This window comes from Candidatus Cryosericum hinesii (genome assembly GCF_003570985.1).
In the GTDB taxonomy this organism is placed as follows: Bacteria; Caldisericota; Caldisericia; order Cryosericales; family Cryosericaceae; genus Cryosericum; species Cryosericum hinesii.
Genome location: NZ_QXIW01000028.1, coordinates 1 through 57,671 on the forward strand (window position 1 = coordinate 1; position 57,671 = coordinate 57,671).

General features: G+C 56.1%; 49 protein-coding genes, 1 other RNA gene and 1 pseudogene (1 of these 51 running past the window's edge). 39 read left to right on the forward strand and 12 right to left on the reverse strand.

Annotated elements, in window-relative coordinates; all coding sequences use genetic code 11:
* From purS to SMC3_RS05845, 16 genes are all read left to right on the forward strand, one after another.
* Positions 1-255 (forward strand): phosphoribosylformylglycinamidine synthase subunit PurS (gene purS, locus SMC3_RS05770; RefSeq protein WP_207799691.1); only part of this gene is annotated, 255 nt, incomplete at its 5' end.
* Positions 252-968, forward strand: coding sequence for a phosphoribosylformylglycinamidine synthase subunit PurQ (gene purQ, locus SMC3_RS05775; protein WP_119087832.1), 717 nt, complete (start codon positions 252-254; stop codon positions 966-968). The genes purS and purQ, both read left to right, overlap by 4 nt.
* On the forward strand, positions 949-3,159 hold the full coding sequence (gene purL, locus SMC3_RS05780; protein ID WP_119087833.1) for a phosphoribosylformylglycinamidine synthase subunit PurL: 2,211 nt from the start codon (positions 949-951) through the stop codon (positions 3,157-3,159). Before purQ ends, purL begins: the two co-directional genes overlap by 20 nt.
* Positions 3,156-4,577, forward strand: a complete 1,422-nt coding sequence (gene purF, locus SMC3_RS05785; RefSeq protein WP_119087834.1) for an amidophosphoribosyltransferase — start codon at positions 3,156-3,158, stop codon at positions 4,575-4,577. The genes purL and purF overlap by 4 nt, the downstream gene beginning before the upstream one ends.
* Entirely contained in the window at positions 4,564-5,592 is a 1,029-nt protein-coding gene (gene purM / locus SMC3_RS05790; protein WP_207799692.1) for a phosphoribosylformylglycinamidine cyclo-ligase, read from the forward strand. Before purF ends, purM begins: the two co-directional genes overlap by 14 nt.
* Positions 5,589-6,218, forward strand: a complete 630-nt coding sequence (gene purN, locus SMC3_RS05795) for a phosphoribosylglycinamide formyltransferase (protein ID WP_119087836.1) — start codon at positions 5,589-5,591, stop codon at positions 6,216-6,218. The genes purM and purN overlap by 4 nt, the downstream gene beginning before the upstream one ends.
* The gene (gene purH, locus SMC3_RS05800; RefSeq protein WP_119087837.1) at positions 6,215-7,753 is read left to right on the forward strand and encodes a bifunctional phosphoribosylaminoimidazolecarboxamide formyltransferase/IMP cyclohydrolase; all 1,539 of its coding nucleotides are present in this window, start codon (positions 6,215-6,217) and stop codon (positions 7,751-7,753) included. The genes purN and purH overlap by 4 nt, the downstream gene beginning before the upstream one ends.
* Positions 7,754-7,762: 9 nt before the next feature.
* Positions 7,763-9,025, forward strand: a complete 1,263-nt coding sequence (gene purD, locus SMC3_RS05805; protein ID WP_119087838.1) for a phosphoribosylamine--glycine ligase — start codon at positions 7,763-7,765, stop codon at positions 9,023-9,025.
* A complete protein-coding gene (gene purB, locus SMC3_RS05810) occupies positions 9,022-10,338 on the forward strand; it encodes an adenylosuccinate lyase (RefSeq protein WP_119087839.1) in 1,317 nt (438 codons plus the stop codon). The genes purD and purB overlap by 4 nt, the downstream gene beginning before the upstream one ends.
* A complete protein-coding gene (locus SMC3_RS05815; protein WP_119087840.1) occupies positions 10,335-11,588 on the forward strand; it encodes an adenylosuccinate synthase in 1,254 nt (417 codons plus the stop codon). The genes purB and SMC3_RS05815 overlap by 4 nt, the downstream gene beginning before the upstream one ends.
* A gap of 69 nt (positions 11,589-11,657) precedes the next feature.
* Positions 11,658-13,919, forward strand: coding sequence for a diguanylate cyclase domain-containing protein (locus SMC3_RS05820; protein WP_165846614.1), 2,262 nt, complete (start codon positions 11,658-11,660; stop codon positions 13,917-13,919).
* 60 nt (positions 13,920-13,979) lie between these two features.
* Positions 13,980-14,334: a transfer-messenger RNA gene (gene ssrA, locus SMC3_RS05825) on the forward strand.
* Positions 14,335-14,562: 228 nt separating this feature from the next.
* Positions 14,563-15,915 (forward strand): AAA family ATPase, encoded by a 1,353-nt coding sequence (locus SMC3_RS05830; protein ID WP_119087842.1) that lies wholly within the window; start codon positions 14,563-14,565, stop codon positions 15,913-15,915.
* A 2-nt stretch (positions 15,916-15,917) separates the two neighbouring features.
* Entirely contained in the window at positions 15,918-16,526 is a 609-nt protein-coding gene (locus tag SMC3_RS09945; RefSeq protein ID WP_119087843.1) for an RloB family protein, read from the forward strand.
* Between the two features lie 129 nt (positions 16,527-16,655).
* Complete coding sequence (locus SMC3_RS05840) at positions 16,656-17,849, forward strand: hypothetical protein (protein ID WP_119089924.1); 1,194 nt, start codon at positions 16,656-16,658, stop codon at positions 17,847-17,849.
* Between the two features lie 282 nt (positions 17,850-18,131).
* On the forward strand, positions 18,132-20,003 hold the full coding sequence (locus SMC3_RS05845; RefSeq protein ID WP_119087845.1) for a hypothetical protein: 1,872 nt from the start codon (positions 18,132-18,134) through the stop codon (positions 20,001-20,003).
* A 133-nt stretch (positions 20,004-20,136) separates the two neighbouring features.
* Here SMC3_RS05845 and SMC3_RS05850 read toward each other — a convergent pair whose 3' ends face one another.
* On the reverse strand, positions 20,137-20,658 hold the full coding sequence (locus SMC3_RS05850) for a GNAT family N-acetyltransferase (protein ID WP_119087846.1): 522 nt from the start codon (positions 20,656-20,658) through the stop codon (positions 20,137-20,139).
* Positions 20,659-20,708: 50 nt separating this feature from the next.
* A complete protein-coding gene (locus tag SMC3_RS05855; RefSeq protein WP_119087847.1) occupies positions 20,709-21,278 on the reverse strand; it encodes an HDIG domain-containing metalloprotein in 570 nt (189 codons plus the stop codon).
* Positions 21,279-21,554: 276 nt separating this feature from the next.
* Between SMC3_RS05855 and SMC3_RS09735 the strand changes: the two are divergent.
* From SMC3_RS09735 to SMC3_RS05885, 6 genes and pseudogenes are all read left to right on the forward strand, one after another.
* Positions 21,555-23,037: pseudogene (locus tag SMC3_RS09735) on the forward strand (N-6 DNA methylase).
* Entirely contained in the window at positions 23,021-24,340 is a 1,320-nt protein-coding gene (locus SMC3_RS05865; RefSeq protein WP_119087849.1) for a restriction endonuclease subunit S, read from the forward strand. Before SMC3_RS09735 ends, SMC3_RS05865 begins: the two are co-directional and overlap by 17 nt.
* Positions 24,337-28,158: a hypothetical protein gene (locus tag SMC3_RS05870; protein ID WP_119087850.1), complete on the forward strand. Its 3,822-nt coding sequence runs from the start codon at positions 24,337-24,339 to the stop codon at positions 28,156-28,158. Before SMC3_RS05865 ends, SMC3_RS05870 begins: the two co-directional genes overlap by 4 nt.
* A 47-nt stretch (positions 28,159-28,205) precedes the next feature.
* On the forward strand, positions 28,206-31,292 hold the full coding sequence (locus SMC3_RS05875) for a type I restriction endonuclease subunit R (RefSeq protein ID WP_119089925.1): 3,087 nt from the start codon (positions 28,206-28,208) through the stop codon (positions 31,290-31,292).
* A 94-nt stretch (positions 31,293-31,386) separates the two neighbouring features.
* Positions 31,387-33,024: a restriction endonuclease gene (locus SMC3_RS05880; RefSeq protein WP_119087010.1), complete on the forward strand. Its 1,638-nt coding sequence runs from the start codon at positions 31,387-31,389 to the stop codon at positions 33,022-33,024.
* A gap of 186 nt (positions 33,025-33,210) precedes the next feature.
* Positions 33,211-33,534: a zinc-ribbon domain-containing protein gene (locus tag SMC3_RS05885; protein WP_119087009.1), complete on the forward strand. Its 324-nt coding sequence runs from the start codon at positions 33,211-33,213 to the stop codon at positions 33,532-33,534.
* Between the two features lie 202 nt (positions 33,535-33,736).
* Here SMC3_RS05885 and SMC3_RS05890 read toward each other — a convergent pair whose 3' ends face one another.
* Genes SMC3_RS05890 through SMC3_RS05905 form a run of 4 tightly spaced genes read right to left on the reverse strand, consistent with a single transcriptional unit; the run spans position 33,737 to position 35,745 of the window.
* Positions 33,737-34,024: a hypothetical protein gene (locus SMC3_RS05890; protein ID WP_119087008.1), complete on the reverse strand. Its 288-nt coding sequence runs from the start codon at positions 34,022-34,024 to the stop codon at positions 33,737-33,739.
* 31 nt (positions 34,025-34,055) lie between these two features.
* Positions 34,056-34,793, reverse strand: a complete 738-nt coding sequence (locus SMC3_RS05895; RefSeq protein WP_119087007.1) for an ABC transporter permease — start codon at positions 34,791-34,793, stop codon at positions 34,056-34,058.
* Positions 34,790-35,524, reverse strand: coding sequence for an ABC transporter ATP-binding protein (locus tag SMC3_RS05900; RefSeq protein ID WP_119087006.1), 735 nt, complete (start codon positions 35,522-35,524; stop codon positions 34,790-34,792). Before SMC3_RS05900 ends, SMC3_RS05895 begins: the two co-directional genes overlap by 4 nt.
* A complete protein-coding gene (locus SMC3_RS05905; RefSeq protein ID WP_119087005.1) occupies positions 35,521-35,745 on the reverse strand; it encodes an AbrB/MazE/SpoVT family DNA-binding domain-containing protein in 225 nt (74 codons plus the stop codon). The genes SMC3_RS05900 and SMC3_RS05905 overlap by 4 nt, the downstream gene beginning before the upstream one ends.
* Before the next feature lie 203 nt (positions 35,746-35,948).
* Between SMC3_RS05905 and SMC3_RS05910 the strand changes: the two genes are divergently transcribed.
* Genes SMC3_RS05910 through SMC3_RS09740 form a run of 3 tightly spaced genes read left to right on the forward strand, consistent with a single transcriptional unit; the run spans position 35,949 to position 40,090 of the window.
* Positions 35,949-36,344, forward strand: a complete 396-nt coding sequence (locus SMC3_RS05910) for a BlaI/MecI/CopY family transcriptional regulator (protein WP_119087004.1) — start codon at positions 35,949-35,951, stop codon at positions 36,342-36,344.
* A 3-nt stretch (positions 36,345-36,347) separates the two neighbouring features.
* Positions 36,348-39,833 carry a M56 family metallopeptidase gene (locus SMC3_RS05915; RefSeq protein ID WP_119087003.1) on the forward strand — a complete coding sequence of 1,162 codons (3,486 nt, stop codon included), beginning with the start codon at positions 36,348-36,350 and terminating at the stop codon, positions 39,831-39,833.
* Positions 39,830-40,090, forward strand: a complete 261-nt coding sequence (locus tag SMC3_RS09740; RefSeq protein WP_413814576.1) for a helix-turn-helix domain-containing protein — start codon at positions 39,830-39,832, stop codon at positions 40,088-40,090. The genes SMC3_RS05915 and SMC3_RS09740 overlap by 4 nt, the downstream gene beginning before the upstream one ends.
* A 95-nt stretch (positions 40,091-40,185) precedes the next feature.
* Here the strand turns inward: SMC3_RS09740 and SMC3_RS05925 are convergent, their stop codons facing one another.
* Positions 40,186-40,473, reverse strand: a complete 288-nt coding sequence (locus tag SMC3_RS05925) for a hypothetical protein (RefSeq protein WP_119087002.1) — start codon at positions 40,471-40,473, stop codon at positions 40,186-40,188.
* Between the two features lie 134 nt (positions 40,474-40,607).
* On the opposite strand from SMC3_RS05925, the gene SMC3_RS05930 reads away from it, so the two are divergent.
* The 11 genes from SMC3_RS05930 (at position 40,608) to namA (ending at position 51,395) form a co-directional block, all read left to right on the forward strand.
* Positions 40,608-41,324, forward strand: coding sequence for a hypothetical protein (locus SMC3_RS05930; RefSeq protein ID WP_119087001.1), 717 nt, complete (start codon positions 40,608-40,610; stop codon positions 41,322-41,324).
* A gap of 265 nt (positions 41,325-41,589) precedes the next feature.
* The gene (locus SMC3_RS05935) at positions 41,590-43,557 is read left to right on the forward strand and encodes a BglG family transcription antiterminator (RefSeq protein WP_119089926.1); all 1,968 of its coding nucleotides are present in this window, start codon (positions 41,590-41,592) and stop codon (positions 43,555-43,557) included.
* A gap of 322 nt (positions 43,558-43,879) precedes the next feature.
* Complete coding sequence (locus tag SMC3_RS05940; RefSeq protein ID WP_119089927.1) at positions 43,880-45,286, forward strand: PTS ascorbate transporter subunit IIC; 1,407 nt, start codon at positions 43,880-43,882, stop codon at positions 45,284-45,286.
* Positions 45,287-45,288: 2 nt separating this feature from the next.
* Complete coding sequence (locus tag SMC3_RS05945; RefSeq protein WP_119086998.1) at positions 45,289-45,576, forward strand: PTS sugar transporter subunit IIB; 288 nt, start codon at positions 45,289-45,291, stop codon at positions 45,574-45,576.
* 197 nt (positions 45,577-45,773) lie between these two features.
* Positions 45,774-46,217, forward strand: coding sequence for a PTS sugar transporter subunit IIA (locus tag SMC3_RS05950; protein WP_119086997.1), 444 nt, complete (start codon positions 45,774-45,776; stop codon positions 46,215-46,217).
* Positions 46,218-46,260: 43 nt separating this feature from the next.
* Entirely contained in the window at positions 46,261-47,067 is an 807-nt protein-coding gene (locus SMC3_RS05955) for a glucose-6-phosphate isomerase family protein (RefSeq protein ID WP_119089928.1), read from the forward strand.
* 52 nt (positions 47,068-47,119) lie between these two features.
* Positions 47,120-47,749, forward strand: coding sequence for a 3-hexulose-6-phosphate synthase (hxlA, locus tag SMC3_RS05960; protein WP_119089929.1), 630 nt, complete (start codon positions 47,120-47,122; stop codon positions 47,747-47,749).
* Between the two features lie 21 nt (positions 47,750-47,770).
* Complete coding sequence (hxlB, locus tag SMC3_RS05965; protein ID WP_119086995.1) at positions 47,771-48,331, forward strand: 6-phospho-3-hexuloisomerase; 561 nt, start codon at positions 47,771-47,773, stop codon at positions 48,329-48,331.
* A 24-nt stretch (positions 48,332-48,355) separates the two neighbouring features.
* Positions 48,356-49,027 (forward strand): ribulose-phosphate 3-epimerase, encoded by a 672-nt coding sequence (locus SMC3_RS05970; protein ID WP_119086994.1) that lies wholly within the window; start codon positions 48,356-48,358, stop codon positions 49,025-49,027.
* A gap of 16 nt (positions 49,028-49,043) precedes the next feature.
* Positions 49,044-49,721: a ribulose-phosphate 3-epimerase gene (locus SMC3_RS05975; RefSeq protein ID WP_165846617.1), complete on the forward strand. Its 678-nt coding sequence runs from the start codon at positions 49,044-49,046 to the stop codon at positions 49,719-49,721.
* 654 nt (positions 49,722-50,375) lie between these two features.
* Entirely contained in the window at positions 50,376-51,395 is a 1,020-nt protein-coding gene (gene namA, locus SMC3_RS05980; protein ID WP_119086992.1) for an NADPH dehydrogenase NamA, read from the forward strand.
* Between the two features lie 40 nt (positions 51,396-51,435).
* Here namA and SMC3_RS05985 read toward each other — a convergent pair whose 3' ends face one another.
* A complete protein-coding gene (locus tag SMC3_RS05985; RefSeq protein ID WP_207799694.1) occupies positions 51,436-52,242 on the reverse strand; it encodes a hypothetical protein in 807 nt (268 codons plus the stop codon).
* A gap of 86 nt (positions 52,243-52,328) precedes the next feature.
* On the opposite strand from SMC3_RS05985, the gene SMC3_RS05990 reads away from it, so the two are divergent.
* From SMC3_RS05990 to SMC3_RS06000, 3 genes are all read left to right on the forward strand, one after another.
* On the forward strand, positions 52,329-53,687 hold the full coding sequence (locus SMC3_RS05990; protein WP_207799695.1) for a C1 family peptidase: 1,359 nt from the start codon (positions 52,329-52,331) through the stop codon (positions 53,685-53,687).
* Between the two features lie 31 nt (positions 53,688-53,718).
* Positions 53,719-54,297: a nitroreductase family protein gene (locus SMC3_RS05995; RefSeq protein WP_165846618.1), complete on the forward strand. Its 579-nt coding sequence runs from the start codon at positions 53,719-53,721 to the stop codon at positions 54,295-54,297.
* A gap of 197 nt (positions 54,298-54,494) precedes the next feature.
* On the forward strand, positions 54,495-55,181 hold the full coding sequence (locus tag SMC3_RS06000; RefSeq protein ID WP_119086988.1) for a CDGSH iron-sulfur domain-containing protein: 687 nt from the start codon (positions 54,495-54,497) through the stop codon (positions 55,179-55,181).
* A 138-nt stretch (positions 55,182-55,319) separates the two neighbouring features.
* Here the strand turns inward: SMC3_RS06000 and SMC3_RS06005 are convergent, their stop codons facing one another.
* The 4 genes in view from SMC3_RS06005 to SMC3_RS06020 are tightly spaced (each overlapping or abutting the next) and all read right to left on the reverse strand, a layout consistent with a single transcriptional unit that may run on beyond the window.
* Positions 55,320-55,808 carry an NUDIX hydrolase gene (locus tag SMC3_RS06005; protein ID WP_119086987.1) on the reverse strand — a complete coding sequence of 163 codons (489 nt, stop codon included), beginning with the start codon at positions 55,806-55,808 and terminating at the stop codon, positions 55,320-55,322.
* Complete coding sequence (locus tag SMC3_RS06010; protein WP_119086986.1) at positions 55,805-56,965, reverse strand: MGDG synthase family glycosyltransferase; 1,161 nt, start codon at positions 56,963-56,965, stop codon at positions 55,805-55,807. Before SMC3_RS06010 ends, SMC3_RS06005 begins: the two co-directional genes overlap by 4 nt.
* Entirely contained in the window at positions 56,958-57,500 is a 543-nt protein-coding gene (locus SMC3_RS06015) for a biotin transporter BioY (protein WP_119086985.1), read from the reverse strand. The genes SMC3_RS06010 and SMC3_RS06015 overlap by 8 nt, the downstream gene beginning before the upstream one ends.
* On the reverse strand, positions 57,497-57,671 hold the 3' portion of the coding sequence (locus tag SMC3_RS06020) for a M20 metallopeptidase family protein (RefSeq protein ID WP_119086984.1). Its footprint extends 1,013 nt past the window's final position; 175 of the gene's 1,188 nt are visible here — the last part of the coding sequence; its start codon lies beyond the right edge, outside the window — the gene reads right to left on this strand; it ends in the stop codon at positions 57,497-57,499. Before SMC3_RS06020 ends, SMC3_RS06015 begins: the two co-directional genes overlap by 4 nt.

Here is a 57,671-nt window from a genome sequence, read left to right on the forward strand (position 1 = left end):
GCAATGAAGGGCCGCGTCCTGATCAGTCCCAAGAAGGGGATCGCCGACCCTCAGGGGACGGCCGTGGAACAGGCACTTCACGCGCTCGGGTTCGCCGATGTCCGGGCGGTCCGGGTGGGCAAGGTCATCGACCTGGAGCTGCCGGAGGGTGACCGCGTGGCGGCGCTCGCGGCGCTCGCACGCATGAGTGAACAGCTCCTGGCGAATACCGTTGTCGAGACATACTCGTGCTCAATTCTGGACGAGGGCGCATGAAGTTTGCGGTTGCCGTCTTCCCCGGTTCCAACTGCGACGTCGATGCGTATCGTGCACTTCACGACGTTCTTGGCAGGGATGTCGCCTATGTCTGGCACCGTGAGACGGACCTGTCCGGCTTCGACGGTGTGATCCTGCCGGGCGGTTTCTCGTACGGCGATTACCTGAGGCCGGGAGCCATCGCGCGGTTCGCGCCGCTCATGGAGGAGGTTGTCCGGTTTGCCGGCCGGGGAGGTATCGTCCTGGGAGTTTGCAACGGCTTCCAGCTGCTCACCGAAGCAGGGCTGTTGCCGGGCGCTTTGCTGCGCAACCGTGACCTGGCTTTCATCTGTGACACCGTGTCGGTGTGCGTCGAGAATGCGGACACGGCGTTCACACGCTGCTGCCGGGCCGGGCAGGTGCTCCGGCTTCCCATTGCTCATAGCGACGGCAACTATGCCGTGGACCCGGCGACGCTGGCCGCCATGGAACAGCGGGGACAGGTGATCCTTCGCTATTGCGCTCCGGACGGCACGGTGGACGAGGGGCACAATCCCAATGGCTCGGTCGCGAACATTGCGGGCATTATCAACGAACAGGGCAACGTGGCCGGCATGATGCCCCACCCCGAGCGGGCGGCGGAGGAGTTGCTGGGTGGGACCGACGGCCTGTTCATCCTGCAGTCCATGGTTCAGGAACTCGAAAGGAGGCAGCATGAAACTTGCCGGTGCTGAACGGGCTGCACGCGTCGGCCTCACAGATGCGGAGTACGCGCACATCGTCGAACTCGTTGGGCGTGAGCCCGGAGACTTGGAGCTGGACCTCTTCGGCGTCATGTGGAGCGAGCATTGCAGCTACAAGACGTCGCGCCCGCTGCTGAGCCTGTTCCCCACGACGGGAGCAGCCGTGCTGCAGGGGCCGGGCGAGAACGCCGGCATCGTCGACATCGGAGACGGATTGGCGGTCGTCATGAAGGTTGAGAGCCACAACCACCCCTCTGCGGTCGAACCATACCAGGGAGCGGCCACAGGTTCGGGTGGTATCATCCGGGACATCTTCACGATGGGAGCGCGACCCGTCGCCATGCTGGACTCGCTGCGGTTCGGTGACCTCGGGGAGGCCCGGCAGCGCTCACTGTTCAGGGGTGTTGTGAAGGGGATCGGCGACTATGACAACTGCATGGGCATCCCGACGGTGGCGGGAGAGGTCGGGTTCGACGACTCCTATGCAGGCAATTGCCTGGTGAACGCGATGTGCGTGGGAATCATCCGGCACGGAGACATCAAGCGCGGCGCAGCTACAGGGGTCGGCAACCCCGTCATCCTCGTCGGTGCTACGACAGGCCGCGATGGCATGGGCGGCGCCAGCTTCGCCTCGGTGGACCTGACAGTTGCTTCGCAGGAACGCAAATCCGCCGTTCAGGTGGGAGACCCGTTCCTCGAGAAACTATTGCTGGAGGCATGCCTGGAACTGTTCCGGACGGACGCGGTGGTCGGCATCCAGGACCTCGGCGCAGCAGGGCTGACGTCGGCAAGCTGCGAGACGGCGGCCCGGGGCGGCGTGGGGATCGATCTGGACGTTGCTCTGGTACCGCGTCGCGAGGACGGGATGGTCCCTGCCGAGGTCATGATTTCGGAGTCGCAGGAACGCATGCTGGTCATTGCGCGCCAGGGGCGCGAAGAAGAAGTACTACGCATCTTCGACAAGTGGGGCCTGAACGCCGCGGTCATCGGACGGGTCACGGACGATGGCACGTTGACCGTCCGCGACGGAGGCGCCATCGTGGGGCAGGTCCCTGCCAAGGCGCTGGCCGAACAGGCACCGCTCAGGCACCCCGAGGCGGTGCGGCCGGCATGGCAGGACGACCTGCTCGATCTGGACGTGACGAGCCTGCCGCAGCAGGACGACTGGATCGGGACGTTGACGGCGCTGCTGGGGATGCCGACGATCGCCAGCAAGGAATGGGTGTACCGCCAGTATGACAGCGTCGTGCGCACGAACACGGTCATCGGGCCCGGATCGGATGCTGCTGTCCTGCGTGTCGATGGAACAGACCGCGGCATCGCCCTGACGATCGACGGGCCGGGACGGATGTGCCTGCTGGACCCGGCGACGGGCGCAGCCATGGCAGTGGCCGAGGCGGCACGGAACCTGGTCTGCAGCGGTGCAAAGCCGTTGGCCCTCACGGACTGTCTCAACTTTGGCAATCCCGAGAAGCCGGAGGTGTTCTGGCAGTTCAGCCAGGCTGTTGCGGGCATGAGTGACGCTTGCCGGAAGCTGGAGATCCCAGTGATCGGTGGTAACGTCAGCTTCTACAACGAAACCGGCGTGTCGGCGATCATGCCCACGCCTGTCGTCGGCATGGTCGGTGTGGTCGAAGACCTTGCCCACATCTGCCGGCAGGGGTTTGGCGAACCGGGCAGCGTCGTGGTTCTGCTGGGTGCGAATACGGATGAGCTCGGCGGCAGTGAGTATGTCCGACTGGCGACGGGCAGGACGGCCGGGCGCGTTCCGGTGCTCGATCTGGAGCGTGAGAAAGAAGTTCAGGAGTTGTGTCTGACCGGGATACGCCGTGGGTTGATCCGGTCGGCGCATGACGTGAGTGACGGTGGTCTCGCAGTGACGCTTGCCGAGTCCTGCATCAGTGGGCGGACGGGAGTCGATTGCTCCCTGCCGGCTGGGCTGCGTCCCGATGCGCTCCTCTTCGGAGAGGCGCCGTCGCGGATTGTCGTCACTGTCGGTGCCGGCGACCTGCAGGCGCTTGTGGACACCGCCGGTGAGATGGATGTCCCGCTGTCTGTACTGGGGATGACAGGCGGGACATTGCTGAATATCAGCATGTCAGGGAAATCCATCGTCCGCGCGCCGGTTGTCGACCTTGCCGCCGCCTGGAGCGGCTCGCTACCGCAGGTGATGAACATATGAGAAGTACGAGCGGTCTGCACGAGGAATGTGGGGTTTTTGGCATTGTCGGCGGTCCGCAGACCCGAGCCGCCCGTGCCACCTACTATGGTCTCTATGCCTTACAGCATCGGGGCCAGGAGAGCGCGGGGATCGCCGTCAGCACAGGGAACGAGATCCTGCACCACAAGGCAATGGGGCTGGTGTCGGAGGTCTTCGACGAGAAGCGCCTTGCGACACTTCCCGGGTCGATGGCATGCGGACACGTCCGGTACTCGACCAGCGGGCGCAGCCTGGTCGTCAATGCACAGCCACTGGTCGTGCGCTACCGTGGAGGTGCGCTGGCTCTTGCCCATAACGGAAACCTGGTCAACGCCCCATCCCTGCGTGCAACACTGGAACAGGAGGGCGTCATCTTTGAGACGTCCATCGACAGCGAACTCATCGCCAACCTGGTGGCGCGGGCTGATACGGGGAACATCGTGGAGGCTGTACTCAGCGCCATGCGCGTCATACGTGGCGCCTACGCCCTCGTCATCATGACCCCTGACACGCTCATCGGCGTGCGCGATCTGGATGGTATCCGTCCTCTGAGCATCGGGCGCAGCGAAGATAGCTGGATGCTGGCCTCCGAGAGCTGTGCCTTCGACGCTGTCGGCGGGACACTCGTCCGGGACGTGGAGCCGGGCGAGGTCGTGACACTGAATCGCAGCGGAGTGATGAGTCACCCGTCGGGACTGGCGCGGCCGGAGCGGCTGTGCATTTTTGAGTTCATCTATTTCGGGCGTCCCGACAGCGTGATGGGAGCCAGTACGATGTACGTCGTGCGCAAGCGTGCGGGCGGTCTGCTCGCCCGCGAAGCGCCGGCGCGCGCCGACATTGTCGTCCCGGTGCCCGATTCAGGCACATCGGCAGCAGTCGGGTATGCCGAGACGTCAGGGATCCCCTTTGCCGAAGGGTTCGTGAAGAACAGCTACGTTGGGCGGACATTCATCCAGCCCGAACAGTCGCTTCGGGCGACGGGCGTTGACCTCAAGCTCAGTGTCCTTGTGGATGTCGTCCGTGGCAAGCGGGTCGTGCTGGTCGACGACTCCATCGTGCGAGGGACGACCATCCTGCGACTCATCCGGAAACTGCGTGCGGCGGGAGCTGTGGCAATCGACCTGCGCGTGGCGTCTCCGCCGATCGTGTGTCCTTGCCACTTCGGCATCGACACGCCGTCACGCGGCGAGCTGATCGCTACCAGTCTGGATGCCCCCGCAATCTGCCGAAGAGTGAATGCGGACTCACTTGCGTACCTGAGCATCAGAGGTCTGCGGGAAGCGGTCGGGGGGAAAGGGAGCTGCGACGCATGTTTCAGCGGCCAGTATCCCATGGACGTCCCCGACGAGGGAAACAAGTTGGGACTTGAACAAGCAGAGGTGGAGCATGCAACGAGATAGCTATCAACAGGCGGGCGTAGATATTGCTGCCGGCGACCGCGCAGTCGAGCTGATGCGAAAAGCCGTCGCTTCGACGGTAACGCCTGGTGTCCTGGGGGACATCGGTGGGTTCGGGGGCTGTTTCCAGCCCAATCTGGCAGGGGTGGCCGAACCAGTGCTCGTTGCCGGGACCGACGGCGTGGGGACCAAACTCAAGATCGCGTTCATGACCGGCCGCCACGACACGGTAGGGATCGACTGCGTCGCGATGTGTGCCAACGACGTGGCAGCTATGGGCGCCGTTCCCCTGTTCTTCCTGGACTACATCGCTCTGGGCCGCCTGGTTCCGGAGCGCGTCGCCGAGATCGTGGGGGGAGTGGCGGCAGGTTGCCGCCAGGCACACTGCGCGCTTGTGGGTGGCGAGACGGCCGAGATGCCGGGTTTCTATCCCGTTGAGGAGTATGACCTTGCCGGGTTCTGTGTGGGACTGGTCGACCGCAGTCATATCGTCGACGGACACACCGTGCATGCAGGCGACGTCCTTGTCGGTCTCCCATCGTCTGGACTGCACAGCAACGGCTTTTCGCTCGTGCGGCACATCGTGTTCGACCAGCACCATCTGGACGTCGGCACGTATGTGCCCGAGCTCGGTCGTACGGTTGGAGAGGAACTGCTCGAGCCGACGATCATCTACGTGGACGCGGCCGCGCGGGCCCGTGCAGCAGCCCCTGTCGGAGGGATGGCGCACATCACCGGGGGTGGACTGTTGGGCAACATTCCGCGCGTCGTCCCGCAAGGGCTGCGCGTGGAACTGGATATCCGTACGTGGCAGGCGCCCCCCGTGTTCGACTGGCTGACGCGGCTGGGCAAGCTCGAGGAACAGGAGTGCTACCAGACGTTCAACATGGGTCTCGGCTTCGTGTTCATCGTGCCGGAGGTTTCCGTGGACAGTGTGTGCAGGAATCTTGCCGGCGACGGAGCGCGTGCTGTCGGTCGCATCGTTCCCGGGGACCCCGGAGTGGAGCTTTGCCGATGACGCGCATCGCCATTCTGGCGTCGGGCAATGGTACTGACTGTGAGGCGGTCATGACGGCAGTGGAACAGGGAGAGATACCGGATGCCACCGTGGCCATCGTCATTGCGGACAGGCCCGCGCCTGTGCTGGAACGGGCACGCCGCCATAGTGTCGCGGCACTGCTGATCGACAGGCGAGGATGTGGACGGGCTTCGTACGACAGCGCGCTCGCAACCGCTCTGGCGGAGCACCGGGTCGATCTCCTCGTGCTCGCGGGCTATCTAAGTATGGTGGACGGTGTGACGGTGACGACGTATCGGAACCGCATCATCAACATCCATCCGTCGCTGATCCCGGCCTTCTGTGGACGTGGTTTCTATGGAGAGCACGTGCATCAGGCTGTTCTGGACGCCGGGGTGAAACTGACCGGTGTGACCGTGCACTTCGTCGACGAAGGGACCGACTCCGGGCCGATCATTCTGCAAGAGGCGGTGAACGTGCTCGATACGGACGACGCGGCGACACTGGCCGCGCGCGTGCTCGTCGTCGAGCACCGACTGCTGCCACAGGCCGTGGCACTGTACTGCAGTGGGCGACTGTCCGTTCAGGGGCGAAAGATTCATATCTTGGGAGAGGAGAGAAAATGAAACGACGCGCAATCATAAGTGTCTCGGACAAGACTGGCGTGGTTGACCTGGCCCGACGTCTCGTGAGCATGGGGTGGGAGATTGTAAGCACTGGCGGAACTGCGTCCATTCTTGCAGCCGAAGGGGTCCCGGTGACGGCGGTCAGTGACGTGACCGGTTTCCCGGAATGCCTGGACGGGCGTGTCAAGACACTACACCCGGCGGTGCATGCCGGCATCCTTGCGCGCAGGGACGTGCCCGCGCACATGGAGCAGATTGCAAAACTTGGTGTGACCCCGGTCGATCTCGTCGTGGTGAACCTGTACCCGTTCCGCCAGACCGTCACGCGCCCCGGCGTTACCTGGGACGAAGCCGTGGAACAGGTGGACATCGGAGGTCCGTCGCTCATCCGCGCAGCCGCCAAGAACCACGCGGCCGTCACGGTCGTCGTGGACCCGGCCGACTATGGCCGTGTCCTGGCCGAATTCGAACAGGATGGGGATACAAGCATGGCGACACGGCGTGAGCTGGCTGCCCGCGCGTTCCGGCATACAGCCGCATACGACGCGTTCATTGCGGGGTGGTTCGGGGGCCGGCTGGGCGTCCGCTTCCCGGAGCAGCTCACGCTCACATGGGATCGGCAGCAGCAGCTCAGGTACGGGGAGAATCCACATCAGGCCGCCGCCCTCTACGTGGACCCTGTCCCCGCTGCCGGATCAGTAACAGCGGCACAGCAGTTGAACGGCAAGGAGCTCTCCTTCAACAACATCGGCGACGCAGACGCGGCGCTCGCCTGTCTCACCGAATTTCCCAGCAGCATGCCGACTGTCGTTGCCGTGAAGCACGGCATCCCGTGCGGTGTCGGCACGGGTCCTGACCTGATGACAGCGTGGAGGAAAGCTCGCGACGGGGACCCAGTCTCCATCTTCGGAGGTGTCGTCGCCGCGAACGGGACCGTCGATGCTCCGCTGGCGGCGGAGATGGCCGAGCTCTTCCTCGAGATCATCCTTGCCCCGGGGTTCACCGGCGATGCGCTCGAGATTCTGAGGAGAAAGAAGAACCTGCGGGTTCTGCAAGTGACTGCGGTTGCGCCAGGACAAGATGAGGTTGCGCTGCGTGACGTGCGCGGTGGGCTCCTGGTACAGAACCGGGACGTGCTGCTGCTGAAGGACGAACCAAGGGTTGTTACGCTCAGTCGACCGACCACTGAGGAACAGGCAGATCTGTTGCTTGCCTGGCGAGTCGTCAAGCACGCCAAGTCCAATGCAATCGTCCTGGCCAAAGGTGGGGGGACGATCGGCGTCGGCCCTGGGCAAACGAACCGCATCTGGGCACTGCAGGACGCCATCCGGCAGGCGACGACTCCTCCTTTGGGGGCAGTGCTGGCTTCAGACGGGTTCTTTCCCTTTGCGGATTCTGTCCAGGCAGCGGCCGCTGCAGGAATTCGCGCCATTATCCAGCCGGGGGGATCCGTCAGGGATGCGGACTCGATTGATGCCGCAGACGAAGCAGGCATCGCAATGCTGTTTACCGGCATACGGCACTTCCGGCACTAGACTGCGCCCATGGATATCCTCATCGTTGGCAGTGGTGGACGGGAACATGCGCTGGCATGGAAGATCCGGCAGAGCCCCTTGGTAGAACGTGTCTGGGTGGCACCCGGCAATGCTGGTATCACCGGATGTGCGACCTGTGTCCCGATGCGTTCGGATGACACGTCTGGACTGGCTGAGTTCGCCGTGCAGCACAGGGTCGGTCTGGTCGTCGTCGGGCCGGAGGAACCACTTACGAAGGGGATCGCCGACGTTCTTCGTGCCCGAGGTCTGCTGGTCGTTGGTCCAGGAGCGGCGGGGGCACGGCTCGAGGGGAGCAAATCCTTCGCCAAAGGGTTCTGCGAACGGCACGGGATCCCGACGGCTCGTGGAATTCGTTGCGAAGATGCGGGGGCTGCGCTGGGACACGTAAGTGATCTGGGGTTTCCACTCGTTGTGAAAGCGGATGGCTTGGCCGCAGGCAAGGGAGTCGTCATCGCGACAACCCAGGGTGAGGCTGTGACGGCCATTGAGAGTCTGGCTGGCCGAGGTCCGTTGCTGCTCGAGGAGTTTCTCACGGGTCGCGAGTGTTCCCTGCTGTTCCTCTGTGATGGGAAGACTGTCCTGCCATTCGCACCTGCGCGCGACTACAAGCGTGCAGAGGACGGTGACATGGGACCGAACACAGGTGGCATGGGCAGCTTCTCTCCGGTGCCGGACGTGACGTCCGCTGTCCAGCGTGAGGCGTATGAGCATATTGCGCTGGGCGTGCTCGCAGGGCTCGCCGACGAGCAGATCGACTACCGCGGAGTGCTGTATGCGGGTTGCATAGTGGCGCAGGACGGCCTCAAGGTCCTGGAGTTCAACTGCCGGTTCGGCGACCCGGAGACCCAGGTCCTCATGCCGAGGATCCAGGGGGACCTGGTGCCGGCGCTGGTGGCGTGTGCCGAGGGGCGGTTGGCGGATGCTTGGCTGGAATGGCGGGAGGAGACGGCGGTCTGCGTCCAGATGGTCTCGAGCGGATACCCGGCGGCGCCGGTCACGGGCATGATCATCGGCGGGCTGGACAAAGTTCCACAAGACGTCATGGTATTCCACGGCGGAACACGGCAGGAAGACGATCAACTAGTGACAGCGGGGGGCCGGGTAGTGGGAGTCACGGCCGTCGGCGCGACCATGGCCGAAGCGCGTACGCGGGCATATGCCGGCGTCAACGCCATCCACTTCGAGGGTGCGCAGTGGCGCACAGATATCGCGTCCGACGTCGACGCAACAAGGAAAGGGGAGCAGACATGATCGAACGGTATGCACTTCCGCCGGTCCGGGACCTCTGGACCGAGCAGGCGCAGTATGAACGCTGGCTTGAGGTGGAATGCGCGGTCACTGCAGCGCATGAGGAACTGGGTGTGGCGCCCGCCGGAACGGCGGACGCGGTCCGCCGTACGGCAGTGGTGGACGTGGAGGACATCCATGCCATCGAGGCGACCGTCGACCACGACGTCATCGCGTTTATCAAGTCGGCCACCCGCGACATGGGGGACGACGCTCGGTTCTTTCACCTGGGGATGACGTCATCGGACGTCGTAGATACAGCGCTGGGTATTGCGCTCAAGCGTTCCGGTCGGCTTCTGCTTGACCAGCTGGCCGAGCTGAAGGGCGTCCTGGCCGACCAGGCGAAGCGCTTCCGGACGACGGTGACCGTCGGCCGTACGCACGGGGTCCATGCCGAACCCACATCGTTCGGACTCAAGTTCCTGTCCTGGCTCGCCGAGACGGAACGCAATGAGGAGCGGCTGGCAGCGGCGACGGACGGTGTTGCCTGTGGCAAGATCTCGGGAGCAGTCGGCAACTATGCCAACATCGACCCGCGCGTGGAGGAGATTGCTCTCAGGAACCTGGGGCTGCGGCGGGCGAAATGCTCTACCCAGATCGTCCCGCGCGACCAGCACGCGGCATTCATGGCCGCTCTCGCCCTGGTGGGCGCCCAGATCGAGCGTATGGCGACTGAGGTCCGGCTGTTGCAGCGCACCGAAGTGCACGAGGCGCAGGAACCGTTCAAGGTCGGCCAGCGAGGGTCGTCCGCCATGCCCCACAAGAAGAACCCCATCGTCTGTGAGCGCCTCTGTGGCATGGCGCGTCTGTTGAGGGGTTACATGACGGCGGCCTTTGAGGACGTGGCGCTCTGGCAGGAGCGTGACATCTCACATTCGTCGGTGGAGCGGGTCATCCTGCCCGACGGCGTCATGACGACCTATTACATGCTCGATCGTGTCATCTGGCTGATGCGCAGGCTCGTCGTGGATGCCGAGGCGATGCAGGCGACGTTTGCGGCGTCGCATGGTCTCGTGTATTCGCAGCGTGTCATGCTGGCCCTGGTGCGTGGCGGGATGAGTCGCGAGGATGCATACACACTCGTCCAGCGCCTTGCCCTGGCAGCATGGGAGGGTGACGCGGACTTTCACCAGCTCTGCCTGGCGGAGCCACACATCACTACGCTGATGAGCCCGGCAGAACTGGATGCTCTCTTTGACCCACAGTACTACCTGAGGAACATCGGCCCCGTCTATGCGCGGTTCGGCCTGGACAATGCAAAGGAGGAACAATCATGAAACGTGTCGCAGTGGTCGGCGCCCAGTGGGGCGACGAAGGCAAGGGCAAGGTCGTCAACTACTTCGCCAAGGACTTCGACTGGATCGTCCGCTTCGCAGGGGGCGCCAATGCAGGCCATACCATCTACGTGGGGGACAAGAAGTACGTCAATCACCTGCTGCCGTGCATCCTTCCTGATGGACCAGGCCGCGGTTTCCTGGGGGCCGGTATGGTCGTTGACCTGGAGCAGCTGGTGACAGAGGTCGAAGTGCTGGCAAAGGATTTCCCCGGCGTCGGTGCCAAGTTCGCTGTCGACCCGGAAGTCTTCCTGGTCCTGCCCTGGCACAAGCAGCAGGACCAGCTGCTGGAAGCCATGCGCGCCGAGCCCATCGGCACGACCGGCCGCGGCATCGGGCCGGCCTATACCGACAAGGCGTCCCGCGAAGGGATCAAGCTGTGTCACCTGTTTGATGAGAAGATGTTGATGGAACGGCTCGAGAACTCTTGGGTCATCAAGCAGAACTTGTATCGAGGCCAGCTTTCCATGCCACCTGCAGAGCTTGCCGGCCTCCTCATGCGACAACGGGACCGATTGCTGGAGTTGGGAGTTCAGGTTACCGGAGCGGTCGACATGGCGCACGTCTTCCGCAGCACGTCGGTGTTGTTCGAAGGAGCGCAGGGGGTGCTGCTCGACCTGGACTTTGGGACGTACCCGTTTGTCACCTCGGGGTCCTGCATGGCCCACGGTGTCTCGTCGGTCGGGTTCTCGACTTTCGAGCTGGACGACGTGGCCGGCGTCCTCAAGGCCTACACGACCCGTGTGGGAGAGGGTCCGTTCCCCAGTGAAAACGATACGGACGTGGCACAGGGCATTCGCGAGCGGGGAAAAGAGTACGGCGCTACGACCGGCCGGCCACGCCGTGTCGGGTGGCTGGATCTGCCGGCATTGCGGTATGCTGCCATCCGGTCGGGACTCACCAGTCTTGTCATCACCAAGGCGGACGTGCTCAATGGGTTGAAGACCGTCCGGGTGTGCACCGGCTACCGCATCGGCGGGGTTGTCCGTGACGTCCCGTCGACCTCGCACGACTTCTTCGTTGCCGAACCCGTCTACGAGGAGCTGCCTGGCTGGCGCACGACCGATGACGTCAACTTCCTCAAGTACATGACGTTTATCGAAGAACAGGTCAGCGTGCCCATCACGTATATCTCTTACGGCCCTCACACGGATGAGATGGAGACCAAGAGTCGGCTCATCATGAATATCTGAGGTTCCCGGTTTCCCGTTTCTGTCGGCTCCTGCGGCAGAATGGTGGAGAAAACGCGGTATACTATTGCGATGAAAACGGATGTAGGTGAGTACGTAGAATGTGACGGAAGCAGTCTGGGGGACTCTCTCCGGGACGAACTGCAGCGGCAATATGACAATGCTTTTGCATTGTCTGACAATGACGCCCGCGCGGCGAAAGTCACGGCAGACGAGATCTATGCCAAAGCCGGCGATGCGAAGAGCCCATATTGGCAGGGCCTGTCCCGGTACCTTGCGGGCTTCTGTTTCTACAACCTCAGCGAGTATGACAATGCCATGGAAGAATTCGAGCATGGCGACCAGATTGCCCAGGAGCACAATCTCCAGAACCTCGTGATCAAGTTCCGCAATGGATATGGGGCAATATTCTCGCGACTCGGACGGTACCATGATGCCATAGAGCAGTTCGCGGAGGGCCTGAAGAAGGCCAGGGAAATGGGTCTGAAGCGTGATGTCGGCAATTTCCTCGTCAACCTTGGGGAGGCTTCACTTCTGATGGGGGATGCCGCCCAGGCGCTGTCTTTCGAGTCGGAGGCCGAGGGGCTCATCCCGGAACTGGCCGGCGAAAGCAGATATGCCATCGACGTCTACTACAACCTCGCAGAAGCACAGGCCAGGAGCGGTCGAATAGAGGACGCAGAACGGTCCTATCGCCGAAGTCTCGAGACTGCCACGATGGTTGGAAAAACGGTCTCCGAGGTGGAAGCGCGCGTTCGTCTCGGGTCCATTCTTGCGGGTCGCGGTCACGAGACCGAAGCACTGCCTGTCATCGAAGAGGCTCTCCGGCTGAGCAGGAGTTGTGGTTTCCCCCTGCAGGAGGCGGGGTCACTGCTTGCCTGTGGGCGCATCGAACTGAGCCTTGGCCGTCTGGAAGAGGCAACCCATCACTTTGAGATGGCGGTCGAGGTAGCCGACAGCCACAAGATGGGAGATCTGCTGTCCCCTGCTCTCGAATCGCTCTCCACTGCCAAAGCAGCCATGAATCGCTTCGACGAGGCGTATCACGACCTTCTGAAATCGGTCGAAGCGGCACATACATGGTCGAGTTCGGAGGCAATCAGGATCCTGGCCGGGATGGCGGCAGGATATCGGCTTGAGAAAATGAAGCGCGAAGCCGAAGCCGAAAAGGTTCGACGCGAGGGGCTCGAATCCGCAAACGAGCGTCTCCGGACCGTGACTCGCATCGGGCGGAGTCTCACGCAGAGCCTCGAACCCAGGGACATCCTCACGCGGATGTGGAGTGAACTCTCAGCGTCGATCGATCTCAAGTTGCTGGGATTTGGCATCTACAGCCCCGATTCGGGGGTCATCGAGTTTCCTGGATTGATCGAGTCTGGTGTCCTGCAGAAGGCATCGTCGGTCTTCCTGAGCGACGAGTCCAGTCTCGCTGCGCTCTGCGTGCGGGAGAAGCGAGTCCTCTACTATGCAACGTCAGATGAGGCGCGGTCAGCGCTGGGCGATCATCCGATCATTTCGTTTGGGTCGACACCAGTCACGTCGGAGACAATCCTGTATCTTCCGCTGTTCAGGGAGAATGATATTGTTGGTGTGATGACGGTGCAGAGTGCCAGAGACCACGCATATTCGGACGACATCATCGAGATGCTCGAGGCTATTGCCTCGTTCACCGCGATCGCTGTCGAGAACGCACGCATCATGATCCGGTTGAACGAGATGAATCAGACCATATCGGGAGAGAAAGAGCAGGTCGAGAAGGCCGCTCTCGCATCTTCCTGGCTGGCCGAACACGACAGCCTGACAGGACTGTCCAACAGGCGCTTTCTCGAGAGGGTCCTTGACGAGAACATTCGGTTGGCGACACTCGAAGACAACAATATCGCTCTGTTCTTCGCCGACCTCGACGATTTCAAGAAGGTGAACGACGTCTACGGGCATGACGTCGGCGACCGCGTTCTTGTGGCTGCCGCGGAACGCCTGGTCTCCGTGTTTCGAGACGGGGACTACGTCGCACGCGTCGGAGGAGACGAGTTCGTCGTCGCTGCGCCCGGTGTGAAGGATGTGGTAAGCATTGCTTCGATGGCGGACAAGGTAGTCGCATCACTCAATGAACCGCTCACGATCGCTGAAGGCCCGATATCGGTCAGCATATCTGTCGGTGTCGCTCTGTTCCCGGAGCACGGGCATAGCAGTCAGGAGTTGATCAGGCGCGCTGACGAAGCGATGTACTTGATCAAGCGGACAGGAAAAGGGGCATGGCGCATGTGGTCGGCTTCTGTGCGTTCTGATGAGCCACCGAGCTCTTCGAGAATGCTTGGGCAATCTGTGGTATAATCACTGTGTAACACTTCTTACACGTGGGGGATACGCCCCTCGTATGGGAAAAAAGTACTTGGGGGTGCTGGGGTTCGACAGATACGTGAGGTGCAGGGTTGCAGGTAGAGGACGACAGTTGGCCTCTTTAAACATCTGTCACAAAAAAACAAGCCAATAACAATTACGCTCTAGCTGCCTAAGCGCGGCTAGCGTCTCTCCGGGCCGTCCATCCCTGGGTCCGTCAGGGGCGCGTCTATAGGGGTCTCGAAGGTGAGGGTCGTTCCCGTTCCTTGCCAGAGAGTACCAAACGGGAAATCGTGCAGAGCGGGGCGTCGACTCCCGGCCGAGCGCAAGGTATAACAGCCGACTAAACCTGTAGTAGCGCTGTATTTAACGTATTTGGACGCGAGTTCAACTCTCGCCACCTCCACCATAAACAGAACAACCCGCCCGCCGGCACCCCAGCCGGTGGGTTTTTTCGTTGCTGGTGATCGTGGCATCTCCGTCGTTCTGTTCCTGTCGTCCCCGCGCAGGCGGGGACCCACACACTAGGTCGTCTCACAGAAGATTAAGAGGAATTTTCGCGTAATAGTTGCATATTTCTCGGAAACCAGTAACATAGTGGAACTTGTAGGAGCTTTTTTCTCTCTAGGAGGCTACTATGTTGATCGGTCTGACCGTGGAGAACTGGAAATCATTCAGAAACCCAGTATCGTTTTCGATGATCAAGACACGTGAGCGCCAGCACAATGAGCGAGTCCCATGGGTCGACAAATATGATGTGGGGGTCCTGCCCGTGGCTGCCATCTACGGTGGAAACGCATCTGGGAAGACAAATCTCTTCTCTGCCCTGCATTTCATGAAGGAGTTTGTGACGAAGCAACGAGTGCCCAAGGAGAGAACCGGCGTCACACCATTTCTGCTGTCCGACGAAACCCGAGATGGTCTGACGAAATTCACAGCACGAATCTTGACTGTAGATGATATCATGTACGAACTGAGTTTCTCATTAGACGAGAAGCACGTTGATGAAGAGAGACTCGTCAGGTTCGACGGGAAACATAGGAGGGTGCTCTACCAGCGCAAAGCGGGCAAGAAGGGTATACAGCTGGACGATTCCCTGGATTCAGACAAGCAACGTCTTGAGTATATCTATGATGGAACGCAGAAGAATCAACTCTTCATAACAAATGCTACCTTTCAGAAGTGCGATGCGTTTCGGCAGGTCTATGATTGGTTTGCCGACAGTCTGGTGCTCATATCGCCAACAACAAAGTACGGGGCTCCACAACAGTATCTCAATGTCCCGAAGATGGCAGAGAAGCTTAGGCAGCTGGATACTGGAATCCTGAATCTCGGCAGCAAGAACATCCCTGTCGACGACGATGATAGCAGGATGCTGAAGGATTTGTTTCAAGACAAACTCGGAGACTATGAATCAATGCCGCTGAGCGTGGACTTGTCAGGCCCCCTCTTCGTTGCCGTAAGAACGAAAGGAAGAGTATCAGTCGAAGAGGTGATAACTCGTCATAAGAACACGGGCAGTGAGGCACTAATCGAGTTTCACATGTCACAGGAGTCTGACGGGACGCGGAGACTCATGGATTTGGTGCCAGCCTTTCTTCATGTATCGTCCTCGTCCTCGCGAAGCGTCTATGTCGTCGATGAACTCGATCGTAGTTTGCACACGTTGTTGACAAGGTCTCTGATTGAGTCTTACCTTGGCTGCTGTTCGGCAAACAGTCGCGCCCAGTTCATCTTCACCACGCACGATGCGTTGCTGATGGATCAGCGGCTGCTTCGGCGTGATGAGATTTGGGTTACTGAGCGCAAGAGCGACGGCTCTTCGGACCTGTTCTCGTTCAGCGACTACAAGGACGCACGAAAGGACAAGGACATCCGTAAGAGCTACCTGCAAGGGCGTCTTGGGGGAGTTCCCCGCATTTTCCTGGACGACACGTCTGACTGCCCAAGTCCTGAGAAGCTAAGTGAGGCGAAGGATGAGGAAAAGTGACGATGGCCGGGAAGAACCTATTTGTACGCCCATCGCCCGAACGATCGTATCTGAGACGGGTAGTGATTGCAGCAGAAGGAAGGGTGACCGAACCAAGATACTTCTTGATTGTTAGGAGCCTTTATCGGGACACTGCATGCTTGGTAATATCCGCCAAGACACCTAGCAGCAATTGCAGTAATCCTCATGAAGCTCTGCGCTCTCTCGAACAGTGGATATCAAAGAATGGTCCGTGGAAGAAGAACGACGAATCCTGGCTTGTGGTCGACAAGGACAACTGGAAAGATGCGCAACTCAACGAACTGAGAACTTGGACATCTCGAACCGACGGAGGACACTACAAAAGGGGCTTAGCGCTCAGTGATCCCAAGTTCGAATACTGGTTACTCCTCCATTTTGAAGATACCAGTGCTGCGAACTCAGAGGACTGTACACGGAAACTCAAGAAGCACCTGCCACGCTATAACAAGCAGATCGATGATCACGATTTCTCCCAGAAGTGCGTCCAACAGGCCATATCGAGAGCACGTCGGAGAGATGGTCGGGGGAGTGGTGCCTCTACCACAGTCTACAAGCTCGTTGAGAGTATTTTGAGCTGTTCGGAGTCTTGACCCGCGGCGAGTTCAACTCGGGGCACGTTCACCAAAGATCCAGCAGCTCACAGGTGTTGAACCCGTGAGCTGCTTTGCTGTATAATTCGGGTGCGAACTATTCATAAGCTCCGCATAGGGAGACACTGCATGAATACGGGAAAGCTGGATTTGTTCTATTTTGGTGATACTGGCAAATACGATGCATTCAATCCTTCATATGTCTGCACGCAGAAATACGCAGCAGAGATACTCTTTCTGATAGCTTCCTGTGCTCCCTATGAGCTTTCAAAAGCGGAAATCGCCCGGTTCCTGAGAGTTGAACAGGAGACCATGCGACCCATTATTGACTCTTTACTTGGAATCAAAGCTATCGAATGCAAAGATGATACATATAGGATTTGCTTTCCCGTATTCCTCCAGGGTGATGTCCAACAAATGACAGGCATATTGTCCAGTGTGGGCGATTCCATTGCAAGAACGCTTGAACGGCTGAGCAGCCAATTGGTGCCGATAGCACAGCGGTTCAGATGCCACAAGCAGTTTAGTGTTGGTCGAATTCTGTATCATGTGATTTGTGACTCTGTATTTGACGACAGAGCGTTTGCCTACTTTGAGAAGGAGAAACTGCTATGCACTTCAAAACCACAACCGGGCAATCGCGATTATCTCATGATCGGATATGAAGCGTGTGAGGAAGTCGCACAGAGTAGTAACTTACTGCTTTGCAGCAGCAACAACTATGCCTGCGACGGGGTCCGTTTCAACAGCTTCGGTGATTCATGCGGTCGCAGAAAAGATATGTATCGCTTCACGCGCATCTTTGATTCGGAGCCACATGAGCTAGCGCAGTTTCTTAATAGGTCCGAGGATATTGAAATGCTGCTGTCGTCTGATATGAAAAATATCGCTTCCAGGTGCAGCAGCATGGTGAAAAGAATAGTCTCGAATGATGTGTACTGGACCGATCTAACCGATGATGCGGAAACAGCCTTGCTGCTCTCAGAATTGGGATATATCAGCGGCAGACAGGAGAACAACCGCATATCAATGATGGTTCCTGTGTTCTATCAGAATGAGCAGCCGCTAATCATTGCAGTCAGTGACATTGTCTTGCCTCAAATAAATGATGCTGTTAGGCAAGCATTCGATTCCTTTTCAATGCGCACAGGCGATTTTACGGCAGTCAGGCATATGGTCGATATTAAAGAAATCGGGAATGAATTGTGGCATCAGATCTTCGGATTGACGAACGAGCATTTGGCTAAAGCAGGGTTTGTTGACAAGCCACAATATATTAATGGACAAGGCAGTTTTTTTAGAAGCATCAGAATGGAATCGTAGAATAGTGTGGATCATGAGTGCGATCTCCACACGTAGCTATTCTGCCAACACTAAGCAACGAGCAAAAATAGCTCGCCGACGGAGGCCACACCGTCGACTGAAGATACAGTATCGCTTGAGCAGAACAACCCGCCCGCCGGCACCCCAGCCGGTGGGTTTTTTCATTGTCCGGCGCCGCTGCTTTCTTAGAAAATGAGTCATCGCGGAAACCGTTTAGCAAAACCGGACCATCTTCGTTATAGTAATGGGAGGGCAAAGAGTAAACAGCGGAAGGGGGGACATATGTATCGAAGAACAATTCAAAGGCTTCTCTGTGCGTACCTCATCGCGCTGCTTGGCCTTGTGACAGTGGGATGTGCGCCACATTCAACAAGCTCAAACCTGTTGCCGCCGCAGGCGGACAACCCGCGTGACTACGAGGAGATCGAGGTTTTCACCGCCGCCGTGGATGACCCCGCAGATGAGCATACGCTCTACAGCCGCCCCCTCAACTGGCGCAGTACCGGCGATAAGGGGACAAAATGGTGCACGGTCGACCCGTCCATCGGCATCCTGCGGGTGGGCTGGGCTCACAATGCCGAATACCATGCAGGGTGGGCGTACTTCATGCCTGGAGTGCCCAATTCGAAAATACTATCCCCATACGTATCGGCCCCGCTGTATGCCTGCGACGCCACCGGCAACGTGGTCAAGATCATTGATCCTGCCACTCTTCCTGGCATCACGATGTACGATTTCTCCGTCTCGCCGGACGGGCGCTTTGTGATGCTGTACGACGAGGATAAGGATGGCGGCGGCATCCTTGCTCTTCACATCTGGTCCGTCGAGCAGGAGAAGATCATCGCCTTATTCTATGCGGACGACAGCGAAGCTCCTGCGAGCGGCAAGAAGCAGAAGGAGCTCACAGAGACCCACCTCACCTGGGACACTCCGGCGGGGTATGGCTATTGGCACGAGGTTGCTGCGAGTGGGCAACCGTCGAGCTACACCTATACGGCAGTGGCAATTGGAGACGAGCCGATGGCTGGGGTGGAATCCTATGCAGTGATTCAGTTCATGGGCGACGCGGCGAAGAACGCCACCATCAAGAGGTACCCTGTTTCAACCGGCGTCTATATTCTAGATCTTAGTCTGCAGATGCTCGACCCGGCGACGAACATGGTCGCCTACGACGATTATCCTCACTTCATCGAATATGGGAAAGAACTCTTTGACTTTGACCGCGCCCAGACGCCGACGCACCTGTTCCTTTACAATGTCACGACCGGCACGAATACATGCATCGATGAGCTTCCCGCCTGCTACTTCTTGCCACAATGGACGGGAGCGGATACCCTGGAGTACAACGTCAGATCCGACCCTGTCGTCCGGACGGATCCCCCGTCCCCCGAGCCGCCGAACATCTACGTCTCGCGCAGGTACGTCAGTCTGCTGACACGGTCCGACTGCCTCCCTATCGTCTACTCGGTCACGTCGTCCGGAGGCGAGGAGGAGTACCACTACGCCATCATCGATCTCACCACGATGAAACTCTTCAAGGACACGGGGACACTCGCCACGTCCAAAACGGCCGGTACCCTCAAAGGCTGGCTGTTCTTCCCAAAAATAGCGCCGTGGCACCTCTACAGTGAATCGACGGAAGGGACAACAACAAGACTGAAACCAGCTGCCGGGACGACGGTCACTTCTACGACGTTCAAGGTGGGAAATAAACTCTATTCAGGCAACCAGAAGTTCACACCGTCTCAATCGCTCCTCGACGCAGTCACGGATATTTCGGGTGAGATAACAGACCCGGGGATCGTGCGCGTTATCGAGTGTACGCCCTCGTCCTCATCGAAGCCCGGCATCCAGTGCGCCGTTGACAAAATTGAAGGCGGGAGCAAGGAGAATCCCTGGTTCTACACTCGGTACACTTTTCTTTACAAAGGGACGACGGACTGCCAAATCGAGTTCAGGCAAAATCAAAAAAGCATCACGACGCTCTGCAGAAACCCCAAAGCGGGCGGTGCTCCAAGTATTATTGCGGACACACTTACTGGCGTCAACAACCTGTTCGTCCCGGTGACACCAAAGTTCAACCCGGCATTTATAGGATGGTCGCCGGACAGCAAAACGACAACGCTCACAACCGCCTTTCTGAGCCCTGGTTGACCGCACAGGCTCTTGCAGGTACCTTAGGTGGTGCAATACGCAGGGGCACCCCAGCCGGGGGACTTTTTCATTGCCCTGGTTCGATGGCGAGCGAAAGAAGGGAGTGCCGGGCCAATAGCTTCAGCCAATTTCCTCAGACCGATTCTGTTGGGCAGGCGCTTTTGAACGTATCCCGAGTGATCTCCAAATACGTTGGTCCCTTCTCGAGAAACGCTGGTCTTGGCTTACTGATGAACCCAAGTTTTTCATAGAGTTTCCATGCTTTCTTGTTGTCTGGATGGGGGTCAACACACGCTTTCGTAGCCAGATCATTGCTGAACACCTGGTCGATGACGTTGCTGAAAGCATATGCAGCAATTCCTTTGCCCTGTGCTTTCGGCAAAAGCTTGATATCCAGTCTTGCCAGATCATGTCCACGATCGATGTCGTAGAACGTTTCGCCGCAATACCCGATGTTCTCAGCATAAATACTGTAATGCCTGCTGAAGATATCCTGATTGACCCCAGTCAGCCATTGCTGGAGGCGCTCAATCGTAACGCCCAGACCCCTTGGAAAGCCTGCATAGAACATCACTTGGCCGCTGTTCCATAGCTGCATGACGTTCGGCAGATCTGATTGATCAGTCTCTTTGATTCTGATTTTGCCTGTATACACTCAACGCTCCCGTCTTGTCCGACCGTATCCTGGTGCGCACGATGGTCAGCTCAGAGTTCTCCCTTGAGGCCGATAGCCTCGGCCACTTCGCGCATGCCCATGATGGTTTCTGTGATGACATAATCCAGGTCCATGTTCAGCATGGCGGCGCCCTGCTCGATGACTTCCCGATTCACGCCGGCAGCGAACTTGTGGTCTTTGTATTTCTTCTTGACTGATTTCAGCTCGAGGTCCATGACACTTTTCGACGGCCGCATGATCGCGGTTGCGGTGATGAGGCCCGTGAGCTCGTCGATGGTGTAGAGGACCTTCTCCATGACATGTTCCGGCTTCACGTCGCAGCACAGCCCATACCCATGACTCTGGATTGCATGAATGTACTCCTCGTCAACGCCAGCCTCCTGCAGGATCTCGCGTGCCTTGTGGCAGTGCTGTTCAGGGAACCTCTGATAGTCGATGTCATGCATCAGACCGACAGCTCCCCACTTCTCCTCATCTTCACCCAGCAGACGGGCGAAATGCCGCATCACGCCTTCGACGGTCAGACCGTGGGTAATAAGGGCAGGAGAATCGTTGTACTTGCACAACAGTTGGTATGCTTCATCTCTCGTTGGTTTCAAGTTGCACTACTCCTTATCCAGATTCATTTGCATCTCGTCAAATCATACCAGATGGGTTCCAGGAAATCAACCAGGTCGGCAGGATTGGTCACCAGCTGACTGGCACCAGCAACCGTGCAAGAGGCGCTTGCACAAATCGCCTGATATCGAAATGCGTGTTTGCGAGGAGAGGAAAGCACCCCATTTTCCCCAAATCGCTTGCCATTTGTCCTCGACGCGTCATAGTATCATATTGTAGTCGTGTCGGTATGCGAACAGTGGCAGAGGGAGCGGCGTATGGCGCGGACGAAAACAACCAACGGCAGCACGACGGGGGCGAATCTGGGATTCGAGGCCAAATTGTGGGGGATGGCCGACGAGCTGCGCGGCAGCATGGATTCCGGCGAATACAAACACGTCGTCCTGGGTCTCATCTTCCTCAAGTATATCTCGGACCGGTTTGAGCAGCGGCATGTCCAGCTGGTACAGGAGATGACCGATCCTGCCAACGAGAACTACATCGCTGAGCCGGACGAACGGCGGTATGCGACAGAGGACCGCGACCAATACATGGCGATCAACGTGTTCTGGGTTCCCGAGGAGGCGCGCTGGTTCCAGTTGCGGGCAGTGGCCCACCAGCCCACTATTGGCAAGACCGTCGACGATGCAATGGCCACGATCGAACATGAAAACCCAAAACTGAAGGGTGTCCTGCCCAAGGATTACGCCCGCCCCGGTGTCGACAAGGAACGTCTCGGTCGCCTCATCGATCTCATGAGCGGCATCGGTCTCAACGACACGGAGCACGGCTCCACGGATATCCTCGGCCGCGTATACGAGTACTTTCTTGCGCAGTTTGCCAGCGCCGAGGGCAAGAAGGGCGGCGAGTTCTATACGCCGCGCTGTGTCGTCCGGACGCTCGTCGAGATGCTGGCGCCATACAAGGGACGCGTCTATGACCCGTGTTGCGGTTCTGGTGGCATGTTTGTGCAAAGCGAGGAGTTCATCGAACAGCATGGCCACAAGGGGAGCGTCTCCATCTACGGTCAGGAGCTCAACTACACGACATGGCGGCTCGCCCGCATGAACCTGGCCATCCGTGGCATCGAAGCGGACCTGGGCCCACAGAACGCAGACAGCTTTCTCCACGACCTGCATCCCGATCTCAAGGCAGACTACATCCTGGCCAATCCACCCTTCAACATGAGTCCATGGGGNNCTCGCCAACGGCAGCATGTCCAGCAACACATCGGGAGAAGGCGAGATTCGTCGTCACCTCATCGAGGCTGACGTGGTGGACTGCATGGTGGCGATGCCGGGGCAGTTGTTCTACTCCACCCAGATACCCGTCTGCCTGTGGTTCCTGACACGCTTCAAGGGCAGCAACCGTTTCCACGACCGTCGGGGACGCATCCTGTTCATCGACGCACGCAAGCTGGGCACCATGGTGGACCGCACGCACAAGGAGCTGAGTCCCGAGGACATCCAGCGCATCGCAGGGACGTATCATGCCTGGCGCGGTGACCCCAAAGCGGACGAATACGAGGACGTTTCTGGTTTCTGCAAGAGTGCAACGCTTGATGAGGTCGCCGTTAATGGCTACGTGCTGACCCCCGGCCGCTATGTCGGTGCTGAAGATGTCGAGGACGACGGTGAACCGTTCGACGAGAAGATGAAGCGGCTCACTACACAGCTCAGCGAGCAGATGCAGGAGTCGAAGAGACTAGACGATGAGATCCGCAAGAACCTGAAAGGGTTAGGTTATGACGTCAAAGAGTAGGTGTGTTCCAGGGAATCGACAAGCTAGCGTCTACGGCAGCTTCGCTGGTGACTTCAAATCAGACCGCCTTATTGACCTGTGTGAGCCTGGCGAGGGAGTGCAAACCGGGCCCTTCGGGAGTCAACTTCACCAAGAGGACTACGTTTCAGCAGGAATACCGATCATCACCGTTGAACACTTGGGTGAGAACCGCATCCTACATTCGAACTTGCCCGGCGTGTCTGATGCCGATCGGGCTCGCCTATCCAGATATGCGTTGCGAAGGGGTGATATCGTTTTCAGTCGGGTCGGCTCCGTGGACCGTCGAGCTTTGGTTTGGGAGGATGAAGACGGCTGGTTGTTTTCGGGCCGTTGCCTACGAATCCGTCCGAATCAGAGTCGAATTGACTCTCGCTACCTGTCCTACTTCTTTGGTCTTCCCGGTTTCAAGGAACACATACGGGCTATTGCTGTCGGCGCGACGATGCCGTCACTTAACACCCAGCTCCTGAGCAACGTTCCCATCTACTACCCTCCACTCTCAGAGCAGCATGCAGTTGCGCATATCCTCGGCACGCTGGACGACAAGATCGAGCTCAATCGGCGGATGAACGAGACACTGGAGGAAAGGGCACGAGCACTCTTCAAGAGCTGGTTCATCGACTTCGATCCCGTCTACGCCAAGGCCGAAGGCTGCGACCCCGGCCTCCCCGCCGACATCGCTGCTCTGTTCCCCGACTCCTTCGAAAACTCTGAACTGGGCGAGATCCCCAAGGGGTGGACAGCTCGGAAAGTGGGCGAATTGCTCGAACTGGTCTATGGGAAGGCGCTCAAAGAAAGCGACCGAAGAAGTGGTACTGTCGCCGTGTATGGTTCGAATGGTCAGATCGGCTGGCACGATGAGAAGCTCGAAACTGGGCCCGGCATCATTGTTGGACGCAAGGGCAACCCAGGCATCGTAACGTGGGCTCCGAGGGCCTTCTATGCCATAGACACAACATTCTACGTCGTGCCCAAGCCCAGCTGTCCGAGCCTCTACTTCCTCTTTTTTGCGCTGCAGGACATTGATTTGCCGTCAATGGGTGCCGACTCGGCAGTACCTGGTTTAAATCGAAACCTTGCCTACTTGAGCGCAGTGTCACTGCCTCCATTGGCTGTTCTGAAGCGGTTTGACCAGAGCGTCGGTGTTCTGTTCGATCGAATGAACCAAACTCAGTGCGAATCTCGCACTCTCACCGCGCTTCGCGATACACTGCTGCCCAGACTTCTCTCAGGAGAACTGCGGGTAGATGTCGCAGGGCAACTTGTGGAGGTCAACTTATGAGTCATACGACACTGACCAATGAGAACACCTTGGATCAATGGGTAAGGGGGCACGCCCGTGAGGCACAAGGCGTGATTGTCGACCTTGTCCGCCGGCTTGTTGCAGCTTCGGTTCCTGGACCTAGGGAAAGGCGGTTTCCAGGCGGTGATAGCATAGAACAACCCGGCGAAGATGGCCGTCTGGTAACCGACTTTGACTTTGAGCCATTTATACCATTAGGCTTGTCTTTGTGGGAAATAGGCACCGGTATCTCGCCCAGAGAGAAGGCAACTTCCGATTACGACAAGCTTACTGAGAATACCCTGACAGAGGTCAGGAAGGAAGCGACGTTCATTTTCGTTACACCCCTGTCTGGCCGGAGAGGCTGGGTATACAGCGGAAGAGCAAGGTCGCAAGTTGACTGGCGGGCAGAGCGGGCGCAGCGAGGTGAGTGGCGGGACGTTCGGGTTATTGACGGTACGAAGTTGGTCGACTGGTTGAGCTACTTCCCTTCAGTTGATACTTGGCTTGCGGGCATTATGGACATTCCAGTTCAGGCCATCGACACTCCGGAGCAACACTGGACTGACGTGTCCACTATTGGCGATCCGCCTCCGTTGATCCCCGAGCTGTTTCTTGCTAACCGTGACGACGCCTGTAACAGACTCGAAGAGGTATTTGCAGGGACAGCACTCCAGCTCAGACTGACGACCCATTTCCCGGGTCAGCTTGCGAACTTCGTGTCTGCCTACGTTGCGGCCATGAGCACCAACGCGCGAATTGAAGCGGTTAGCCGATGTATCATCGTCTCCAACAGTGATGCGTGGAATCAGATTACTAAGTCGGGGTTGCTCAAGGGACATGTGTTAGTGGCAGCTTTCAGCCTTGATGACACTGACACTGACGGAGCATTGCTATTGGAGCGGGCCAAGCGGGCGGGACACGCAGTGGTCTTCGCGGGATTGCCTGGGGGAATTCCACATCCAAATACAGCTTCGTTGCCAAGCCCAAGGATCCAACAAGTCGCCGAGGCCCTACAAAAGGCGGGTTACGGAGAAGAACGCGCTCGTGTGCTGGCCCAGAAGAGTGGGGGCAACTTGGACATGCTATTGAGGCTACTCCAACATCTCTCGACCATGCCTGAGTGGGCCCAAAAAACGGACGCTGGGGATCTTAAGATTGCACAGCTACTGGGTGCTTGGAACGAGAACCTGCCAGCTGATACGGCAATCGTTGAGCAACTGTCAAAAAAAGCATATGGGGAGTGGATTGAAAAGATGCGTGAGATCGCGCTGCGACCGAACACTCCCCTAGTTCAGCATGGAGGAATCTGGAAGGTCACAGCGCGTTACGAGGGATGGTACAGTCTGGGTTCCTGCATCTTCGACGAGGATCTAGATGTACTGCGGCGAATCGCCACCGACATCTTGCTTGAACCTGACCCGAAGTTCGAGCTGTCGACGGAGCAACGCTTTGCTGCAAGTGTTCACGGCAAAGTCTTGGGCCATTCCGACCAACTGCGGAAAGGAATAGCGGACACACTAGCTCTTCTCGGCAGTCAACAAAAAGCGCTTACATCAACTACCGCGGGAAAGGCTGAACAAGTGGCAACGTTGGCTGTCCGAGACATTTTGCTAGGCGCAAACTGGGTGCTGTGGGCCAGCTTGAATGATTTGTTGCCTCTTCTTGCGGAGGCCGCCCCACATGAGTTCCTTGATATCATTGAGAAGACATTGCACAGTACCCCGTGTCCTTTTGATGCCGTGTTTGCTCAAGAAAGCTCCGAGTTTGGTGGTGGCAACTACATGACAGGCGTGCTGTGGGCCTTGGAGACTCTTGCTTGGGACCCTGACTATCTCATAACAGTAGCCGTCATCTTGGGGGAACTTGCCGCGCGCGATCCTGGCGGAAAATGGGGGAATCGACCAGCAAACTCACTGTCGACAATTCTTCAGCCGTGGTTGCCACAGACCTGTGCTTCGGTAGCGCAACGAAAAGCTGCTGTTCAGGCGGTCCTCCGCGAGTTTCCGGACGTGGGCTGGAAGTTGCTCCTTGATTTGTTGCCTGATGCCCACAAGGTGTCGATGGGCTCCAGAAGGCCGGCTTGGCGAGAGACGATTCCCGATGACTGGATTGAGGGTGTGTCTCAAAGAGAACACTGGAAACAGGTTTGTGTCTACGCAGATCTGGCGGTAGATGTAGTGAAGAATGACGTCTCTAGGCTCGTCCAGTTGACAGATCGTTTGGATGACCTGCCTGAACCAGCACGGAAGCAGCTTCTTACCCATTTCGGCTCAGATTCTGTCACGTCGATACCAGAAGCGGACCGATTCCAGCTTTGGGATCACCTCATGTACTTGGTTGCCAAGCATAGGGGATTCGCGGGTGCCGAGTGGGCTCTCAAACCAGAGATAGTCGATGAGATCGACGCAGTTGCCCACGCCCTTGCTCCAAGAACTCCATCGCTCATCCATCGACGACTGTTTCGCAGTGACTATCTTGAGTTCTTCGATGACAAGATTGGATATGACGAACAGGAAAGGCAACTTGACGAACAACAGCAGAAAGCACTACAGGAAGTCTGCGCAGCGGAGGGCCCAGAGGGGCTTTTGACATTTGCCACAAGCGTCGAATCGCCCATGCGTGTCGGGAATGCTCTTGGCGCAATCGCCGATAGTACAATCGACGGATTATTCTTGCCATCCTTGCTGAACACAGAAACACGATCGTCGCTTCGCGAGTTCGTGGGTGGGTTCATCTGGCGGAGGTTCCATGTGCAGGGGTGGCAGTGGGTTGATGGTCTTGGCGCCCAAGCATGGTTGCTAGTGGACCGAGGACAGCTGCTCGCTTTCTTGCCATTCTCATCGGAGACTTGGGAACGAGCATCCCTTTGGCTGTCAGACGACGAGTCGCCCTATTGGAGCAGGGCAGCGGTCAACCCATATATGGCTGATGAGAAGCTGGCCTTTGCCGCGGGCCGCTTGGTCAAGTATGGCCGGCCGTACGCGGCGATTCTGTGCCTTGAGAGGATGGCTCATGAGAAGCAACACCTGGACAGCGAACAGGTTGTCGGGACGCTACTAGCAACCTTGGACACCGTGGAGAAACCTCCTCAGGGGAGAGGAGACGCGATTGCCAAGCTGATACAGACACTGCAGGACGATCAAGCGGCCAACCGCGAAAAAGTCATGCAGGTGGAATGGGCATTCGTACCTTTGCTCGACGGGCACCTTGGGGCTACTGCAAGGTTCCTAGGGAGGCGGCTCGCCGAAGAACCGAGCTTCTTCTGTGAGGTCATTCGCGCCGTGTTTCGCTCTGAGCAGGAAGCAGACATCAAACCCGAACTGACTGAAGAACAGAAGCGCATCGCTGGGAATGCATATAGCCTGTTGGATGAATGGAGAATTCCGCCCGGCAGCCGGGAAGACGGGACGTTCGACGGCGATGCATTGCACAAGTGGTTTGGAAGCATGAAGTCAATCAGTGGAGAATCGGGCCACCTGGGAATTGCCATGACGATGGCAGGAAAGGTTTTGATGTACGTTCCTGCTGATCCAAACGGTCTGTGGCTGCACCGAGCGGCTGCCGAGGAACTCAATGCTGGGGACGCCGACGACCTACGCAGCGGGTACCAGACGGGGCTATTCAACTCGCGTGGAGGCCACTGGGTCGACCCCAAGGGCACGGAAGAGCGCAATCTGGCCAAGAAGTACCGGGAGCAAGCTGACCAAATCGAGCTAGCCGGGTACCAGCGGTTAGCCGCCACACTGAGACAGCTGGCCCATGAATATGACCATGAGGCCGAGCGAGTGGGACGAGACAACGAATTCAATGAATAGCTGGCAACTATCAGGTATGCTCATGTTTAGTGCACAGGAGGGTATCGTTGCAGGAATCGGATCTTGAGTCTGTCGCCTTGAACTGGGAGTGCGACTGCGGTTTCCAAGTCGTTTCTGGTCCTTCCATTGCCCCTGGCGAGCCTGCGGCCGAACGTTCTTCCTATGAGCAGGTCATCCTTGAGGGTCGCCTCTGCACTGCACTGAGGCGCCTGAACCCTGCTATCCCTGCTGACTGTCTGGATGATGTGGTGTGCCGGTTGGAACGGCAGGAGGTGCCTTCGCTGGTACAGAGCAACCGGTTGTTCCACCGGTGGCTGGTGAGTGGCTTCCCGGTCGAGTACCAGGGGGCTAATGGCAGCATCAAGGGCGACTTGGTGAGGCTGGTGGACTTCGACCATCCGGAGGCCAACGACTGGCTGGCGGTCAATCAGTTCACGGTCCTCGAGAACAAGGTCAACCGGCGGGCAGACGTGGTCTTGTTTGTCAACGGATTGCCACTGGTCGTCATGGAACTCAAGAACCCGGCCGACGAGAACGCGACCATCTGGACCGCGTTCCACCAACTGCAGACGTACAAGAAACAGATACCCAGTCTGATGCGCTTCAACGAGGCCTTGGTTATCAGTGACGGGACCGAGGCACGCATCGGCTCGCTGACGGCCGACAAAGAGCGCTTCATGCGCTGGCGCACCATCGAGGGTGAGCAACTGGCGCCTGAGTCGATGCCACAGCTCGAGGTGCTCATACGGGGAGCCTTCGACAAACGGCGGTTTCTCGACATCGTGCGGTCGTTTGTCGTCTTCGAAGATGGAGATGGCGATCCCGTCAAGATCCTGGCGGCATATCACCAGTATCATGCTGTGCTGACGGCCGTGGAGCATACCATCGGGGCGACGCGTGCCTTGGGCGACAAGCGCTGCGGCGTCGTGTGGCACACGCAGGGATCGGGCAAGAGCCTGACCATGGCCTTCTACGCCGGGCGCATCATCGCGCACCCCGCCATGGATAATCCGACCATCGTCGTCCTTACGGACCGCAACGACTTGGACGATCAGCTGTTCGGGACCTTTCACCAGTGCCATGAACTGCTGCGCCAGGAGCCCGTGCAGGCGCAAGACCGCGCGCAGCTGAAGGAGCTGCTTGCCGTGGCCTCGGGCGGTGTCGTCTTCACGACCATCCAGAAGTTTCTGCCCGAGAACGGAGGCGACCAGTACCCACAGCTTTCGGCTCGCCGCAATATTGTTGTTATCGCTGATGAGGCGCACCGCAGCCAGTACGACTTTGTCGACGGGTTTGCGCGGCACATGCGAGAGGCGCTGCCCAACGCCTCGTTCATTGGCTTTACCGGCACACCGATCGAACAGGCAGACAAGAATACGTATGCCGTCTTCGGTGACTGCATCAGCGTGTATGACATCCAGCGCTCGGTCGACGACCACGCTACCGTGCCCATCTACTACGAGAGCCGACTGGCGACCCTGGAGCTGAACGCCTCCGAGCGCCCGCACCTTGATAGCGATTTCGAAGAAGCGACCGAGGGAGAGGAACTGACCCGCAAGGAGAGACTGAAGACGAAGTGGGCTGCTCTCGAGGCGGTTGTCGGCTCCGAGAAGCGTATCCAGCTGGTCGCGCAGGACATCGTCACCCACTGGGAGCAACGTCTGTCAGCCATGGAGGGCAAGGCCATGATCGTCTGCATGAGTCGGCGCATCTGCGTCGAACTGTATGACGCCATCATCAAACTACGCCCGGTGTGGGCCGATACCGACAACACCAGGGGCGTGCTCAAGATTGTCATGACGGGCGCCGCATCCGACCCCCTGGACTGGCAGCAGCATATCCGCAACAAGCAGGGGCGCGAGGCGCTGGCCAAACGGTTCAAGGACCCGGCGGACCCTTTCAGAGTGGTCATCGTGCGGGACATGTGGCTGACCGGGTTCGACGTCCCCTGCCTGCACACCATGTACCTGGACAAGCCGATGCGCGGGCACGGCCTGATGCAGACCATCGCGCGGGTCAACCGCGTCTTCAGGGACAAGCCCGGCGGCCTGATCGTCGACTATCTGGGTCTGGCTGATGAACTGCGGATGGCGCTGACGACCTATACCGAAAATGGCGGCACGGGCACGACGGCCGTTGACCAGGAGGTCGCCGTCACCGTGCTCATGGAGAAGTACGAGGTGTGCTGCGGCCTCTTCCACGGTTTTGACTGGAGCGCGTGGACTGCGGGGACTCCTCAACAGCGCGTGGCCTTGTTGCCGGCGGCGATGGAGCATATCCTGGCGCAGGAAGATGGCAAGGAGCGCACGCTGGATGGCGTCACGGCACTGTCCAAGGCATTTGCTCTGGCAGTCCCCAACCCGAAGGCGCTTGGTATACGTGATGACGTGGCATTCTTTCAGGCGGTTCGGGCAGCTCTGGCCAAGTCGACGGCTGGTGACCCACGGCCTGAAGAGGACCTGGACCATGCTATCCGGCAGATCGTGTCACGCGCCGTCTCTTCGGGAGGTGTCGTCGACATCTTTGCCGCCGCTGGTCTCAAGAAGCCTGACATTTCCATCCTCTCCGATGAGTTCCTTGAAGAAGTGCGCAGCATGCCGTACAAGAACCTGGCGGTGGAAACGCTGCGCAAACTGCTGACGGGGGAGATTCACGGCAGCATGCGCACAAACCTGGTGCGTGCGCGGTCCTTTGCCGAGATGCTGGAGCGTTCCATCCGTGCGTACCAGAACCATGCCATCGAGACAGCACAGGTGATCGACCAGCTCATCGAGGTGGCACGCCAGATGCGTGCCGCGCAGAAGAAGGGCCAGGACCTGGGGCTGACCGACGATGAGATTGCCTTCTATGATGCCCTGGGTGTCAACGACAGCGCCGTGCAGGTCTTGGGCGATGCGACCCTGACCATGATTGCTCGTGAGCTGGTGAAGACGCTGCGCAAGAACGTCACCATCGACTGGACAGCCAAGGACAGCGTCAAGGCCCAACTGCGCATTGACGTCAAGAGGATCTTGCGCAAGTACCACTACCCGCCCGACAAACAGCTCCTGGCGACACAGACCATTCTTGAACAGGCCGAACTGCTGTGCGCGGACTGGGCAGAAACAACTCAGACAGATGAAGTATTGAACTAGGGCAGTGATCGACGTTCTAGACTTGGAGAAGCAGTAAGAAGGATGGTGGATCCTCAAGCCAGGCTGGTCGTGATCAAGGGGAGGAGGGAGAGCAATGGCGAATAAGTACTACGTCGATGTCAAGCATGACGGGCTGAACAGGTACAAAAGAATCACGGGGGATGACGCACAGATGGTACAGACAAAGGGAGAAGCCCTGCTTGCTCAGTGGAACGAGGTCTGGAAGAGGAACCTCCTCAAAACGAGCGTCGAGCGCAAGAAAGAGGAAGCCGAATTTCGGAGAGAAGAAGCTGCCAAAGTGTTGCAGGAGTTGAACACCATATTGAGTTCCGGACTTGAGAAACCTATCATCGTAGATTGGGAATCATTGAAGCAACGAGGCACCTTCAATAGGGCAGTTCCAACTGCCGCGTCAGAGTTGGCGATTCCAAGTGCGCCAGACAGGAAGGATCCAGCGTACACTGCTACGATGGGGATTCTTGACCTGTTCAGCGCTGCCCGCCGCGCCAGTCGCACTGAGGAAGCAGCAGCTCGATTCGAAGAAGATACGAGGAAATGGAAGGAAAAGAAGGCAGGCATTGAAGTCCAAAATGCCAAAGCGGCCAAAGAGCATACAGACAAGGTGACGCAGTGGCATGACGAACGTGCCAGTTTTCTCAAGAAGCAAGATGAGCAGCACCAGACGATTGACGCTCAGAGACAGTCGTATCTTGCCATAGATGCCGATGCCGTGGTGGACTACTGCGATCTTGTTCTCTCCGAATCCTCCTATCCGGACTGGTTTACGACTCACTATGACATCAACTATGCGCCAGCCACAAAGATACTCGTTGTCGATTACTCGTTGCCAGCTGTTGAGGACCTGCCGACCCTCAAGGAAGTGAAGTACGTGGTCGCTCGGGATGAGTTTGCCGAGACACATCTGACTCCTGCAAAGCGCGACGCACTGTATGATCAAGTTCTCTACATGATCATCCTCAGAACACTTCATGAACTGTACGAGGCTGACGTGGCCGATGCGATCGACTCCATCGTGCTCAATGGATGGGTCAGATCCATCGACCGTTCGACGGGGCATGAGGTGAACGCATGCATCATGTCTGTGCAGACAGTCAAGAAGGAGTTCATGGAGATAGATCTGGCGAAAGTCGAGCCGAAGGCGTGTTTCAAGAAGCTGAAAGGTGTCGGCAGTGCCAAACTCAGCGGCCTGAGTCCCATCAAGCCAATCCTTCAGCTCAACAAGGAAGACAAGAGATTCATCGAAGCCCGTGATGTTGAGGACGGGCTGGACTCTTCGACCAACCTGGCTGCAATGGACTGGGAGGACTTTGAGCACCTCATCCGGCAGTTGTTCGAGGAGGAATTCGCCGTAGATGGTGGGGAAGTCAAGGTGACTCGTGCAAGCCGCGACGGGGGCGTTGACGCAGTGGCGTTTGATCCTGATCCGCTGAGAGGCGGCAAGATCGTGATCCAGGCCAAGAGGTACACCAATACCGTAGGTGTTTCTGCCGTTCGGGATCTCTACGGGACCCTCATCAATGAGGGGGCAAGCAGGGGAATCCTTGTAACGACAGCTGACTATGGGCCTGATGCATATTCATTTGCCAAAGACAAGCCATTGACGCTGTTGAGTGGAAGCAATCTCCTGAACCTCCTGGGCAAGCATGGACACAAAGCTCGCATTGACCTTGCGGAAGCGCGCACGGAAGCAGAACAGAGCAAGAATCGCTAGTCGGCGATAGACACTGTGGAGAAACAAGATCGCGGGTTGTTCCGCAACAAACATCTCTCTTGCAGCAAAGAATAGAACTCGTAACATGACTATCGTAGTTAACTCAACACCTGAATTTGGCGTTGAGAGACGGTTGGTCGGTCTCTGCTTCTTGAATACGATTTCGCTGACTCAGAGGAGGGTCGCATGTTAACGAAATGTCCAGAATGTGGGCACGATGTAAGTACAACTGCCGAAAAATGCCCTAACTGCGGGGCTCCAATATCATCAACAGCTCAAGGATTCATTCCGGAGGCTTCCAAGAACGTTCAAGTAATAGAGAAGACATCCAAGCACTACAAGGCGCAGAAATTCTACAGCATTGTTCTTTTTATTGTCGGACTGATTCTTGTTGGCACGGGTGCTAGCAATAATGCGACGGGCGTGAAGACGTTCGGCGAAATATGCATAGTGACAAGCATCATCTGGGGAATCGTCGTCTCCATTGGCTCTTGGTGGCATCACGGATGACGCCAAGGCAATCAAGCTCTTAATCCCCGCCATACTGCCACGACCTACGACCGTGTCAGAAGCGGCCAGACACGATGCAGATCGGCCATGTCTGGGTAGTGTCAGAGCATCTTTTCTGGCCGCACACGCGCCTGTCAGCATAGCAGCCGCGCTCCGAAGTAGTGTACCAAAGGGCCCGACCCCATTGGTACAATGGAAGCTGTCACCACGTCAGCCAGCGCGCGAAGCTGTGTTTGAACTCCTCTGCAGCTTCCTGGTTCAGGTAGTACCTGTTGCCAGGACATGCCACAAGAACGCCGTACCGTGACAGCTTGTGTACGACGAGCCAGCCCGAGCCAAACGCGCCGAATCGCACAAATGGGTTGATCATGCCGTCGATCTCGTCCAGGGGCAGCGCAGTCTCGGGGCTGACGATGCCCTGTTCTTCGAGCACGTTCAGGTATGCACTCTGAAGCCACCAGAACCCGGATCCGTTCGTCGAATATGCCACTCCTGACCCCCCGAACGCTGCCCTTCGCGATCTAGACGTTGTCGCCGTTCATCTTCCTCTTGAAGGCGACAACTGCAATGACCATGATGACTGTGGCATATCCGATGACCCACCACAGATGGGGGAGAATCGAGGCGTAATCTCCAGCAATGGCTGCCTTGGCCGCGTCGACAGCATGGGCAAATGGAAGAGCATAGGCGATCCTCTTGAAGGCTCCCCCGACCAGGTTCAGGTCAAACCATGTGCCGCTCAGCCACGCGCTGACGTTGGTCAGCAGTGCACCACAGACACCGCCGACCTGCTTGTCAGTGAGGATGCTGCCTGCCAGCAAGCCAATGCCGATGTAGAGAATGGCCGGAGGAATCAGGACGACTAGCACGAGCAGGACGTTCACGTTCACCGGCAGACCGAGAAAGAAAGACACGACGAAGCACACCGTGCTCTGCAGGATTGCCATGGGCAGGAGGGGCAGCGCGTAACCGAGGATGAAATCGGAGGCAGAGAGCGGCGAAGCGAACAATCGCATCAGGAATGAGGTGGTTCGGTCCTTGGCGATCAATGTGGCGGAGAACAGCGAGATGAACGAAAGACCGAAGACGGCTATGCCTGGAGCCAGCTTCTCGATGTTGAAGAGGCTCACCGGGATATTCGCCTGGATAGCGGATAGGAGAAGCAGCAGGACTAGGGGAAAACCAATCCCGAACGCCAAGTTCCATGGGTCTCTGAGGAGTTCTCTGCGGTTGCGTGAAGCGAACGCCAGGAGTTTCATGCGCTTGCCTCCGATCCGGTTGCAAGCGCCACAAAAGCGTCCTCGAACGTCTTGGCTCCTGTCCTGGCAATCAGCTCTGCCGCCGTTCCGAGTGCTTTCAGCTCACCTCGTGCCATAACGCCGATGCTGTCGGACAGTGCCTCCGCTTCCTCCATGTAATGAGTGGTCAGGATGATCGTGACCTTCCCTCTCAGGTGTTCGATGACGGACCACAGTTCGCGTCTCGCGAGAACATCGAGTCCAAGCGTCGGCTCGTCGAGGAAGAGGACTTGCGGCTCCGATATCAACGCCATGGCAATGCTCAGGCGGTGCTGCCAGCCACCGGAAAGGGTCTTTGCCTTCTGCCGTTCGACTTCGGAAAGATCGAATTCTTTGATCATCCTGGTCGCCTTTTCGCGTGCGGCCCTGCCTTCACTGCCGTAGATGCCCGCGATCAGCTCCAGATTCTCCCGTACCGTAAGATTCGGTGCCACAGCCGTTTCCTGTGGAGAGATATTGGCTATCTCCTTCACCGCCTGTGGTTCAGTCAGGATGCTCTTGCCGAGTATCACTGCATCACCGCTGGTAGGTTTCGTCAGGCAGGACAGCATCTTGATCGTTGTTGTTTTGCCCGCTCCGTTGACGCCGAGCAGGGCAAAGCACGTGCCCTGTTCTATTGAAAGGTTCAATGATTTTACCGCAGTCCGTTCTTTATACTTTTTCATGAGCCCGGTTATTTCTATTGCGTTCATTCATCTTCCTCTTTCGAGTTTTGTGCTTTCATGATCGCATCGGCAAAGTTCATAAACACATCATTTTTCACGATCGCGATCCCCTGTGCTTCATCGCCAAGCAGAAGCAGCGTGTCACCCGGGTTAATGTTGAAAATCTCCCGCGCCTCTTTAGGAATAACGATTTGTCCCTTATCCCCGACCTTCGCTGTCCAGGCATATTTCCCTTTCGGCTTTTCCATCGTTGGCCTCCCTTGTGCGTTATGTATGTTTAGTGCGTTTTGTATAACTTATCATACTGCTCTTGTTATGGGCAGTCAATGAAGAAGCGTGACGAATTCAGTCTGCCCAAGAGAACTTCCCCCGTTGTCGTCCTTGACTTTTTATTCGTCATTTGTAGAATCAAGGTGCAAGTAATTCTACAGTTGTAGAAAGAAGGGAGATCATGAGCAGCAGGAAGAAGATAAAGCGTCTGCCGGATTCAGAGCTCGAGGTCATGATGATCCTCTGGGGGGCGAACGGGCCTGTCACGTCGGCGTACGTGTGCGAGCAACTGAAAGACAAACGGGAATGGAAGGTCACGTCTGTTCTGACATTCCTTGCGCGGCTGGCGGAGAAAGAGTTTGTCTCGAGCACGCGGCAGGGAAAGGCCAATATCTATGCGGCTGTCATCAGCGAGCAGGAGTACCTTGAAAGTGAAAGCAAGTCCTTTCTGGAGAAGCTGTACGGCAACTCTCTTACTACCTTCGTCTCTGCGCTCTACAAGAGCAACGCGATCAACGATGACGATCTTGCGGAGCTTCAGCAGTTTATTGATAAGGCAACCGGAGGAGTGGCGTAGCGTATGTTGCAGCGTATCTTCAGCGACATCATCGAAGTCGCACTGATCACCTCGGGCATCATTGCCATCCTGCTGCTTCTGCTGCCGTTTCTGCGTCGGCACTATACTGCGCGGTGGCGTTCCTGGGTCTGGCTTCTGGTGGCAGTGCGCCTGCTGATCCCCTTTAACCCGTCGCTGCCGCAGGCACCGATCCAGCTTGCGGCACCTGCACAGCATATGACGGTGAACGTGTCGGCCCGGGAAACAACGGTGCTTCCTCCACAAATGGGCAACCCAGTGAGCTCTCCAGTGGCAACACCTGTGCCCGTAACGCGGGCGACGGTACCACTCACAACGATCCTTTCTCTTGTGTGGATCCTTGGGATCGCTGCCTTCCTGCTCTACCATTTCATGGGGTATTTTCTTTTCCGGCGGGCAGTGCGGCGTTTTTCCCGACCCGTAGAGGATGAAAGGACCCTTGCGATCTGGAATGCTGTGCGCAGGGAGATGAATGTCGTTCGTCCTATCCAGTTGCTGTCCTGCAAAAAGGTACAGAGCCCTATGATGACGGGGTTCTTCCATCCTGTCCTGCTTTTACCGGATACGGACTATTCAGACACCGGACTGCATATGATCCTCAAACATGAGCTTGTCCACTACAAACGGGGAGACATCTGGTACAAGCTGCTGATGATCTGCGCCAACGCTGTGCACTGGTTCAACCCGCTCGTCTACCTCATGGTGACAGCATCGAACCAGGATCTCGAGATGTCTTGTGACTCTGCAGTAATTCAGGATGCAGATACCGCATCCCGGAAGCAATATAGTGAGACGATCCTGGCGGCGGTTCGCAAAGGGAAGATGCATCAGACAGTATTTTCCACGTATTTTGATGGAGGGAAGAAAACAATGAAGGAGCGGCTGGTGAACATTTTTGACGTGAGCAGAAAACGCAAAGGCTTGCTTGCTCTGTGCGCAATCATCATAGTCGTAGGCATTACCGGAGCTTTGGTGGCTTACGATGTGAGTGATCAAAGTGAGCAAAAGGCAATCGATAATGTTGCCCTTCTCAAAGCGGGGAACTCATATTATCTTGAAATCGGGAAATTTATCATCTCGTACGGCATTAGAAAATCTGCCGTGGTGTCGCTCGCACCAGATACCAATGATCAAGCGGCATATTTTGAAGACAAAGCCATTTACATATCGGATGAAGTTACGGCCGTCGCATACGGCGGGGACACAGGCAGCGTAGGTACAGCATCGCCCGTTACAGTACTCATCAGCAATAATGAAGGTCAAACATGGAGCAACTATTCCGTTGCGGATACAAAAGCTGATGATGATACGCAAAAATACGTGGGCTTTACCACCAAAAATGACGGGTGGCTGCTCCTTGCCGGGGATGTCGCAATGGGGCATCAGGAGAACAGGATTTTTCAAACGTCGGACGGCGGGAAAACCTGGGCCGAAATCGGTAATACAAATGATGTTTATCCCCGCGTGGTAACCGGGGCGGGTTTTGCAAACAAAAATATAGGTTTTGTTTCCTTCCGATACGACGTCGACCCCAATCCGGTAGTCTACCGCACGAAAGATAAAGGAAAGACTTGGACACAGTGCACCCTTGAAATACCGGACTCGTTTAAAAGCATTGCGACCTATGCCACCGCGTTGTCCCCTGTTTTCGACGGTGCGAAAGGCACCCTGCCGGTCACCTTCCGCAATAATGACGCAGTGAGAGGTACAGTCGATGTAACCGTGCAATATATAACATCAGACTATGGGAAGACGTGGACTTTCAACGAAAAGTACGATCTTGCTCTTATCTGGGCGGATGCCTGGAAAACCAGAGACGGAAAAGGACGCTATGAGATCATGAGCAGTCAAATGCAGGCCGATTTCCGAGCGCAGCAGGAGCTCCAGAGTGGTAAGTTGATTTTTGTAATCCGTGGGTCCAGCCCATGGGTGGTGAGCTATGATGTGGCGCTGGACGGGGATCAGGCCGTTATTACCTATTGGTATGCGGACTCTGGGCTCGAAACATATAAAGGTGTCGAACGCCTTACGTTTGGGGAGGAAAACGGACGGACGGTCGTGGCGGGCTGCAAAACAGAAATCGACATGGAGGCATATGCGGACACATCGGATTGGAAATCGGTCGATACGGGGTTATATACTTTTTCAATTCCCCCGGAATGGGAAGCTACTGCCTTTTCAGACGGTTCGGTCAGCTTTACTAAAAGCGGTGAGGCGCTCGGCTCGCTGAAGCGCATGAGCTATGATTCGTCGCTGCCTCTCACCCAGTTTGAGGGAAGCCCTGCCCAAACACTGATTAGGGAGGAGACGCTTGATGGTTGCAAATATCCAGCAACAAAGGTCTTGACCCGCCGAACTCAGCCCTCAGCGGTAGCGGTAAATGACGTTTCCTATGTGTATGAGCTGCACACTTATCTGATTCCCGAAAACAGCAAATTTGCATACGATTTATTTCTCTTGGTAAATCAAGAACCAGATAAGGCAGATGAAATCGCGAAAAGCATTGTGATAAATACAAACCGCATACAGATACAAGATTTGGCAAATCAGTGGGGAGAGGCGGTCCAAAACCGCGACGGCAAAGCACAGTACGACCTGCTCAGTACGCAGCTTCAGGCGGCAGTGTACGCTTCATACAAGGCTGAGTACTGGGTGACGGGTTGTTCCAGCCCATGGGTAGACGGCTATACGGTGAAACCCGGCGATAATACGGCTGTGGTTACCTACACATACATGACCTCGACCGGTTTTGCTGGCTATTACCTTCAGACGCTTTCCTTTGTCACGGAAAACGGACAGTCAACGATTACAGACTATACCGAACCGAAGCAGGCGAACGGACAAAGCGAGGGCACGGTCCTTGCCTATCTGAATGACGGCAAGACATGGCTGTCGGCAGCAAATTTGCACGAGGGAATGTTTTCCGACATGACGCTTTCCATAGACGGCAAAACAAAGCGTTTCCCCTGGAAGACATACGGTGAACTCGCGTTCCTGCCGGAACTCAGCTATGCCGATGTCGATGGCGACGGCCGGAACGAGCTGATTGTAATTTTGTGCGAAAGTGAGGGCACAGGAACGCTTGTGGAGGAAATACATGTCTTAAATCAGGAGAACTTTTCCGAAATTACGGTTCAAAGTCCGTTGGCCGCGCTGGAAAATCGTGTCGTATCAAAGATAGATGAAAACGATGTGCAAATTACAATTGATAATCAAAACGCCCTTGTATTCCCTGAAAAAGAAATTACAGCTAAGGTTGCCGAGAAAAAAAGCTGGTTTGCAAATTTGGCAACAGGTTCCGTCATTGACTATTCAATGCAAGGCAATAATGTCATCGTAAGAGTTGCGGCACAGCTTTCACCTGCAGGCTTCTTAGGTGACTTCAATTTAACGTATGAATATAAGGATAATCAACTGAAAGTAAGCGGCGTCAGTTTTATGACAGCTCTGTTCTGGCAGTCAATACCGTGATGGATAGTGGTATCTACGACAAAGCTCTTCTTCCAGACATCGCGGCCTACCCTGCCGCATTCCAACATCCAACCAGAGACACCGGTACAGATATGGCTGCGCAGACTCAGCGAAGGAATCTTGTGAGGCAGTGGGCGCAAGCGGTCATGGATCGTGACGGCAAGGCGCGGGCGATCAGATTCGATACGCTGGAGAAGATCTGCAAGGCGTTGGATTGTCAGCCGGGCGATATCCTTGCCTACGAGAAGGAAGGATAGTTCAGAGCACCGACTCTTTTCCTAGTCGCTGTTCCTGGCACAGCCTTCTTGATACCTCTGTGTACAGAGAGGATATCTGATTGCACAGGCTGCTGTCACCAGGGTAACCACCTCGCAAAACTATATCTGAAACTCTCGGCAGCATCCTGGTCTAGATAGTACCTCTCTCCAGGACATACCCGGAGGACGCCGTATCGTGACAGCTTGTTCACGACGAGCCACCCTTGGCCAAACCCGCCAAATCTCACAAAGGGGTTGATCAGATTGTCGATTTCGTCCAAGGGGAGAGCCGTCTCCGGGCTTACTATTCCCTGATCTTCAAGCACGTTCAGGTATGCACTCTGCAAGAAATAGAACCCGGATCCATTCGTCGTGTACGGCATTTCTGACCCCCTTGGTCGTTCCATTCATACTGTAGCGCGAACGAGACTGGATGGTAGCAGGACGCGCCTTGTGTTTGCCGGCCAGCACAGTATACTTGCGTCTCCAACGCAGAAAGGGCACGAGGAGGAAGCACATGCCTGAAGCGGTCCGTCAAGGAATCGAGATATGGTTTGACATCGGCTACCTCGTCATGGTCTGGACAGTCGTCGTTCTCATGTTCCTGCGTCGTGGAAGAGTGGCGAGCAGGAACCGTCGGGTCGCCACGCGCGTTCTCTGGTCGTTCGTTCTGCTGGGCCTGGGGGACGCAGGGCATGTCGGTTTCCGCGTGTTCGCTTATCTGAACGGCGGGCTGGCGAAGCACGCGACCCTCGTAGGGATTGGCACGTTTGCAACAGCTGTCACCGTGACGTTCTTCTACATGGTCATGCTGGATGCGTGGCACATTCGCTTCCGCAAGACCTTTGACTGGTTTGCATGGACACTCGTCGCCATGGGTGTCGTGCGCCTGGGACTCATGCTCCCTGCAGTCAACCAATGGACCGCCGTCGTTTCCCCCATGCCGTGGAGTATTATCCGGAATATGCCGCTCATGATCCAGGGGCTGGGCCTCGTGTATCTACTGTTCCGGGATTCGGCCCACGCGAAGGACAGGACGTTCAACCTTATCGCATGGATGATCGTGATCTCGTTTGCCTGCTATATCCCGGTCATCCTGTTTGCGCCAACCCACGAGTTGGTCGGCATGCTGATGATCCCCAAGACATGTGCGTACCTGGCCGTCGAGTTCATCGCGTACAACGCGCTGTTCAGGGGAAAACCGCAGACAAAGGGCAAGAACAAGAAAGTCTGACCGCTACTGATTGCATGTTCTTGCCCCCCAGCTATTGGTTGGGGGCGTTCTGTTATTCGAGGAATGTTGATATCTGCGACGATCAGTCGGCCAGCGTTATTTGATACTCTGCTGTGTTTGGCAGCAGGTAATGTCTTCTTCTTTTCCAACATGCTTCACCCTGGACACTTGAACATGAAACCAATCTGTGTTTGTCCTCTTGACACGGGTCGTAGTATCTCTATGAGTCAATGCGAGGGTTTGCAAACGTGATATAATCTCAAAGATGCCTAAAATAAAAGGAAGACATATCCAAGTTATCTCCTATCTTCTGGAGCAGAAGTATCCCGTTTCTGCCTCCGAGATATTGAAACAACTCGATATCAATGTTAACACGTTCCGAAAAGACATTGCCGAGATCGAGGGACTTCTTGAGGAAAACAATCTGTCTCTCGTCAACAAGCCAAAAATAGGTCTGAAGATCGTCGGATCTCCTGAAAATATGGAAGATCTCAGGAAAAAGCTGACTTCTCTTGGAACCAGGACTCTTCCTAGAAAGAAGAAGACGTGGTACATAGCGGGAGTCGTTCTTCTCAGTGAGAGGATCCCGACGATCGAAGATCTCTGCGAGATCCTTGATATTTCGCGCCCCACGGTCGTTGAGTGCATCAAGGAAGTCAGCAACTGGTTGTCTGACAGAGGGATCCTTCTTCTGAGCAGGCCGGGCTTTGGCTATTTCATCGAAGGGAAAGAGGAAAATATACGGGATGCTTTCGTTGAAGCGTTTGAGAACTATTTGGACGTGGAATTTCAAAAAATGGCGAGAGCATTTTCCGAAGGAGATTTCAAACTCAAACTCTCTGCCCTGGAACATGCAGATTGGGGTGCCATCGGGAAACTCATTGAGGATGTCCAAGCCAGAATCGGAAAGAGATTTACAGAGGAAGATGCCCTGGCGCTTGCAATTACTGTTGCGGTATCCGTTAGACGTATTAAGGAAGGTCATGCAATAACATTCGAATCCAAAGAAGTAAGAGCAGTCTTGGCAAACCCGATATCACCGATCATAGAAAGCGGTATCTCGGCAGTTAACGACCAGCTCCAGGTAGAATTCGCTGACAGTGAGATCGCGTATCTGGCTCTGAGATTTGTCAGTTCAAGAACACAGACGATAGAAGGTACGGGCAAGTTCATAGCCGCTCCCCGATTCCAACAGATCGCCGAGGAAATTGCACAGCTGACCAACGAATTATTAGGTTCAACCATCAACAAAGAGGATGAATTCATCTCAATGCTGGCGTATCATCTTGAATCGACGATTACGAAGATCAACATAGGCGTCAAAATGGAGAATCCTGCATTGGAAGAATTCAAGAAGGAATACCCCATTGCTTACGCCGTTGCAGAGAGAGCCTCCAGAAGAATAGAAGACAGTTTTCATCTGAAGATCCCTGATGAAGAAAAGGGCTATATTGCCATGTATGTTGCTGTGTCTCTGGAAAAGATGCGGCAACCACGCAAGAAGAAGGTTGCGGTCATCTGCCCCATGGGCATTGTGACGTCAAAGCTGCTCTACTACGAGTTGATGAATGAAATCCCGGAAATCGAGATCGTCCAGACCGGACCAATCAAAGAGCTTGAGGAGGGCAGAATTGAGCAGACAGTGGATCTCATCATTTCCACTGTTCCTGTCTACAATATCAACATACCGCATGTGGTTGTCTCTCCGATGCTGCAGCAAGAAGATAAGAAACGGATCAGAGAAATGCTGAAAACCGAGAGAGAAAACCTGACGAGCGACATCGCGGAAGAAGGCGTGTTCAAGAAAAGTCTGATCTTTCCGCAGATCAGTGCCAATTCATCAAAAGAAGTCATTGAGCTCCTCGAAGGTGCTCTTGTGAGCCAGGGGTTTGCAAAGAAAGGAGCAGTGAGAGGTGCCTTACTGAGGGAAGAAGAGTATCCCACGGGTATCAATACTGATATCCCTATTGCCATTCCTCATGGAGGTCCAGAACTTACGATCAAGAAAGGGTTCGCAATCGCAACACTCACGGATCCTGTCAAATTCCGTGAAATGGGGGATCCAGACAAGGTCTTGGATGTCAGGATCGTCATAGTACCAGCCTTGACAGGGAAAGGCGACGATGGCAATGAGTTCTACGAACTGATACGGCGACTGGGAGACTCCAAACTCGCCCGCGCCCTGCTGCAATGCTCTTCTCCCCAGGCAGTTGAAAGGATTCTGAAACAGTAACTCCGTTCTGGCAGTTAGAACAATATCACACTTATTCTGCGCAACCGTAAATATCTGATTGACTCGCAAGTCCCCCTCCCTACCATTTGATTTGTAGACAACAATACCATCTCATAAAACATGAAAAGCCAATGCAAATGGCGATGTGTACCTCATCGTTAGTATATTTACAGCAAAACGGTCACGGACGACTACATGGATCGGAGGTGCTGTACTGCTGTAGAACAGTTAAGAGTGTTGCAGATGTTTCATGAGAGGAAAAGCAACCCAGAATGCACTTTCTGAAAAGGATGGTAATTCCAAATCGTAACAGGGAGGATGTATGTTCGTAATTACTTGGATTCTGAGGTTCCTACAACAAATCATTGCACAGCCTGCACTTCTCATTGGTCTCATCGCAATGGTCGGTCTGCTCGTTGAGAAGAAATCGTCTACAGACGTTATCAAGGGAAGTCTCAAGACCGTCCTCGGGATAATTCTCATCGGCAGCGGAGCTGGCATCGTCATCGCTGGCCTAACACCATTGAACGATCTGTTGACCAAGACTTTCAATATCACTGGTGTCATCCCGGTCAATGAAGTCATGTTTGCGCAGGCAATAGCCAAGTATGGTTCTGAAATGGCTGCCATCATGGCACTCGCAATGTGCGCGAATTTGCTTTTGGCCAGGATCACCAAATTCAAATTCATCTATCTGACAGGGCATGAATTGATGTGGATCTCCACATTGATGGCCATCATACTCAATATCGCAAACCTGCCTGCCTGGGAGGTAATTGTTGGTGGTGGCTTGCTCACGGGCCTGTACATGGCAATCGCGCCATCTCTTATCTATGGCTCTGTCTGCAAGGTTACCGGCAGCAAGGAGATTGCTGTTGGGCACACAGGAACGGTGTATTACTGGTTTGCCATCGCAATTGCGAAGCTTACTGGCAACAAGGAGAAATCTTGTGAGGACGTTAACGTTCCAAAGAACTTGAACTTCCTCAGAGATCTCAGTGTTTCTTTGACGCTAGCGATGTGGGCAGTCTACCTTGTTGTCATCCTCTTGGCTATCATCTTTAAGCCAACCGTCATGGCGGAAGTCTTTGGCACTGATAATTCGTTCATCCTCGGATTGATGGATTCTGTGACGTTTGCCGCTGGAATCTACATCATCCAGGCAGGCGTTCGTATGATGATCGGGGAGCTTGTACCAGCATTCAAGGGTATTTCCGACAGATTCATTCCCAATTCTGTACCGGCAGTGGACATTCCGGTGCTTTATCCCTATCAACCCAATTCCGTTCTCATTGGTTTTCTTGTTGCCACAATTGGCAGCATCGTCGGATTTGGCATCACACTGCTCTTGGTCCACACGTCGTGGGCCCTGCCTATCATGATCCCCACGCTGTTCAACGCCTTCTTCTACGGTGCTACGTTCGGAGCATTGTGTAACAAGGAAGGCGGAGTCCGTGGCGTGGTTTTCGGTTCCTTCTTTGGTGGTATCGTCACGATAATCCTCCCGGCACTCTTAATGTCGGTTGGGCATATTGTTATCAACAACACGACATTTGGTGGCGGTGATTCCGCAGTCATTGGTGTTTTCTTCGGACTCTTGTCCAAGGCTCTAAGCGGACAAGGCCTCTTCATTACGATTCTTGTCTTGTTCCTGTTGCCCATTCTCTTTGGCAGGGTCAGGAATAGAGTGCCAGCAAAGAGTGAGCAGGCAGTACAGGGTGCGAAATAATCGTGAAGCTCCAAAAGATTATATGCTGCTGCATGTCTGGGCTTGGCTCATCATTCCTGATGGAAATGAATGTGAAAAAGGTGCTGGCGAAGCTGGGTCTGAATGATGTCGAGGTGGAACACAGTACCATCAGTGATGTTATGCCAGGGAGTACAGATCTGATTGTCTGCTCTGCCGATATCGCTGAAGAATGTGCATCAGCCGGGGGTGTGATCCCTCTGGTGAACCTACTATCAGGGGATGAGCTGGAGCAGAAACTCCGCAAGTATCTGGAGGAAAGACAGAAATAGATACAAGCACAGGCCGCATGGAGGTCTTCTGGATCTCCATGCGGCCTGTCCGGGCTTTGTTGGAATTGCCTCAAAACGCTGCGAATATATTCCAGGCCTGCTTGGATGGTGCGAATAATGTGTGCCATTGAGGGAGCATCAGGAGTGTGTTTGCAACGCCTTGAAGTGATCAATCGATGAGAGTAAGGTGGTGATGAATGATCGATAGCGATATGTTGAAACGAATAAACGTGCAGATCCTTGACGGAGCACAGGACTGGAAAGAAGCCATTGCTCTTTGCACGAGGCCTCTGTTACAGCAGGGATACATTACGCAGCGATATATAGATACTGTGATCGCACTCACGGAAAAAAGTGGTGCCTATTATCTGTTGACTCCCGTGGTGGCCCTGATCCATGCAAGGCCGGAAGATGGCGTCCTGAAACGGCAGATGGCAGTGACGCTGTTGAAGAATCCTGTCCTGTTCATGGGCAAGAGCATCCCGACAAAACTGCTGATTGCCTTGGCTGCCACTGATTCTGAGAGCCATCTGGATGCTCTGAGCCAGATTGCCAATGTGCTTGCTGACGACAAGAAGATGGATAAGCTGCTGAAAGCTCAGGATACGGACACACTGTACACTCTTATCACTTCGCCATGATCCTTTCGCTAGATTATGTGAGAAATGTCAATGGAGAATTTCAATGACTGAACTGAGTAAATTTGGTTTACGTGTCTTCTTCGACGACGCGACCCAGGAGTTGACATTCGGGGAAGGCGTTGTCTGCGGGGGCGGCAGCTCCAAGCATCTACAGAAGATGAAAGGGCTCCTGTACCGCGACAGTGCTGCTGAGAACTGTGATGAGCTGTGTTACGTCTTCTGCCATGATATCTATCGGGAAGAGGACCGACACCTGTTTGAGAAGCGTCAGTATGCCAACGGGATCACGGTCCTGATGCCGGGAACGATGGGTGGTGAGTGCCGAAAGAATTCGGGGCATTATCACGGCTATGTCCCGGGGCACATCTGCACATTTCCAGAAGTCTATGAGGTCCTGACCGGAGAAGCGGTCTTCCTTCTGCAGGAGTCGAGGAATTTTGACCATGCCGACGAGGAGCTGAAGGTGGAGACGCTAAGAGCAGTGTTCCTGAAGGCTGGTGAAAAGATCATCGTACCGCCGTTTTGTGGACACTGTGCCATTAACGTTGGTGAAGGGCCCATGGCATTCGGCAACTTGGCCGCCCCGAGCCCGCTCCTCTATGCTCCCATTCAGCAGAGGCACGGTCTTGGCGTCTATGTCCTTAATATCCAAGGAAGAATTGTATTTGTCTACAACAGTCATTACAAAGACCTTCCGCAGCTCACGATCGTCCAGGCTCATGAAAATCCTGCATTGGGCATCACGTTCGGGAAGTCCGTGTATGAATCATTTGTCAGCAGCCCGGAGCGGTTCAATTTCCTGGATGAACCCGAGCAGTACCAGGAAGAGATCGAACACATGCTGGGATAGCTGCCGGACACGTGAAGATAATGGCTGTTGAGACGGAAAAAGGAGTCAGGCAATGAAATTGCAGATGGCAATTGATACAGTTGATTCAAAAAAGGCATTGGAACTGGTGGAGAAGGTTCATGACGTTGTGGATATCGTCGAGGTAGGTACCCCGATGGTGATTCTGGAGGGGCAGGTTGCAGTACGGGCTTTGCGGGCAAAGTACCCCGACCTTACCATCCTGTCGGACACCAAGATCATGGACGGCGGCAGCCTTGAGGCAGAATACGCATGCCAGGCAGGGGCGGATATCGTCACAGTCTTGGCGGCAGCCCCGGATCCCACCATCAAAGGAGCCATGGAGACAGCACACCGGTATGGCAGGAAGATCATGGTCGATATGATCAACGTTCCCGATGTCATCTCGCGTGCAAAGGAACTGGATACGTTCGGCGTCGATTACATCTGCGTCCACACGGCTGTTGACGTACAGTCCACGGGCAAAACGCCGCTGGAAGAACTGGAAGAGACTGTGGCAGTGGTCAAAAACGCCAAGGTTGCAGTGGCTGGCGGCATCAATCTGAAGACGGTCGGGGCTGTCAAGAACATTGGTCCTGAGATCGTCATCGTGGGTGGAGGGCTGACAGGTTCTGCCAATCCACGGGAGACGGCGCTTGCTCTGCAAAAGGTCATCAAGGCCTGAAGCGGAACAGGGAGACAGATCATGGCTGACACAAATGAGATTGTTCAAAACATCATAAATGAACTCGGAAGCACGCTGAAAGGCGTGGATCCGGAGGAAACGGCCCGTCTTGAGGATGCAATCCTCGCGGCGAAGAAGGTATATTTCGCGGGGGCTGGCAGGTCCCTCCTGATGATCCGTGGGTTTGCGATGCGGATGATGCACCTGGGACTTCGGTCCTACGTTGTGGGTGAAACAGTGACACCGGCCATCGAAGCGGGGGACCTTCTGGTTATAGGATCAGGTTCCGGTGAGACAGGCGCTCTGACGATCGTCGCGAACAAGGCGAAGAAACTTGGTGCAAAGGTAGCATTGATCACGCATAGCCCCGATTCCACGATCGGAAGACAGGCCGATCTTGTCGTCCGGATTACCCTGGCGAGCGGCAGGAAGAAGCTGCAGCCCAGTGGCAGTACATTTGAACAGAGCATGTTGATCCTCTGCGACGCTATGGTGCTTGAAATGCTGGAAAGAGGACATCTCCTGGCTGAGCATGAGGATATTGATACATACATTATGAAGAGGCATGCGAATCTTGAATAGATTCGGGAATGAGAGGTATTGTCTATGAAAAGTATGCTTTCCCCGTCCATCATGTGCGCGGATCTGCTGAACCTGGAAACTGAGATCCACAGACTGGAAGAGGCAAAGGTGGATCTGATCCATTTTGACATCATGGATTCTACGTTTACCACCACGACGATGTTGCCTCCGCTGATGCTTCCGGCCATGCGTAAGATCACGGCTATCCCGCTGGACATTCATGTGATGATCGACCGTCCGGAACGGATCATGGATACTATTCTTCCTCATATCCAGGGCGCCTACGTGAGTATCCACACTGAAGTGACCAAGGAGATCCAGTCTATCTTCAGGAAGGTCAAAAATGCTGGCGGCAGGGTCTCGGCGGCACTGAATTACGCTACTCCCCTGTGCATGCTGGAGGAGCTGATCCCGATGCTGGACATGGTCCTTCTTGTGCTAGGAAATGCAGGCAACGGGGCAGGGGTCGGATTGGACGATCAGCTGCTGGACAAGATCGCCAGAACACGCAAGATGCTGGACGAGCATGGAAGACGGGATGTCCCCATTGAAGTGGATGGTGGCGTTTCGTTTGACGTTGCCCGTCGCACGAAGGCGGTGGGTGCCAGCATATTTGTTCTGGGCACAAAGAGCGTCTATCAACCCGGCGTTTCCGTCGTGGAGCGTTGCAATGCCCTGCGGGAATATCTGCAGTGACGGGATGGTGGGGAATATGCTTAAGATCAGATTAGCTCCCTCTATTGAACGCGCAGACTGGCTGGCCTTGGGATCCGAGCTCGGGAAGCTGGAAGAAGCGAAGGTTGACCTGCTTCATATCGATATCCTGGATACAAGTTATGGTGACACAATCCTGATGTCGCCGAAACTGATTCCTGCCATCTGCGCGGCTACGGCTATCCCGCTGGACATCCATATTTCAGTCGGAAGGCCCGCCCATCTCCTGGATGCTTTCTTGCCGTACTGCAAGAATTCCTACATCGATATCCAGATGGAGACGACCATGCAGATCACGTCCCTTCTCAAAAGGGTGCGGAACGCTGGTGGCAAGCCGGCGGTGACGTTGAATCCAGGCACTCCCCTCAGCGTGCTGGAGGAGCTGGTTCCGTACGTTGACATGGTCAATCTGATGATCCGTACCTTCAGTGTTCCAGAGCCGGAATTGGATCGTCAGATCCTGGACAAGATCGCCAGAATACGCAAGATGCTGGACGAGCATGGAAGACAGGATGTCTCGATAGAGGTGGATGGAAGCCTGAATTTCAACGATGCACGGCAGGTCGTGCAGCAGGGGGCCGATGTGCTGGTGCTGGGAACCAAGACTGCATTCCGCGCCGGTCACACCTATGCGGAAAACTGTCAGGAATTGAGAGAATACCTCCGCACAGCATAGCGTAGTGTTTCAGCGAGGAAAACAGGAAACTTCGCATCAGAAATGTTGCTGATTTTCCACTGCTCCAGAAGATTCTGACCTAAGTACTGGCAAGTCGTTCAATAGGTTATAGGGGACTGTGACCGATCGGTCACAGTCCCCCTTTTTCATAAGAGCTCCTTGATGATTGGAAGCTCAATGCTCACTGTCAGTCCCTTGCCTGTATTACTTGTCAGGACCGTGCACACTGGTGATGCAGGTAACCATTGGCAGACCGAGTCCACGGCCATTACAGATAGGATGTTTCCCCACTGATGAATGTAGAAATTCTGTCAGGTCGGAAAGCTCATTCTTTGGTATTCTTCCTAGTATCAGAACTACATGAAAACGTGTATAGTGACACATTATTCTAAGCAAGCAGACAGACGGCAACCTCAACCAGATAAGTGTGAGTTTTATTGGGGAACTCATGCCCTCTTTGGACAAAATGGTTTCAGGCATACAGAAACATACAATCTTACCGTTGATTCCAGTGGGCAGATACGGTAGACTGCTCATAGTACAAGGGGTTTGAAAGCAATTTGGAGGTGCGAATGACGAGTGCAAAGGAATTAAATAGACATAATTCGGTTGTCCGGAATCTATCTTCAGGAAATGAAAAAGGAGGTAAGCTCAATGAAACTGTTTGAAGAATACAAAGTCAAAGATATAACTCTTAAGAACAGAATCGTTATGCCGCCGATGTGTATGTATCAGGCAACGTCTGACGGTTTGCCATCGTCGTTTCATCTATGCCACTATGCCTCCAGAGCTCTGGGAGGAGTAGGGTTGATCATTGTGGAGTCGACCGGTGTAGCCCCTGAGGGCAGGCTCACGGACAACGACCTTGGCATCTGGAATGACGACCAGATTGCCGGGCTGAAACGGATTGTGGATGCCTGCCATGCAAACGGCGCCAAAATTGCGCTTCAAATCAACCACGCCGGCAGAAAGAGCACGTCCTCCGCAAGACAACCTTTTGCCCCGAGCGCTGTCCGCTTTAGCAGCGATTACCGTATGCCGGAAGAGCTGACGAAGGCACAGATCGGTGAGATTGTTGCAGCCTTCAAAGCGGCGGCTGGGCGGGTCAATACCGCCGGATTCGACGCTTTGGAGATCCATGCGGCGCATGGCTACCTTGTTCATGAGTTTCTGTCGCCGATTACCAACAGGCGCACGGATGAGTATGGTGGCAGTCTGGAGAACCGGGTCAGGTTTCTCAAAGAAATACTGGCAGCCGTTCGCCCTGTCTGGCCCGAAGAAAAACCGCTGTGGATCCGTGTCTCTGCCCGTGATTATCAGGAAGGTGGAATCGACGGCGAAATGATGGTGCAAATAATAAACATGGTCAAATCTTCGATTGATCTTGTCCATGTAAGTTCTGGTGGCCTACTCCCTATAGAGATCAACGATTATCCCGGGTATCAGGTCCCCTTGTCAGAAAAGATACGAAAAGAATGTGGCAAACCGACAATCGCCGTGGGTTTGATTACAAATGATGAAATGGTGGAAGAAATTCTTCAAAACGGCAGGGCGGATCTAGTGGCGCTGGGACGTGAGCTTCTGCGCAATCCCTACTGGATGATCAATGCAGCAACAAAGCATGGAATCGCCGGGTATGTGCCGGAGTCTTATACGAGAGCTCACAAGGTCTGATCTTGTAAAGATATCTCTGAAGCGGTTGACGTTCTACTGTTCAGGGCAGATCGATGTCTGTGACAACGAGTGCGTGATCACTGCCGGCCCGGACAGCCTCTTCATACAGGTAGCGGACATCCGTGACACTGATGCTGGGCGAGACGCGGATGCTGTCATAGCGGCAGCGCAGGTATTTGCCTTTCCGTCCGCGGTGATACGAATCGGCAAGGGGTCCGTTCGGGTAGTACCGTACCCGGCGTTTCAGTTCTGCGGGATGGCCGGTGTACCACAAGCGCAGGACGTCTTCGGTTCGTGTCCCGGCGCCGAGGACCAGCGCCTCTTCTTCAGTCCACCACCTGCTTTGCTCGATGTCGGGGTGGTCCACGCGCGGCCCGTTGGCGTCCATGCCCAGCACGACGGGGCAGGGGGCGGAGGACAGCCAATCCGCAAGGGCGCTGAACGCGCGGGGTCGCTCCGTTTTGCCTGGACCCGTATTAGTGGGGGCATAGCAGGAGAGGAGCGTCAGGGCGGATCCCGTGTGGGTGGCAGTGATGGCAAGCGAACGACTGGGGAGCAGGAGGTCTGGGACAGGTAACGCTGACCCGAGCACCCATTCGCCTGTGGCCGCTATTAAGCACCCGCCCCGGCGGGCGACACCTTGGGAAGAGATAGGAAACGACCATGTGTCGGTGGTGTGTTCCCACAGGCGACTGTCCACCACGGCACGTACGGCGGATGGTCCCACGTCCTGCAGGAGCAGGATGTCGGAGTTCTGGTCAGCCAGCAATCGGAGCTGATCGGTCGGATGGGGCATACCGCGCACATTCCAGCTTGCGATTCGCAGTCTCATATGAGTAGTATACAAGGCTGGGCCCTCTCGCAAAAACACAGGAGCGGTGTAATCTAAACGAGACGACGGGTGGCAGAACCCGCACGACGGGAGGAAGAACCATGAGTCAGTACAATCCACAGGCAGTCATGACGCAAGAGATGCTCGATCAGTTCAGGATGTCATTCGAGAGCGATCCGGTCAACAGGCTGGTACAGAACGCTGTGACGCGGGTTTCCGTGCATACCGTTGCCCTCAACCACGAGGCGGCGACGGGGGTAGACCACACGTTCTCCGTGATGCTGCCGAGCAACGAGGCGACGGCTCAGGAGAAGAGCGGGCGCTGCTGGCTGTTCTCCGGCCTCAATACGTTCCGGACCGAAGCGATGAAACGCCTTGATGTTGACAAGTTCGAGCTGTCACAGAATTACCTCATGTTCTGGGACAAGCTGGAGAAGGCGAGCTACTTCCTCGAGAGTATCCTTGCCACGCTGTCCGAGCCTGTCGATGGGCGCCTCCTGATGTACCTCTTGGGTTCCCCTTTGCAGGATGGTGGCCAGTGGGACATGTTCTGTGCCCTCGTGACCAAGTACGGCGTCGTCCCGAAGACCGTCATGCCCGAGACGGAGAGCAGCAGCAACACAAGGGACATGAACGACGTTATCACGGCCAAGCTGCGCGAGTATGCCGCCGAACTGAGGCGCATGGCTGCCAGTGGAGATGAAGAGGACGTCCTGCGTTCGCGCAAGGAAATGATGATGAACGTGATCTTCCGCATGCTGGCCACGCATCTCGGGACGCCGCCCGTCGAATTCTTCTGGCAGTGGCGGGACAAGGGGGGTACCTTCCACCGGGACGGTACCATCACTCCGCAGGATTTCTTCGCGCGGTACGTCGGCGTGGACCTCGAGAACAAGGTCTGTCTCATCAACTGCCCGACGCCCGACAAACCTATGAACCATCTATACACCATCGGCTACCTGGGCAATGTCATCGAGGCGAGGGGTATCCGGTACCTGAACACGCCCATCGAGGTTTTCAAGCAGGCTGCGATCGACATGCTGGTCGCCGGCCGTCCGGTGTGGTTCGGCTGCGACGTGGGCAAGTTCGAAGAGCGGGACCTCGGCATCCTGGACCCGTCGATCTATGAGTATGACCTTGTCTATGGCGAGGGGCTCATGAGTGACAAGGCCGAGCGCATCATGTATGGGCAGAGTGCCATGACGCACGCCATGGTGCTGACAGGCGTCGACCTCGACGGCGATGGGCATGCACGCAAGTGGCGTGTCGAGAATTCGTGGGGAGACAAGTTCGGGGAGAAGGGATTCTTCGTCATGACAGACGCGTGGTTCGACGAGTACGTGTACGAGGTCGCCGTCAGCCGGGACTATCTCCCGGAGGATCTGGCTGCTGTCCTGCGTGAAGAGCCGACGATCCTGCCGCCATGGGACCCGATGGGGGCCCTGGCTGTGGCTCGTTGACATACAGAAATTTTACGGGGAGGCACCAGTCGTGGATATCCTGGAAGCGATAGCCGCGCGGAGGAGCATCCGCAAATTCACTGACCGTCCTGTTACCGAGGAGACCGTGAACGCGGTCCTCGCAGCGGCGATTCTCGCGCCGTCGGGTAAGAACCATCAGTCATGGCGGTTCGTCGTGGTGGCGGGCGACGAGAAGCGCGCACAGATGATACGAGTCATGCGCGAGGGCATCACAGACACCAAGGCTCGCGGGATAGACACCGGCTCGGCCATTATGACGGCGCGTGTCATGGACCGCGCTCCCGTGACGATCTTTGTCTTCAACCCGGAAGGTGTGGCACCCTGGGCGTCGCACTCGCTTGCGCAAATAGTCATGGAAACAGTAGACACTCAGTCCATCGGGGCGGCGATCCAGAACATGCTGCTGGCCGCACAGGCTATGGGTCTGGGCGCGGTCTGGATGTGTGACGTGTGGTCGGCGTATCAACAACTGGAAGAATGGCTGGGAGAATCGGGCCAGCTCGTGGCCGCAGTGGCGCTTGGGTATCCAGACGAGCAGCCCGCTGCCCGTCCGAGGCGCCCCTTGTCCGAGGTCGTGCACTGGTTCTAGTGGGTGGCACGGACTTATGAGAATGAGCTCAAAAAACTGTTCACACCGTAGCCATTCTGGACATAATAATCAATACTTGTGTGGTAGGCAGACCGACAATGTCCAGAGACGCATCGGGGTTGTGTGGGGTTGCCGATTGGCTTGATTGTGTGGAAGGGTAATGAATCTGGGCAAAGAGACCAGAAGGGGAGAACAAGGTGAGAGAAGAACCTAGAATACAGATTACCAAAGATGGACCCTACCTGGTGTCCGGTAAAGTTCGCTTATCGAGAGAGACCATCATTGTTGACGAGAATGGTGTTTCGGACACATGGGAAGAGACTGAGAAGTCTGAGACTCCCGAAAGCTGTGCATTGTGCAGGTGCGGAAAATCCAGCAACAAACCATTTTGCGATGGGACACATGAAAAGATTGACTTCGATGGTACAGAGACGGCACAGAATGAGCCGTATGAACGGAGTTCCCAAGCCATACAGGGCCCCACTCTAGTTCTTAGAGACAAAGCAGAACTCTGCGTAGGTGCGAGGTTCTGTGACAAGGGCATTGGCACGTGGGAGTTGACAAAACACTCAGGCGTTCCACTCGCCAAAGAGATGGCAATACAGACTGCCGGCAACTGCCCGTCCGGCAGGCTGGTGTGCTATGATAAGGAAACAGAAAAACCGATCGAACCCGCATGTGGGGAATCCATCGCTCTTGTTGAAGACCCTCAGGAGGGCGTGAGTGGTCCTCTTTGGGTACGAGGGAAGATACCTGTGGAGTCTTGCAAGGGCAAAGAATATGAGCCAAGAAACAGGGTGACATTGTGCAGATGCGGAAAATCCAGCAACAAACCATTTTGTGACGGCACTCACGTTACTGTGAAGTTCTCTGACAAGAAGTAGAATAAGATCGTAGTACGTAGCACGACTGGGAGCAACCATGCCCCTGCACCTGGCAGGTCCAGGATGTCCAGGAAAAGGAAGCTGGTGCCGATGCGGGTTGTTCGTACAAAGGTGTACTGACGTCTTCCAGCAGGCGGACTACGGACTGAGCAGTTTTGTGACCTGACGGCGGAAGTCGGGGAACAGGTTCAGCGAACCCATTTCCTCGAGCGTGAACCATCCGATGCCTTCCGTCTCCCGTGTGTCCTCGGTGAGATGAGTTCCCTCGCCGGCCAAGGGCTCACAGACGTAGGCAAAGTCGATGTGGCAGTGCTCGGGTTCCGTGCCGGTTGGGATGCGCTCACACAGGACCATCCACGGAACGTGCAGGACCTCCACGACACCGGGCTCGCCCAGTGTCTCGTCCCGGGGGCTCACGATGCGGCAATGCACCCCTGTCTCCTCGAAGATCTCGCGGAGGCATGCTTCGTCTGGTGTCTCGTTGGGCTCCACGTGACCGCCAGGGTAGATCCAGACATGATGTTTGCGGTGATTTACCAGCAGGATGCGGTCATCTCGCAGGACAAAACCTGACGCGGTGAAGTGTTTGGGCAGGAGCTGCGCCCAGGGCGGCAACAATTCCGTCATGATGACTCTGTTGGCGATGTTGGGCGATATACGTCTTCACAGATCCTTGCGACGATGTCCTGCGTGGCGTTGGGCCTCCCCAGGCGCCTGAGGTTACCGGACATCTCTGACCCCCTGCTTGTAAACATGAGTTCATCGGCGGCACGAAGAAGCTGATCGGCATCCTCCGCAGCATACGCGGCTTCGTGTTGTGTCAGGAACCGTGTGTTCGCGGTCTCCTGGCCCGGGAGGGGCTCGAAGATGACGAGCGGGACACCGACAGCCGCCGCCTCGGCAAGCGTGATGCCCCCTGCCTTGCTGACAAGCAGGTCGGCTGCCTGCATATACGCGGGAATCTGGTCAGTCCAACCGACTGCTCTGATAGTGTGCCTGGACGAACGCGCGATGGCCATGCTCCCTATCTGGCTCTGGACATCAGCGTTGTTGCCACAGAGAGCCATGATGGTGACGGGTTCTCCAAAGGGTCTGGACGTCAGAGTGTCACATGCCTCGAGGATATGCCCGAGGCCCAGTCCGCCTCCCGTGACGACGGCCAGATGGGCGTCCTGCGGGATACCCAGCATGGCACGGGCTTCCTCCCGCGCACGGTGGATGGCGAACGCCGGACGGACGGGAATGCCGAAGGAGTAGATGGGTTCGCGGAGACGCCGGTGGGTAGCCTCGAAGGTGGCGGTGATTTGCTCGTTTGCCGAGACGTGCCAGTTGACTCCCTTGGACATGTACAGCGTCTGCAGGACGTAGTCGGTGAAGCAGTTGATGAGCGGTGTTCCCTGCATGCGGTGCCGTTTGACTTTTGAAAGCGCCAGCGTCGGCCAGAGATTCGTGGAGATGATCGCGTCGGGAGCCTCCATGAGCGCCAGCTCTTGCAGCCTTCTGTAGCCGACGTTTGCGAGAAGCCGCGATGTGCGCTCCGCCTCCCTGAGGTCCTGGGTGACGGTGTGCTGGAAGGCCAGATCGTAGGCCAGGGGGAGGATCCTGACAAGTTGCAGGTAGGCGTCGCGCATGACAAAGCGCATGGGCGCGGGGGCCTCGTCAAGGAAGTCGACGTATCGCGTTGCCCAGCCTCGCTGCTCGAAAACCTCTCCCAGCGCGCGTGCCGCCTGTTCATGTCCGGCGCCCACGCTGGCGTAGGCAAGCAGAACCTTGTAGTCAGCCACCGTCTACCTCAGTCAGGGCCGAACGAAGGGGACGCGCAAGGGCGGCGACCACGGCCATTTTGACGACGTCGAGGGCCAGGATCGGGATGAGGCCGACGAGAGCTGCTTGGGCGGCGCCCCCTCGCAACAGGAGAACGTGCCACATCCAGAAGATGCCGGGGACATAGATGAAGACGAGCGATCCTTCTGCAAGAACCAGGTCACGCCACCGGGAGTCCCAGTGCCAATGCTCGGCAATGACGCCAATGACGATGGAGGCGAGCAGAAAACCGACAAGGAAGCCGCCCGTCGGTCCCGAGAGAGCGACCAGACCGGAGGCTCCCTCTGCGAAGACCGGCAGGCCTACCAGTCCAAGCAGCAGGTAGGCCAGGACGGCAATGTACGCGCTCGTGCCGAACAGGAGTGGTGTCAGCACGACGAAGGCACTCTGGAATGTTATCGGGACCGGCCGGAGGGGGATACTGACGTAAGCGCCGATGACCAGCAGTGCCACCATGACGGCAAGCTGCGCGACACGCCGTGTGGAGAGTTTCACGAAAGGTATCGCCTCACGACGGCCACGAATATCGACACCGCGACAGGGAAGATGTCCTCGTCGAAGGTGAACTTCGGATTGTGGTGTGGGGCGGTGAGACCCTTTGCCACGTTTCTCGTCCCGAGGAAGATAAACGCCCCGGGGACCTGCTGGAGGTAGTAGGCGAAGTCT

Coding starts and splice junctions, on each gene's coding strand:
- SMC3_RS05930 (WP_119087001.1), top strand. CDS start 40,608: ATGCCTGAAGCGGTCCGTCAAGGAATCGAGATATGGTTTGACATCGGC.
- hxlA (WP_119089929.1), top strand. CDS start 47,120: ATGAAATTGCAGATGGCAATTGATACAGTTGATTCAAAAAAGGCATTG.
- purH (WP_119087837.1), top strand. CDS start 6,215: ATGAAACGACGCGCAATCATAAGTGTCTCGGACAAGACTGGCGTGGTT.
- SMC3_RS05865 (WP_119087849.1), top strand. CDS start 23,021: ATGACGTCAAAGAGTAGGTGTGTTCCAGGGAATCGACAAGCTAGCGTC.
- SMC3_RS05900 (WP_119087006.1), bottom strand. CDS start 35,524: ATGAACGCAATAGAAATAACCGGGCTCATGAAAAAGTATAAAGAACGG.
- SMC3_RS05940 (WP_119089927.1), top strand. CDS start 43,880: ATGTTCGTAATTACTTGGATTCTGAGGTTCCTACAACAAATCATTGCA.
- SMC3_RS09945 (WP_119087843.1), top strand. CDS start 15,918: ATGGCCGGGAAGAACCTATTTGTACGCCCATCGCCCGAACGATCGTAT.
- purL (WP_119087833.1), top strand. CDS start 949: ATGAAACTTGCCGGTGCTGAACGGGCTGCACGCGTCGGCCTCACAGAT.
- purB (WP_119087839.1), top strand. CDS start 9,022: ATGATCGAACGGTATGCACTTCCGCCGGTCCGGGACCTCTGGACCGAG.
- SMC3_RS05815 (WP_119087840.1), top strand. CDS start 10,335: ATGAAACGTGTCGCAGTGGTCGGCGCCCAGTGGGGCGACGAAGGCAAG.
- SMC3_RS05915 (WP_119087003.1), top strand. CDS start 36,348: ATGTTGCAGCGTATCTTCAGCGACATCATCGAAGTCGCACTGATCACC.
- purN (WP_119087836.1), top strand. CDS start 5,589: ATGACGCGCATCGCCATTCTGGCGTCGGGCAATGGTACTGACTGTGAG.
- SMC3_RS05925 (WP_119087002.1), bottom strand. CDS start 40,473: ATGCCGTACACGACGAATGGATCCGGGTTCTATTTCTTGCAGAGTGCA.
- SMC3_RS05885 (WP_119087009.1), top strand. CDS start 33,211: ATGTTAACGAAATGTCCAGAATGTGGGCACGATGTAAGTACAACTGCC.
- SMC3_RS06005 (WP_119086987.1), bottom strand. CDS start 55,808: ATGACGGAATTGTTGCCGCCCTGGGCGCAGCTCCTGCCCAAACACTTC.
- purF (WP_119087834.1), top strand. CDS start 3,156: ATGAGAAGTACGAGCGGTCTGCACGAGGAATGTGGGGTTTTTGGCATT.
- SMC3_RS05975 (WP_165846617.1), top strand. CDS start 49,044: ATGCTTAAGATCAGATTAGCTCCCTCTATTGAACGCGCAGACTGGCTG.
- SMC3_RS05880 (WP_119087010.1), top strand. CDS start 31,387: ATGGCGAATAAGTACTACGTCGATGTCAAGCATGACGGGCTGAACAGG.
- SMC3_RS05905 (WP_119087005.1), bottom strand. CDS start 35,745: ATGGAAAAGCCGAAAGGGAAATATGCCTGGACAGCGAAGGTCGGGGAT.
- hxlB (WP_119086995.1), top strand. CDS start 47,771: ATGGCTGACACAAATGAGATTGTTCAAAACATCATAAATGAACTCGGA.
- SMC3_RS05910 (WP_119087004.1), top strand. CDS start 35,949: ATGAGCAGCAGGAAGAAGATAAAGCGTCTGCCGGATTCAGAGCTCGAG.
- SMC3_RS05990 (WP_207799695.1), top strand. CDS start 52,329: ATGAGTCAGTACAATCCACAGGCAGTCATGACGCAAGAGATGCTCGAT.
- SMC3_RS05840 (WP_119089924.1), top strand. CDS start 16,656: ATGAATACGGGAAAGCTGGATTTGTTCTATTTTGGTGATACTGGCAAA.
- SMC3_RS05970 (WP_119086994.1), top strand. CDS start 48,356: ATGAAAAGTATGCTTTCCCCGTCCATCATGTGCGCGGATCTGCTGAAC.
- SMC3_RS05955 (WP_119089928.1), top strand. CDS start 46,261: ATGACTGAACTGAGTAAATTTGGTTTACGTGTCTTCTTCGACGACGCG.
- SMC3_RS05820 (WP_165846614.1), top strand. CDS start 11,658: ATGAAAACGGATGTAGGTGAGTACGTAGAATGTGACGGAAGCAGTCTG.
- SMC3_RS05895 (WP_119087007.1), bottom strand. CDS start 34,793: ATGAAACTCCTGGCGTTCGCTTCACGCAACCGCAGAGAACTCCTCAGA.
- SMC3_RS05870 (WP_119087850.1), top strand. CDS start 24,337: ATGAGTCATACGACACTGACCAATGAGAACACCTTGGATCAATGGGTA.
- SMC3_RS05830 (WP_119087842.1), top strand. CDS start 14,563: ATGTTGATCGGTCTGACCGTGGAGAACTGGAAATCATTCAGAAACCCA.
- purD (WP_119087838.1), top strand. CDS start 7,763: ATGGATATCCTCATCGTTGGCAGTGGTGGACGGGAACATGCGCTGGCA.
- purM (WP_207799692.1), top strand. CDS start 4,564: ATGCAACGAGATAGCTATCAACAGGCGGGCGTAGATATTGCTGCCGGC.
- SMC3_RS05950 (WP_119086997.1), top strand. CDS start 45,774: ATGATCGATAGCGATATGTTGAAACGAATAAACGTGCAGATCCTTGAC.
- namA (WP_119086992.1), top strand. CDS start 50,376: ATGAAACTGTTTGAAGAATACAAAGTCAAAGATATAACTCTTAAGAAC.
- SMC3_RS05935 (WP_119089926.1), top strand. CDS start 41,590: ATGCCTAAAATAAAAGGAAGACATATCCAAGTTATCTCCTATCTTCTG.
- purQ (WP_119087832.1), top strand. CDS start 252: ATGAAGTTTGCGGTTGCCGTCTTCCCCGGTTCCAACTGCGACGTCGAT.
- SMC3_RS05845 (WP_119087845.1), top strand. CDS start 18,132: ATGTATCGAAGAACAATTCAAAGGCTTCTCTGTGCGTACCTCATCGCG.